The sequence below is a fragment of the Streptomyces musisoli genome, assembly GCF_016741855.1.
In the GTDB taxonomy this organism is placed as follows: domain Bacteria; phylum Actinomycetota; class Actinomycetes; order Streptomycetales; family Streptomycetaceae; genus Streptomyces; species Streptomyces musisoli.
In genome coordinates, this window is record NZ_JAERRH010000015.1 from 115,344 (window position 1) to 171,982 (window position 56,639).

Here is a 56,639-nt window from a genome sequence, read left to right on the forward strand (position 1 = left end):
CGGGGCGCCCGCCAGCCGGCGCTCCCAGTAGTCCAGCTGGCTCGCCGCCTCGGCGCTGTCGGCCCACTCCTGCTGCCAGCGGGCGTACTCGGCGTAGTCGACGGTGAGGGCGGGCAGTTCGGGCGTCCGGCCGTCGAGGCGTGCGCCGTAGGCCTCGGCCAGGTCGCTCAGCAGGACGCCGAGCGACCAGCCGTCCACGACGGCGTGGTGGAAGACGAGCACGAGCAGCGCGTCGTCCGCCGCGAGCCGCAGCAGCCGGAACCGGACCGGCGCGTCGGCTGCCAGGTCGAACGGCTCGGCGGCGTCGGCCAGCGCGATGCGCTCGGCCCGCGCGAGGCGCTCCCGCTCGGGGAGTCCGGTGAGATCGACGACCGCCAGCGAGTGCTGCCGGTGCGGCAGCACTCGCTGGACGGTACGGCCTTCCCGCACCGGCAGGACCGTGCGCAGTACGGCGTGGCGCGCCAGCAGGTCGTCGAGGGCGCCTTCCAGGGCCCTGACGTCCAGCGGCCCGGTGAGCCGGTGGACGACGGGACTGTTGTATGCGGGGCTGTCCGGGTCCAGGCCGGCCAGGAGCGCCATGCGGCGCTGGGTGAACGATGCCGGGGCCTCGCCTGCGTCGTCCGTGCCGGGCAGTCCGGTGGCGGCGCCCTTCTCCCACATCCGCTGGCGCAGCAGGGCCCGCTGCTCGGCGGGGAGCCGGGCTATTCGTTCCCGCAGGTCGTCGTCGACCACGCCGGCCCTTTTCGTCGTGTGCGTCATACGGCTCCCCCGTTCATCCCTCGGCACGCCGGGGCTCGGCGTGCCGCTCCAGTTCGGCCAGCAGTCCGTCCAGTTCGTGCGCGGTGTCGTCGCGCGGTGTGCCGTGCGCCCCGTCGGCGGCCGGCGCGCCGCCGGCGCGTTCGATCTCGACGGCGAGTCCGGCGATGGTGGGAAGGTCGAAGAAGGTCCGCAGCGGCAGGGGGACCCCGAGCCGTTCGCGGACCGAGGTGCGCACCACCGAGGCGAGCAGCGAGTGCCCGCCGATCAGGAAGAAGCTGTCGTGCACGCCGAAGGACCGCACCCGGAGCACATCCGCCCAGATCTGCCACAGCGTCCGTTCCGTGGCGGTCCTGGGCGGCACGGCGGACGTGTCCCGCGGGCCTGGGTCCTGGGCGGTGATGCCGGGCAGCGCCCGTGCGTCGATCTTGCCGCTCGGTGTCGTGGGCAGCGTCTCCAGCAGGACCAGGTGCCCGGGCACCATGTGGGACGGCAGCCGGTCCCGCAGCCCGCCCAGCACCTCGGACGGCGCGGGCGAGCATCCGGCGCGCGGGACCACGTAGGCGACGAGCCGCCGGTCACCCGCGACGTCGACCGCCCGCACCACGCACTCTCGCACGTCGTCGCGGTCCAGCAGCGCCGCCTCGATCTCACCCGGCTCGATCCGGTAGCCGCGGATCTTCACCTGCTCGTCCGCCCGGCCCAGGAAGTCCAGCGCGCCCTCCGGCAGCCACCGCACCAGGTCGCCGGTGCGGTACATGACGGCCCCGGGGCGGACGGCGAACGGGTCGGGCAGGAAGCGCTCCGCCGTGAGGTCCGGGCGGCCCAGGTAGCCGCGCGCGACGCCCGTTCCGCCGACGTACAGCTCACCGGTCACGCCGATGGGTACGGGACGCAGCTCCGGGTCCAGCACGTGGAGGGTGGTATTGGTGAGGGCGCGGCCGATCGGTACGCCCGTGGCGTCGTCGGGCAGCCTGTCCACCCGGTGGGTCGTGGAGAACGTGGCGTTCTCGCTGGGGCCGTAGCCGTTGTGGAGGTGGCCGGGCGGGGCGCCACCGCGCAGTACGGCACGGGTGCGGCGGGCGTCCATCACCTCGCCGACGACGAACAGGTGCCGCAGTCCGCCGAAGGCCCGCGGGTCCATGTCGGCCACCCGGTTGAACAGGGTGCCGGTCAGGGAGACGACCGTGGGCCGCAGTTCGCGGAGCGCGGCCAGCACCTCGTCGGGGCCGAGCGGTTCGTCGCCGGGCAGGACGCACACCCGGGCGCCGTTGCACAGCGCCCCCCACACCTCGAAGGCGGTGATGTCGAAGGCCGGGTCGCCGAGGTGCAGCAGTGTGTCGTCGGGGCCGATGTCCACGTAGTCGGTAGCGGTGATCAGCCGGACGACCGCGCGATGGGGTATGCCCACGGCTTTGGGGCGGCCGGTGGAGCCGGAGGTGTGGACCACGGCGGCGAGGCTGTCGGGGTGGCTGCGGGACGGCAGCGGCACCTCGGGCACCCCGTCGGTGTCACCGGGCGCACCGGTGCACCGGGACGGCAGCGGCACCTCGGGCACCCCGTGGGCGTCACCGGGCGCGCCGGTGGACCGGGACGGCTCGCCCGTGGCCCGTTGCGCGTCGGCCAGCCGGAGGAGGGGCACGCCCAGGCCGTCGAGCCACGCCGGTGGGGCGTCCCGGCTCAGCACGGCCGCGATCCGTGCGTCGTCGGCCATGAAGCGGAGGCGTTCCTCGGGGTGGCCGGGGTCGAGCACAAGAGGGGCGCCGCCGGCGAGGAGGACGCCGAGCATGCCCGCGACGAGGTCGGCGGACCGTTCCAGGTGCAGGGCGACGGGAGAGTCGGGGGTGACGCCCGCCGCGACGAGCGACCGCGCGAGGCGGGCGGCCCGCAGCCGCAACTCCGCGTAGGTCCAGGTTTCGGTGCGGTCGGTGAGGGCGACGGCCTGCGGGGTCCGGGTCGCCCAGGTCCTGAAGAGGCCGTCGACGGTGGCCGGTTCGGGCAGGGGGCGGTCGGTGGCGTTCCAGGCGTCGATCCGGGCCCGGTCCCCGGCCGGCAGCACGGGAACGTCGCCGATGCGGGCGTCGGGGTGCTCGGCGACGGCGCGGAGCAGCGTGTGAAGGACGGCCGTCATACGATCCGCCGACTCCGGCGGGCACAGGTCGGACGCGAGCCGCAGCCCGACGGCCGGTGCGCCGTTCGTGCCGTCCTCCTCGGCGAAGGTGCACAGCAGGTCGTAGGGGGTCGGGTCGTCTTCGGGGGCGAGCGGGGTGGTGGTGAGCCCCGGCGCGGTGAAGCCGGTCCCGGGAGGGGGTGCCGTGGTGAACACCGCCTGGCAGAGGGGGTGCCGGCTCAGGTCGCGCTCGTCGTCGAGGAGGGAGACGAGTCGGCCGAAGGGTACGCCGGCGTGCGCTGCGGCCTCGTCGCGCGTCGCCGCGAGTCGCCGGACCACCTCCCGGAAGGTGGGACGGCCCATCAGATCGGTGCGCAGGACCAGGAGGTCCTCGTAGGGGCCGAACGCCTGCTGCGCGGCGTGCGGTGGGCGGCGGTCGACGGGGCAGCCGAACACCACGTCGTAGCGGCCGGTCCAGCGGGCCAGCAGCACGGCGAAGGCCGCCGCCGGCCCGGCCCACGCGGCGACGCCCTCCTCGCGGGCCAACCGCCGCAGGCGCTCGGCGTGCCCGCTCTCGACACGAAGCCGGCGGCTCGTGCCCCGGTGGCCCTGAACCCGGGGCCGGGGCCGGTCGAGCGGCAGGTCGAGCGGCTGGAGCCCGTCCAGCTTCCGCCTCCAGTACGCCACAGCGGCGTCCAGGTCCTCCGCGTGCGGGGCGGTCCGGTCCGCGTACGCGGGCGGGCGCTTCCCCTCCTGCTGCCCGGACTCCGTGTAGCACCGGGCCAGTTCACGTTCCAGGACGGTGAGCGAGGCGCGGTCGGCGATGATGCGGTGTGCGGTGAGCTGGAGGACGTGCCGTTCCCGGCCGGTGCGCACCAGGGTGGCGCGGAGCAAGGGAGCGGAGCTCAGCTCGAAGGGGTGGGCGCGCTCGTCGGCCAGGAGGGCGCACAGCTTCGTGTCGGGCACGGCCTGGCCCCTCAGGTCCACCCGGCGCAGGGGGAGGTCGGCCGTGGGGTGAACGGTCCGGATGGGCCCGTCGCCCCGGTCGGCGACGGAGCTGCGCAGCAGGTCGTGGCGGGACGCGCAGATCCGCAGGGCCAGGGCCAGGCGGCCGGCGTCCAGCGGGCCTTCTAGGCAGGTGGCGGAGGAGAGGTGGTGGACGGGGTGGCCGGGGGTGAGCTGCTCCAGGTACCACAGTCTTTCCTGGCCGTGGGAGAGCGGCTGCCGGACCGCTGGGCCCGAGGCGGCGATCGGTGGTGTTTCCGGGTCGTCGTGCACGGTTGCCTTCCCTGGTTCGCGGTGCGGCGGTGCGGTGACGGACCGGGGGTCGGCCCCGCCCGGTCGGCTGCCTGCGTGGCCGGCTGGCGACGGACCGGGAGTCGGCCGCCCGGTCGGCGTCCCGCGTGGCCGGCTGGCGACGGGCCGGGGGTCAGCCCGCCCGGTCGGCGTCCTGCGCGGCCGGCCCGCCCGGCCCGCCCGGTCGCAGACGGCTGCGCAGGCTCAACGGGCGCATGTCGGTCCATACGTCCTTGATGTGCTCCAGACAGTCGCTCTTCGGGCCGCTTGGGCCCGCGTCGGACCAGCCGGCCGGGTTCTCCCGGTCGGCGGGCCAGATGGAGTACTGCTCCTCGTGGTTGACAACGACCTTGTAGAGCCGGTCGTCATCGTCAGGCGTCCGTGTCATCGTCATGACTCCCTTCCTTCGCCGTTGGCGGCTCGGTTCGTGGCTGCGCCGTTCCCGCGGCGGTCCGTTCCGGGTGGCGCAGGCGGATCGGGGTGAGGGCCGCGACGGCGGTCACGGCCATGAAGACGACGGACACGCCGGTCAGCGGTCCTCGTGCCCCCAGCCGGCCGACCAGTACGGTGAGCAGGGCCGCGCCGAGGGGTGCGAGGCTGCCGTGGATCGTCCAGAACGCGGAGGTGACGCGGCCGAGCAGGTGGTCCGGCGTCACCTCCTGCCGCAGCGACATGCAGCAGATGCCGGCCAGCGCCATGCCGAACGAGTACAGGAAGATCGTCACCGCCGCGACCGGCACCCGGCCGGTGCCGCCGAGTACCAGAACGGAGACGGAGCACAGTGCCATGGAGCCGAGCCAGCAGCGGCCGAACCCCCAGGAGCGGCGCAGCCGCGCGGTGGCGGCGGCCGCCACGCAGGTACCGACTCCGGCCAGCGCCATGACATAGCCGACCGTCTGCTCGTCCTGTCCCAGCCCGTGCCGCAGGTGGTAGATGAACACGTCCGTCATGCCCAGGCTGAGGAAGGTGGTGACGGTCAGCAGCACGGTCAGCGCCCGCAGCACGGGCGACCGCCACAGGAAGGCCGCGCCGGTGCGGAAGCCGGTGCGCAGATCGTGCGCGGCCGTCGTCCTGCCCGCCGGGACGGCGGCGGCCGGTGCGGTGCGCCGGAGCCGGATGAACGCCAGGCCCAGCAGTGAGATGCCGAAGCTGGCCGCGTTGATCGCGACGGCGGCCGTGGGCCCGAACAGCCCGGACACCAGACCGGCCAGGGCGGGTCCGGCGATGTAGGCGACCGCGTTGGTCGCCTCCAGACGGCCGTTCGCCGCGACGATCTGGTCCTTGTCGACGAGATTGGCCACGGCGGTGACGTACGTGATCTGGAACAGCATCTCGAAGACCGCGGCCAGGCCCATGACCGCGTACAGCAGCCAGACCTGCGGGCCGAACGCCGTCCAGCAGACCGGGATCACGCCGTAGAGCAGCAGGCGTGCCGCGTCGCAGAGCATCAGCAGACGCCGCCGGTCGAAGCGGTCGGCCCAGGCGCCCCCCACCAGGCCGGTCAGCAGCGAGGCGGCACCGGCCACGGCGGTGAGCAGCCCCATCTGCGCCACCGATCCGGTGGTGTGCAGGACCAGCAGCGGCACGGCGACCAGCGAGAAGGCGTTGCCGACTTCGGACAGCGCCTGGACCGCCCAGAACACGCTGAAATCCCGGTTGGACCAGAGCGAACGCGCGGCCATGCGAGAGCGGACTTCCCTTCCTGACGCTCAACGGTCACCGGTGTGGGGCTCGGCCATGGCGACCGCGATCCGGCGGGGGCCGGTGAACGGCTCCCTGCCGTGCGCGACCAGCATGTTGTCGATCACCAGGATGTCGTCGGTGCGGTAGTCGAAGCGGGTCGACGCGCCCCGGTAGCAGGCCCGCAGATGGTCCAGGACGTCGTCCGGAATGGCCGCGCCGTCGCCGTAGTACGTCTGACTCGGCAGGTTCTCCTCGCCCAGCATCTCCAGCAGCCCCAGTCGTACGTGCTTCGGCAGAGTGGTGGCGTGGAAGACGGTCGCGTGGTTGAACCACACCGGCTCCCCCGTGGCCGGGTGCCGGTGCACGGCCGCGCGCACCGCGCGGGTGCGCAGCGCGCCGCCGGCCAGCCATTGCGCCGTGATGCCCCGCTCCCGGCAGTACCGCTCGACATGCGCGCGGTCGTCGCTGCCGAACGCCTCCTGCCAGGGCAGTCCGACCAGGTCGCCGTAGTTGCGTACCACCATCCAGCCGCGCCTGGTGAACTCCTCGCGCACCTCGTCGTCGACGGCCGCGAGTACGCGCCGGGTGTCGGCCAGCGGGGTGGCGCCCCGGGTCTGTGGTGGCCGGACGCAGTGGAAGTAGAGCGTGAGCGGCCAACTCGCCTGGTACGAGTTCTCGTTGTGCAGGAAGATCTCTTCGCCGGGCGGATAGTCGGTGGATGTGTAGACGTTCCCCTTGATGACGCTGCGCGGTGAGGAACGCTCGGTGTAGGGCAGTGGCTCGCCGGACAGTGCGCGCACGGCGTCCGCGAAGTCGTCCGGGCCACGGACGCCGAAGCCGCGCAGCAGCAGCGCGCCCCGTTCCCGCAGGGCGGCGCGCAGTGCCTCGCGGTCGGCGTGCAGCCGGGCGGCGGGTGGGCCGCCGTCTCCCTCCACCACGACCGGCAGTACCGGTGTTCCACCGGTCATCGCGACGCCTCCGACAGCAGTGGCAGCAGGCGCCTGGCACCGGACTCGGCGGACCCCTCGTCGGGCGGCTCCTCGGATCCGTCGTCCGCCTCGGTCAATACCAGGCTCAGCACGCGGCCGTTCTCCGTGAAGAGGAAGCGTTGCTCGGCGAGTCCGGCGAGGCGTTCCCGCAGGTCGTCGGGTCCCTCCGGCCAGTCTCGGGCCAGCTGCCCGGGCTTGGCCGGCGACGACAGCCGGCGCAGCAGCCGGGCGGTCGCCGGGTCGACCGGATGCACCCGAAGGACACCGGAGCGGGAGTCCCGGACGACGAACCCGCCGTCGTCGTCGGTCAGCAGGCGCAGTTCCGCTCCCGACTCACCGTCCCAGGCGGCACGCCACTCGGCCACCAGCCGGCTCAACTGGTCGTGCCACTCGACCGCGTCGAGCATGTACGCCGCGAGGTTCTGGTCTGCGAAGAAGTAGGCGAGGTCGGCCAGTGCCGCCTCGTCGAAGGGATAGGTGAGCGCGTAGTAGTCCACCGGCTCGAGCGAGAGCCCGTACTCCTCGCTCCGCTTGAAGTAGGGGCTGAAGCGGTCGAAGCGGACCATGTACACACCGTGCGGTGGTATCAGATGGACGAAGTCCCGTAGCTCGTCGACGTACTTGCGGTAGACCGCGGGATCCTCACCGGGAAAGCCGATCAGCAGGTTCCACTCCGGCCTGATGCCGAACTCCGCGCAGTTCTTGAGGAACTGGAGGTTCTGGAAGGCGGTGGTTCCCTTGCCCATGAGCTTCAGCGTGGACGACGCCAGCGCTTCGATGCCGGGCTGTACGACGGTGACGCCGGCGTCCGTCATGGCCCGCAGGTCCTGACGGCTCAGGGGGAGCTTCACCTCGTAGAAGATCTCGGTGCCCGGTGGCGGGTCGAGCCGTGGGAACACCTCGCGCGGGTAATTGCGCGGCATGACGTTGTCGGTGCAGAAGAAGGACGTGTACTGCGGGGCGAAATCGAAAAGCCACTTGAACTGCTCGACAGCCAGGTCGGGCGCCATGGCACGAAAGGCCATGCTCTCGCCGTTCAGTCCGCAGAACGTGCAGTGCGAACGCTGCCCCCACCAGCACCCGCGGGACGTCTCGAAGAAGAGAATCGGTTCGCTGGTCCCGGTGCGGCGCAGCTCCGCATGGTCGTCGAGTGCGCCGAAAAAGCCGCCGTAGTCGGGCAGGAAGAAGTCGTCGATGTGCCGTTCCGCGCCGATGGCCGCGCGAAACCGGGGATTTCGGCAATTCCGGCTGGAGAGGATGCCGGGAATCGTGTCGGCCCGTTCCGGGTCGCCGTCCAGCACGCACCGCACGAATTCCCCGAAGGTGTTCAACGCGGGGCCGGAGAAGACGAAGTCGACCGCCGGGACGTGCTCGGCGACCACCGCGCCCATGGGCGCCTCGCAGTTGGCGCCGCCCAGCACGACGAGGGTGCGCGGGCTGCGCTCCTTGATCAGCCGGGCCAGGGCCATGCTCGGCACATGCTGGGCGAACATGGAGCTGAACCCCACGACGTCGGCCTCGTCGAGCCGGTACCGGTCGATCAGTTCCTCGCAGAACGACAGCAGTCCGTCGCGGGCCTTGAGGATCCGCGCCCGGAAGTCCTCCCAGCGGGCGCCCCGGTAGTACCTCTGGAAGTACTCCGCGGCGGTGTCGGGCGCACCGGGAAAGGCGATGTGCCGGAACAGCCAGTCCCCGATGCCGGTGTCGACGTGGTCGTGGCTCACCGACAGGGACTCGTAGAGACGTGTCCCGAAGAACTCGGCCATGTCCTGGTTGAGATAGCACACGCGCGCTCGCGCCCGGCCGTCGAATTCCCGCTTGACGAGAGTCGACAACTGCCCCAAGGCAAAGGATGGGCGATTCCAGTCGGCAAAAGGCATGTTGATCAGAGCGATCTGCAACAACAGAGACCTCCGTGGCGATTGCTCCGAAGTCTAGGTTGCCCTTTGATCCGTCCACAGGGGAGTTTCAGGCCAACGGGAAAAAATGTCATGTGCATCTGCCGGCCACTGCCGGCCTCCCGCTTCGGCCGGGTGCGTACGCGCTGGTCCACGGGGCCGTCGGAGGAAATTCCGATCTTGGCCGGGAACGGCCGGCATCCTCCGTTCCGTCGCCGGCAAGTGCACAGTCCCGGCCATCGGCATCGGGCGAACGGTGCCGTTCCCCCGCAGCCGTGCGGAGGTCACTGGACGGGTGGCGCGCCCACTGCGACGCCTCGCCGGGGGCGGACCTTGCACCCCTGCGATCAGCGCGTCCGGGCACCGCTCAGTGATCGCTGGAGGACGGCTTGGCCGAGGCGTGCAGCAGGAGGTCGCGCAGGGCCGTGGCGGTGTCCGACGGCTCGACGGGGGTGAGGACGACCTGGTCCACGGTGGTCGAGGGGCCGGTGAGGGGGATGACGCGCAGGCCCGGCGGCTGGTGGTCGAGTGCGGATCCCACGGTGATGCCGATGCCCGTTCCCGCGGCGACATGGGCGGCGATGGCGTGCACGCTGTCGGCGGTTCTGATGATGCGCAGGTCTGCCCCGCCGATCCGGAAGGCGGACAGGAGGCGGTCGCAGAGACCGCTGTTGATCTGGTGCGGCCAGGTGAGCAGGCCGGTGGTGGACAGTTCCGCCGCACTCAGCTCCGCGTGCCCGGCGAGGGGGTGGGCCGCGGGTACGAGTGCCATGAACCTCTCGGTGGACAGCACCCTCGCGGTGACGCCGGTGATGCCGCCCGTCGCCCAGCCGATGCCCAGCCCGATCGCCTCCGCCCGCAGGGCGGTGAGCTGGGCCGTGGTCGGCATGGCCTCCGGCTCGATCGTCACATCGGGGAAACGGTCGCGCAGTTGCGGCAGGCAGCGCAACAGCAGCTGGTGGCCGGTGTATTCGGCGTGGGCGACGACGAGGGTCGTGCGGGTCCGGTCGCCGGCGGCCAGGGAGCGGCCGCGCTGCTGGAAGCGGCGCAGCTGGGCCAGGGCGGCGTGGGCGTCGGGCAGCAGCTCCGCGCCGAGATCGGTCAGTGACACCCGGCGGCTGGTGCGGTGGAACAACCGCCCGCCCAGGGTGTTCTCCAGCCGCCTGACGGCGTCGCTGACGGTGGGCTGCCCCCGGTGCAGGCGCTCGGCGGCGCGGCCGAAGTGGAGTTCTTCCGCGACGGCGACGAATGCTTCCAGTTCGATTCTGTCCACGGAAGCAGGCTAACCCGATCGATCGGTGTGACCGATCGCTGCGGGCCGGAGTTCGGCGTTGATGCCGTGCCCCACGCAGGCTGAGATGGCCGTGCAAGCAGGGATTTCCCCACGACCGGAAGCAGTGAAGAGACATGACAGTCAAGGAAGTCGACCGTGAGCACGAGGCGCCGACGGTCACGGTGACGGTGGTCTACCACTCGGTGCACGGACACACCCGTGTCCTGGCCGAGCACCTCGCCGACGGGGCTCGGGGGGTGCCGGGCGCCCGGGTGCACCTCGTCGAGATCCGGGCCGAGGACGTCACCGCGGGCCGTTGGCACGATGCGGAGGTGCTGGCGCTGCTCGAGCGCTCCGATGCGATCGTCCTCGGCTGCCCGACGCTGATGGGCAGCGTGTCGGCGGTGTTCAAGGCGTTCATGGAGGCGGCGTTCACGCCGTTCACGACGCAGGGGTGGAAGGACAAGCTGGCCGGAGGATTCACCATGTCCGCCTCGCAGAGCGGGGACAAGCTGGCGGTCCTCGAGCAGTTGGCGGTCTTCGCCGCGCAGCTGGGCATGCAGTGGATCGGCGTGGGCGACATGCCGGGCAACAACTGGAGCGGCGGCTCCCGCGACGATGTGAACCGGCTGGGATCGTGGCTGGGTCTGATGAGCCAGAGCCACGCCGACCAGGGGCCGGAGTACGCCGGATCGCTCGGCGACCGGATCACCGCGGAGCGGTACGGCGAGCGGATCGCCCGGCTGGCTCAGCGTTGGGTCAACGCCGTGCCGTACGACACTTCGCGGATGACGGAACACGAGGCCCGGGCCCTGTCGGCCTCCCTCAAGGCCCTGACGCCCTGAACGTTTTCGAACCCGCCGGCGTCACAGTGGCATCCGACTCGAAGGGGCCACTGTGATCGCCGGACGTTTCCCTGCTCGTCTGCTGTCAGCCGCCGCACTGACCGGGGCCGTGCTGTGCCTCGCCACCGCGTGCGGCGGTGCCCGGAAAACGGCGCCCTCCGAAACCGCCGTGGAGAACGCGGCGGGGAAAGCCGGGGTACCGGGCGCGGTCTCGTGGCGGGAACCCGCCTCGTACGACTACACGTTGACGTCGACCACACAGGTGCTCGCCGGGACCTTCCGGATCCAGGTCCGCGACGGCGCGGTGACGAAGGTGGTCGGCCTCGACGAGGACAGCCGGCGCCAGGCCCGGGAGCATGCTGAAGTGCCCACGATCGGCGAGCTGTTGCGGAGACTGGAACAGGCCCGCGACGACCACGCCGAGGTGGCGGAGGCGAAGCCGGCGGCCGACGGGCACCCCGTGCGGATCTCGCTTGACTGGTCCGGGAACGCCGTCGACGACGAGGCCCTGTACCTCATCAGTGCCTACGAACCGGCCCCCGCCGGCTGACTCACGTGGACGAGACCCGCGCGTCAGGACGGCCTGTTCCGGTCGGGCGCGGGGCCTTCGGGGGTGCGGCCGGCCGCGAGGGCGATTAGGCCCTGTCTCCCCGATCACGAGCGGAGCCAGATGAGGATGGCCGCGGCAGTGACGGTTCCGAGGAAGACGTACGCCCTTTTGTCGTAGCGCGTTGCGACGGCTCTGAACTGCTTGAGCTTGTTCACGGCCCGTTCCACTGTGTTCCGCGCGGCATAGCGTTGGGTATCGAAGCCCGGTGGCCGCCCGCCGCGTGAGCCTCGACGCTCACGGGCAGCGATGGTGTCGCGCTTTTCCGGGATGGCATGGCTGATTCCCCGGCGTCGCAGGTAGGTGCGGATCTTGCTGTTGCTGTAGGCGTGGTCCGCGCTGACGCTGTCTGGCAGCCGCCGTGGCCGGCCCGAACCCACGCGCGGGACGCGGATCTTGTCCATGACAGGGATGAACTGGGTGCAGTCTGCGCGCTGCCCCGGAGTGACGAGCAAGGCCAGCGGACGGCACCGCCCGTCAGAGGCCAGGTGCACCTTCGTGGTCAACCCGCCGCGCGAGCGGCCGAGGGCCTCGCCGGGCGCGCCACCGCCTCCCGGCGGCTGCGGCGCATGTGCGCGCGCACGTGAGCTGATCTTCGCGCGGCCCCCTTTGACCCAGTCAGCGGGGTCGGTGGCGGCTTCTTCGGTGCAGCGGCCGCGTGCTGATGGGCGCGGATCGGGGTGGAGTCGACGTTGATGTTCCAGTCGATGTCGCTCGCCGCGTCGGCAACAGCCTGGATGTGGCGGAGCAGGCGTTCCCAGGTCCCATTGGCCGACCAGAGCAGCCAGTCGTCGAGCAGGCCGTCCTCATCACGTCACGCCAATGCGAGCCGTCTGTCTTGTCATTGTTCCGGCGAGAGCTGGACGACGAGGCTCTGCGGGGTCCACGGTGCCAAGTGGTTCAGGCCAACCGTGGTGGTGTGCCACGATGCTCAAGCCGACTCCAGCCACCCATTTTGCCGCCCGCGCCCCGTCAGCATGCCGGTGTGCGCACTCTCGGCCAGGGGGCTGACGCCCCGCGACACCGGCGTTTGCGGCGTAGTGTGGCAGATGTGCACGCAGGTGCATCAAGCGGGTGCGCGCATTGTCATCCGGGTGCCGGGACGTCTTCCTACGCCGCACAGGGCCGGGCCTCTTCCCGCACCATCGGATCATCCCGACGCAAGCAGGCATGGTGAGGGCCCGCCTCTCTGACCGGCTGCCCACCGGCGACAGCGTTGTGCACTGCGTTGATCGCACCGCGGTTCTCCGGTCCTGCACTCGACATCGAAGGATGAACATCATGGCCAAGCTGATTCTTGAGCCTGCCGCGCAGGAGATCGCCGACGCGACGTCGAAGCCTCCCTTCCTCTACGAGCTGGGCCCAGAGGGAGCCCGCAAGGTCCTCGACGACATTCAGGCCGCACCGGTCGACAAGCTGGACGTGACCGAGCAGTGGGTGACGGTGCCAGCCAACGTGGGGGAGGTGCGGGTACGCATCGTCAAGCCCGTCGACGTAGGGCAGAGAGCACCCGTCGTCCTCTACGTTCACGGTGGCGGGTGGATCCTCGGCAACGCGGGTACGCACGACCGCCTGGTGCGCGAGCTCGCGGTCGGCGCTGACGCCGTCGTCGCATTCGTCGAGTACGACCGTTCACCCGAGGCCCGCTACCCGGTCGCCCTCGAGCAGGCTTACGCCACCGCTCAGTGGCTGATCCGCAACGCCGACGAGCATGGGCTGGATGTCTCCCGGCTGGCCGTGGCTGGCGATTCCGTCGGCGGCAATATGGCCGCCGCCCTGGCCATCCTGGCCAAGCAGCGCGGCGACGTCACCTTCATCCACCAGTCGCTGTACTACCCGGTCACCGACGCCGCTCAGGACACCGACAGCTACCGCGAATTCGCCGACGGGCCGTTCCTCACAGCCCAGGGCATGGCCTGGTTCTGGGACGCCTACACCACCGATCCCGACGAGCGCGCGCAGAGCACGGCCTCGCCGCTACGGGCCAGCCGGGAGGAGCTCGTCGGGCTGCCGCCGGCCCTGGTCGTCGTCGACGAGAACGACGTGCTGCGCGACGAGGGCGAGGCCTACGCACGCCGCCTGACCGAAGTGGGGGTGGACACCACCAGCATCCGCTACAACGGTGTCATCCACGACTTCATGATGCTCAATCCCGTACGTCCCACGAACGCCGCGAATGCCGCGATCGAGCAGGCCATCCGCACTCTGCGCACGGCCTTCGGACACTGACACCGCAGGCTCCGGGTCCGCCACCCGCAAACGGTGGCCGACTCGGTCCCGCCCTCGTCGTGCAGCAGGGATACCGCGGGGGGATGTGCCGTTTTCCGAGGAGGTGCGGACGTGGCACGCCTTGTATCAGTCAACGTGGGGTTGCCGAAGGATGGCGCCTGGCATGGCAGGACGGTCCACATGGGCGCGTGGCAGACACCGGTGACGGGTGCCCGGCGGGTGCGGCGGCTCAACGTCGATGGGGACGGCCAAGGCGACCTGGATACCCAGCGCTATGCCGCGCGGAACACAGTAGAACGGGCCGTGAACAAGCTCAAGCAGTTCAGAGCCGTCGCAACGCGCCAAAAGGCGTACGTCTTCCTCGGATCCGTCACTGCCGCGGCCATCCGCGGTGGAGGTCATCTCGACCCGCTGTGCCGTCGTGACGGTCAGGCGCATCCGCCGTCCGTGCCCGGTTTCACCTCTCCCCCGCCGGCCGGGGTTTGCGGCCGGCGGGTCGGTTGCGGGTCGTTGCCGTGGGCCGTACGGCGGCCAGTTGTGCGGCGGCGCTGTCCAGCAGGGTGTCCAGGACGGCCGGATAGGCGCTGTGCGGCATGCGGGCGGCCAGCAGGCGGGCGGTGGCGGCGATGTGGGGGTAGGAGTCCGCGGGCAGCCGGGCGTACGTGGAGGTCCACATCTCCTCGTCCGTCGCGCGGGCCTCTTCCGCCAGGGCGAGTGCTCCGGCGTCGAGCGCGGCGAAGGCGAGGCTCAGGTCGATGAAGGCGTGGTAGAGACGGACCGCCGTGGGGTCCGGGAAGCCGGCGGTGCGCAGGATGCCGAGGATCGTCTCGTCGACGGCGATCTCCCGGGGACGGCCGGTGACCCGGCTCGCGGTCAGGGCGGCCGCCTGCGGATGGGCTAGGTACGAGGAGTGGATGGCGACCCCGAGGGCGCGCAGGTCGGTCCGCCACTCACCGGTCGCCGACCAGCTGTCCAGCGCCTGTCCCATCAGCTCCTCGCCGATGGCACGGGTGAGGTCGTCCATGCCGGCGAAGTAGCGGTAGAGCGTGCTGGGGTCGGCGCCGAGCGCCGTACCCAGCCGCCGCGCGGTGAGGCCGGTACTGCCGTGCTCCCGGAGGACCCGCAGGGCGGTGTGCACGATGAGCCTCTCGGACAGCACGGTGCCCTGCTGAGTCGGCCGGCGCCTGCGCCGCGCCGATTCCGGCACCACTTGCTTGGCCATGCCGACCACTCCATCCCGTCTCCACGACGGCAATCCTTATGCCAACACAGTTGACTCTACATGGAGCCGTCCCGTTGCATCGGGGCATCTCGTTGGCAGTCCATGAGGAGAAAGGTGTGTGACATGCGAGTACTGCTCGTGGGCGCGGGCGGAGTCGGAACCGCCGTCACCCGTATCGCGGCCCGCCGCGGTTTCCTGAGCCACATGATCGTGGCGGACTACGACCCGGCCAGGGCCGAGGCGGCCGTCTCCGCGCTGAAGGAGCACGGGGACCGGTTCAGCGCGCGGCGTCTGGACGCCGGTGACGAGGACGGCGTGCGCCGGCTGCTCGTGGAGGAGCGCTGCGACGTCCTGCTGAACGCCACCGACCCGCGGTTCGTGATGCCGCTGTTCCGTGCGGCACTCGCGGCGGGTGCGCACTACCTGGACATGGCGATGTCCCTGTCCGCCGCGCACCCCGAGCGCCCGTACGAGGAGTGCGGCGTAAAGCTCGGGGACGACCAGTTCGAGCTGGCGGACCGGTGGGCGGACTCCGGCCGGCTGGCCCTGGTCGGCATGGGGGTCGAGCCCGGCCTGTCCGACGTCTTCGCCCGGTACGCCGCGGACGAGCTCTTCGACGAGATCGAGGAGATCGGCGTCCGCGACGGAGCCAATCTGACCGTGGAGGGCTATGACTTCGCCCCTTCCTTCAGCATCTGGACCACCATCGAGGAGTGCCTGAACCCTCCGGTGGTCTATGAGAAGGACCGGGGCTGGTTCACCACCGCGCCGTTCAGCGAGCCGGAGGTCTTCGACTTCCCCGAGGGCATCGGCCCGGTCGAGTGCGTGAACGTGGAACACGAGGAGGTGCTGCTGATCCCCCGGTGGGTGGACGCGCGCAGGGTGACGTTCAAGTACGGCCTGGGCGACGACTTCATCGCCAAGCTGAAGACCCTGCACGAGCTGGGCCTCGACTCCACCGCGAAGGTCACCGTCCCCGGTGAGGACCGTCCCGTGGGGGTGTCTCCGCGTGACGTGGTCGCCGCTTGCCTGCCCGACCCGGCCACCCTTGGCGAGCGGATGACCGGCAAGACGTGTGCGGGCACCTGGGTGAAGGGCACGAAGGACGGGGCTCCGCGCGAGGTGTACCTCTACCACGTGGTCGACAACCAGTGGTCCATGCGCGAGTACGGCTCCCAGGCCGTGGTCTGGCAGACGGCCGTCAACCCGGTCGTCGCCCTCGAACTGATCGCCTCCGGCATCTGGTCAGGCAAGGGTGTCCTCGGCCCCGAGGCCCTTCCGCCCCGCCCCTTCCTCGACCTGCTCGTCGAATACGGCTCGCCGTGGGGCCTGCGCGATCAGGGCTGACGGCGGCGGGGCAACGGAGCGCCGCCGGGTTCGGGGAGCGAGGGACGGGCGCGGCCCACGGCAGCGGCAGCCCCGGGACTCTGCGGCCGCCCGCCGGTGCGGCCGGTGGCGGGCGGCAGGTGCCGCGGCCGGCGACTCACCGGTGTGACCGGGTGGACCTCGTCACCGGTTCCTGCCCCAGCCTCTCCTTCTCCGCCTTGAGCTTGCGCCATACCGTGCCGAGGGCCTCGATGTCGCGCTCGTCGAGGAGGTCGGTGAAGACCGGAGCCAGGGCCTCACGGCGGGTGGCGTCGGCCTGTTCGAAGACGCGGCGGCCTTCGGCCGTGAGCGAGACCTCGATCGACCGCGCGTCGCGCTCCGACGGTGTACGGCTCACCAGTCCCCGGCCCTGGAGGGCGTCCACCACCCGGGAGACCTGGCTGCGGCTGAGCATGGTGCTGTTGCCGAGGACGGAGGCGGGCACGGGCTCGGGACTGGACGCCAGCCACAGCATCACCTCGAACCACGAGACCGGGAGGTCGTGCGCCTTGACGAGGGCACGGTCCACGCGCTCGGTCATCACCGTGCCGGCCCAGACCAGTCCGTAGAAGGCGTAGTCCGCGTCGGGCATCTCGGCCTGGGGAAGTTTCTTCGGCATGGATCAAGTATAGGCGTGTTGCGTGCGCACACACATAAAGCTATGTTGTGTGTGCACGCACATAAACGCCTGCTCGAAAGGCTCCGCCATGTCCAGCACCCCCCGCACCGTCCTGATCACCGGAACCTCCTCCGGTATCGGCCTCGCCGCCGCCGTCGCCGCCGCCCGGGCGGGCTGGCGTACGGTCGCCACCCTGCGCGACACCACCCGTGCCGACGCCCTGCGCAAGGCCGCCTCCGAAGCGGGCGTCGACCTCGACATCCGCCGGCTCGACGTGACCGACGAGGCATCCGTCAGCGCCGCCGTCGACGGCGTGATCGCCGACCACGGCCGCCTGGACGCCGTCGTCAACAACGCCGGCGCGGGACACCTCGGCACCCTGGAGAACGACTCCGTCGAAGACATCCGCAAGGTGATGGAGGTCAACTTCTTCGGCGTGCTGAACGTCTCCAAGGCCGCGCTGCCGCACCTGCGCGCCACCGGCGGCCGCCTGATCACCGTCACCAGCGTCGGCGGCGTCATCGGCCAGCCGTTCAACGAGGCGTACTGCGCCGCGAAGTTCGCCGTCGAGGGTTACCTGGAGAGCCTGGCCCCCGTCGCCCGGACCCTCGGCGTGAGCGTGTCCGTCGTGGAACCCGGGGCCGTGGCCACCGAGTTCGTGAACAACATCGGCGTCGACATCGACGCCGACATCGACGCCGGGCCGTACTCCGGCGCCCTGCGCCGCTACATCGACCGCACCGTCGAGCAGTTCCTGGACGGCACCGCCCAGACCGCGGCCTCGGCGGCGGAGTCGGTCATGGAGGCCCTCCTCGCCGACCGGCCCGCTTTCCGCATCCAGACCACCGACTGGGCCCGCACCTTCGTCGGCACCAAGCTGGCCGACCTCGACGGCTCCGCGGTGCAGGGCCTCACCACCACCTGGGTCTCCTGACCCGCCCCGCGCCCCGTCGGCTCCGGGGCATGCGCGGCGGGATGCCCCGGATGGACGGCGTGACCGCCGCCACGGGCCCACAGGGCGACGCCACGCCCGAGGCCACGGGCAGGCCGGCTGAACGGCAGTCGCTCCTGGACAAAGGCCCCGGTCTTCGGTGTATGCCCCCGAAGTGCATCAGTCGCGTCCTCGGCTCACATGGAGGTGAGTGAACGAAGGTCGGCGTCCAGCGTACGGATCAGCTCACCCACCCGTCCGCCGCCGGCGGGCGGCGCCGGGAAACGCCTGAGCACGTCAACGACGACCGGATGCACGCGACGCACCGCTCGCTGAAGGTGTTCGGCACCAACGCTCCGATCGTCGCCGGCGGCGAGTTCGGCCGCTCTGGCCGCGTAAGCGGCGGCTCCGAGGATGTGTTTGACCTGGGTGGCCTTGGCCAACGGATGCAGATAGGCGGCGCCGGCCGCGGACATCGCAGCCCACGCCGCCTCGCGCGCGGCCGAAGTACCCGCGTTCTTCGCCGCCTTGAGGGCCGCCGACGCTGTGTCGCGCAGAGACTTCCCGCGCTCGCCACCACGGGCGAACTCCCACGCCGCACCGACAGCGTCCCGAGGCCGGGAGTCGTCCGGCTGATCGGCCTCGAAGATTGCGAGTGCCACCTCCGCGCACGCCGCAGCGAACGCAGTGACCTCACGAAGGTCCTGCTTGCTCAGAACGATCTCGCTCGCTTCACCCGTCATACATCAATCATCGACCACCGTACCGAGCGACAAGGCGGCACGGTCGCCGTCGCCGCGATCCGGCTGTGGATCCGTCAGCGACGCGCCGTACAGCCCTTGGCGAGCCGTCCGACCCAAGCCGGCCTGCTCCCATGTCACTCCCCCATGCGGTGGATCTCCACGGCGGCGCCTCCGCCGCACGGGGGAAGCGGATCATGCGCCCGCCCGATGCCTGCGCGCTGCGGAGCCAGAACAGTGATCCCATGGCAATCAGCGAGACGGGTCCCACGACCGCGGTCGAGGGGATCGAGCGGTCCGTGCCGCTCCGGACAGAGCGCATGGCCCGCGAGATCGGTGGCCGGCGTCCCGCATTCCCCCACGCCGCACGTCCGATGAGAACGACGCCGGCCCTTCCGCCGCCTCCCAGCGGTCGACCGCATTGCGGACGTTGAGGGACCATCTGTGGCGATCTGGCTTATGTCGTTCCCGGCGTTCGCGTGCCTACTGGTCTTGTTCGCCCTGGTGGAGAGCGCGTGGCGATGGTTCACGGGGCTGGGCTTGATCCCGTGGCTGCGCAGGCGCTCGGGGCCGTCGTTGGCGACCATCGCCTTCGACGAATTCACGGCGGTCGTGAACGGAAACAAGACGGTGGAGCTGGAGCAGCGACGGGTGGAGCTGCTGCGGCGGGACGACGAGAGCGACGGTGCGCCGCCCCATTCCAGCATCGACCTGGCCAAGGGCACCGCGTTCATCGTGTTGCCCCGGGAAGCGGACGCCCCGTGCACCGACAGGCGCGATGCCGGTGAGGGGCGGCGGTGAGACCCCGACCGGAGGGCACGGGGGCGGAACCGGCCATGCTGTGGGGGCGCCTCGCCTGCTGGTGGGCGGTCGCGTTCGCCGGGTTGCACTTCTACTGGGCCCTGGGCGGCGATGTGGGGCTGAGCGTCTCCGCCGGTCCGCTGGCGGCCGAGCGCCCGCTGTGGTTCGTCGTAGCCGGTTTGTGGGGTGTGGGTGCGCTCTGCCTCCTCGGTGCCCTGCTGGCATGGCTGCTTGCCCGGTCCAGACTCCGGGGTGTTCCCGCTCTGCTGGCGAGGTGGCAGGGATGGGGCGTCAGCGCGCTCCTGCTGGCCCGTGGCATCGGTGTCGAGGTGCTGCTGCTGACCGACACGTCGCACCTGAGCGCCTCGGTGAGTGTGGGGCAGCGGGCTTGGACGCTGGCCCTCTGGAACCCCTGGTTCATCGCAGGAGGAGTGGCCTTCGCTCTCGCCACCCTCCGGTCCCGCAGGGATACCGACGCAGGACCGCCACCGCCGTCCAGAGGCTGATCGCTCAGCCCGCCGGCCCACGGCCCCACCGCTCCGAGAGCAGGCTCGCTGCCCCGTCGACAGCCCCTAGGTCAGGACCAGCCAGCGGCGGCCGTCGATGAGTTCTCGTGCCGCATCGAGATGGCCTGCGTGGCATGCGGTCTCGGTGATGACGTGGAGCAGGACGTCGCGAAGGGTGTGCAGGTGCGGTTCGCCGAACAGGTCGTGAGGCCACCAGGCCAGTGCGGCGTCGGCAGGGGTGGCGGTGATGACGGCGTCGGCGAGCCTCGCCTCCTGCCGGTATCCCTCGAACACGTCACCGGCCGGCACTTCCGGTGCCACGTTCCAGGCTTCGTCGCCGCTCGTCAGGCCACGGATGGTCGCCCCGTCCCCGGCGACGACCGCACGGAACCAGAAGCGTTCGACGTCCAGCGCGAGGTGCTGGACCAGCCCCAGACAGTGCCATCCGGATGGCAGCACCGGCCGTCGCAGAGCCTTGGCGTCAAGCCCGTCCAGGATGCCGAGAATGTGGCGGCGCTGCCCGTCCAAGACCCGCAGAAGCGCCCTGACCTCACTGTCGGCAGCCGTCTCACCCATGTTTTCGGTCACTTACCCAGAATCCCTCAACTCGCCCCACTCCGCCGGGAGTTCCACGAAGCCGGGGGTCCACGGAGAGGAGGCGCACGCCTCAAGCCGGTGAACCCGTGCGGTCACGGCACTGGACGTCGCGGTGGATGCGCTCGAAGCCTTCGGTCCACTCGTCCTCGTCGACCGCGTGTTCGTCGATGACGAAGCAGTCCGGCTCGTCGGCGAAGCCGGGCAGCAGCCGTGCTCGGTGCATACGCTCCCTGGCCTTCTCCGGGGTGGAGTAGACGCCGAGCAGCTTCACGTCGTCGCCGTCCTGCTCGTCGACGTACACGGTCTGACCATCGACATGCAGGGTCGTGCCGTCGTCACCGGCTTCGTTCTGGTGCCCGATGTGCCACAGGAGGTAGACCGTCATCGCCGCAGATTACCCCGCACGCCACAACTGACCCCAAGCCGGAAGGCCGCGCGCAGCCGTTCGGATATCCCGGCCACCGCACCGGGCTCGTCCAGCACGTCGAGCCGGCCGCAGGCGGCGCCGACCCGGATCCGGGCCCGAGACCGAACACTCCCGGCGCCGATCACGCCGCTGCCGTCGCTCAGGAACCCGCACGAGTGCCGGAACGGCGCGGCCGGCACGAGGCAGCCGGTCCCGCCCCGTCCGGGGTTGTCCGTGGTCACTGATAGCGTGCCGCCTCCTGCCAACAAGATCACGAAAGGACGGCAGACGTGCCGGAAGTGACGCGCCATGAAGTGAGCGGACAGCGCATGGCCGAGGCCCTCGACGACATCACCGGACGGGCCCGGCGGCGGTGGCATTCGATGCGCTACGACGACCCGTCCCCACGGAAACTGAAGCAGCTGGGCGGCGAACTGTTCGACCACGTCGCCGCGCGCACGGTGCGGGCGCCTGCGCTCGACGAGGCGTCGCGGGTCGCGCTGGAGACCGCGGCGCACTGCGCTCTGGGGGCGCTGAGCATCGGATGCTTCCCCAACGGCGACCAGGAGATTGCCCTCCCTCTCCTCGACGAGCGGCTCAGCAGCGAGGACATCGCCTTCGGTGACGCGGTCGACCAGGCTCCGACCGCGAGGACGTGGCTCGACGCCTTCGAGATGTGTCTGGTCAGCGGGCTGGTGTGGGACTGGGAGCGGGTGATCGGTCTGCTCCTGCGCGGCGACTTCGCGCCCGCGATCCGCGACGGGGTGCCCTACTCGGAGCTGACCTCGGCGTCGGATCCGCGGGATGTCGCGGCCATGGACGCCCTGTGCGGCTATCTGACCGAGGCGGACGGCCACCTGCCGCGCGACTGGCCCACCGTGCCACTGCGCAAGCCGGACGCCGACGAGCGCGCCGGCGCCGCCCGGCGCCTGGACGCCACGGACTCCCTGACGCCCGACCAGCGGCTGCTGCGCGTGCTCCTCGACGATGACCGGACCGCCTTCGAACAGGCACTCACGGCCCGGCTCGTCGAACACCGGCAGAGCGTGGGGCCCGACCCCGCACCCGGTTCGCTGCTGCCGCTCGGCGCGCTCGCGCTCGCCACCCTCGCGGTCCAGGCACACGGCTGGGACCTCGGCGTCCGCTCCGGCTACCTGCCCGACGATCTGCTGGGCTCGCCCCAGGCCCTTCAGCAGGCGGAGGCCATCGGCGTCAACAACCTGGGGTACTGGGCCGCCAAGTAGCCGCACCGCAAGGCCCTCGATCGCCGCGCAGGGGTGCCGCGTGCCCTGATGCAACCTCGAGGGCCTCTGCCGCCCGGCCGGCCACCGGGTGCCGGTGCGTGGGCCCCGGTCGGCCCGTCCGAAACAGGCCGGCCCCTCCATCCGGGGCAGGGCGGCATGCACTGCGCGACGCGCTGCTCCGGCCCCGACCTGGTCGCGCCGACGGGCTGCCATGTCCGGCCCCGGGCACGGCCGCCGACCCCCGGTGGGCGCCTCGCTTCCCCGGGCCGGTGACGGATCCCTCACGCACCCCGTGTGGAAAGGGGTGGACCCACCCTCGCGCCGGGACGATCGTGGGCGCCATGAATGATCACCGCAACGCACCCGTGGCCCCCGCCGACACCGACCTCCCCCACGACGCCCCGGACCGTTGCGGGTCGCCGGGGACGAGCACGGCACCCGGTGTGCCGGGGGCCGCGAGTGACGCGGCTCCGGACGAGGAGGCGGGCGACGTCCGCCGCTTCTGGGGCCGGCTCGGGCTTCCCGGGCTGGTCGACGTCCACACCCACTTCATGCCCGAGCGAGTGCTGCACAAGGTCTGGGACTACTTCGACGCACAGGGACCCCTGACCGCCCGGCTCGAGTGGCCCATCGCCTACCGGAAGGACGAGGCCGAACGAACCGCTCTGCTACGGGAGTTCGGCGTGCGTGCCTTCACCGCGATGCTCTACCCGCACAAGCCCGGCATGGCCCCGTGGCTGAACGCGTGGGCGGCCGACTTCGCCCGCCGCACGCCCGACTGCCTGCACACCGCCACCCTCTACCCCGAGCCGGGCGTCGAGACGTACGTCCGCGAAGCCGTCGAAGCGGGCGCGCGGGTGTTCAAGGCGCACGTCCAGGTCGGGGCGTACGACCCGGCCGACGAACTTCTGCACCGGGCATGGGGAGTACTGGCCGAGGCGGGGGTCCCCGTGGTGATCCACTGCGGCTCCGGGCCGGCGCCGGGCGCGTACACGGGACCCGGGCCGATAGAGCGAGTGATGGCGCGGCACCCGAGGCTGCGGCTGATCATCGCGCACCTGGGGATGCCCGAGTACGAGGAGTTCCTCCGCCTCGCCGAGCGGTACGGAGAGGTCCGGCTGGACACGACCATGGCGTTCACCGACTTCACCGAGGGGTTCATGCCGTTCCCGCGCCGGGCGCTGCCCCGGCTGGCCGAGCTGGGCGACCGCTTCCTGCTCGGCTCCGACTTCCCCAACCTCCCCTATCCCTACGTGCACCAGCTCCACGCCCTGGAGCGGCTGGACCTCGGGACGGACTGGCTGCGGGCCGTGTGCCACGACAACGCGGCACTGCTCTTCGAACTGTGAAGAGGGGGCTGGACGGCCGGCCGCGGTGAGCGGGCCGACCGGCAGTCCGCTCACCGCATGTCGGCTTGGTAGGCAAGTGAACGCTTGCCTATTCTGCGGGTGTGGCCGACGACCTCTGCAGAGTCTTGGCCGACCCACCCGCCGCGCCATCGTCGACGGGCTCACGGAGAGGTCCGGGCAGACACTGTTCGAGATCCGCGCGCGACTGAGCATGAGGCACCGGCTCGGGGCATCTCGTGTCAGGCCGTCCCCCAGCACCTCGCCGTGCTGGAGGCCGCCGGGCTCGTCGAGACCAGGCGGGAGGGCCGCTACGAGTTCCACGACCTGAACACAGCCCCCCTACGGCGGACAGCCGAGCGCCGGCTGGGGCACGACACATCCGCGGCGGAGGAGAACAGCCCATGAAGATCCATCTGACCAGCGTCTTCGTCGACGACCAGGCCAAAGCGCTGCGCTTTTACACCGAGGTCCTCGGCTTCGTGAAGAAGTACGACGTCCCGGTGGGCGAGAAGGACCGCTGGCTCACCGTCGTCTCCCCCGACGACCCCGGCGGCACCGAACTCCTCCTGGAGCCCGCCGGCCATCCGGCCGTCAAGCCCTACCGCGACGCGCTCGCGCAGGACGGCATCCCGGTCGCCCAGTTCGCCGTCGACGACGTGAAGGCGGAGTACGACCGTCTGCGCGGCCTCGGTGTCCGCTTCACCCAGGAGCCTATGGAGATGGGCCCCGTCACCACCGCCGTCTTCGACGACACCTGCGGCAACCTGATCCAGATCGCCACACAGCCGCAGTAGCCGGACAGCGGCGGCTTCGGCCGCCGGCCCGGCCGTGGCGGTGGGCTCCCGCTCGTCGGCCGACCGCCCCGCGCGGTCCCGCCGCCTCCGTGCCAGGACCGCGAACCATCACCGGGCAGGGGTGAATATCCGGTCGAGGTTGCCGGCGGTCGATGACTACGCTGTCCGGGCCGATCGTCGAGAACACACGGGGGAGATTCGATGACCGCTGTCTCACAGCGCATCCCGGCAACCATCGCCACCGAACGGCTGGTTCTGCGGCTGTTCACGCCGGATGACGTCGACGACCGGTACGCGTACCAGTCCCTGCCGGAGGTCGCGCGCTTCCTCTACCGCCCTCCGCTCACCCGCGAGAGCTGTGCCGAGTCCATCGCCGCCCGGGCCGGCGGGACCGCTTGGCAGGCCGACGGCGACGGGCTCCTGCTGGCCGTGTGCCGGGCCGGCGAACCGGGCGTCATCGGCGAAGTCGTCCTCACTCTCGCGAACGCGCGCGCCCGGCAGGCCGAGATCGGCTGGGTCTTCGACCCGCGGTACGCCGGGCAGGGCTACGCCACCGAGGCGGCGCGTGCCCTGACCTCGCTGGCCTTCGGCCAGTTGGGCGCTCACCGGGTCTACGCCCGGCTCGATGCCCTCAACACCGCGTCGGCGCGTGTGTGCGAGCGTCTCGGCATGCGTCACGAGGCGCATCTGGTCGAGAGCGACCTGGACGAAGACCGCTGGGGCAGCGAGTACGTCTACGCGATCCTCGCCCGCGAGTGGCCGGAACGGCAGACCACGTCGTGACGGACAAGGCCTAGCTGTGCTGTCCCGGGCCGGCCGGCGCGTCCTCGTCCGCCTGGTCCGCCGCCCGTTCCGGGGCCGGTGGCCGGCGCGGCAGGGGGCGCCCCGGCCGCTCAGCCGATGACGACGACCCGTGCCCAGGACGGTGGGGTGTCCGGTACGTAGTCGGGGTCGTTCTCGTTCGTGGGCCGGCCCGGGCGGGGGAAGAGGCCGACGACGGTGCGGCAGGGCGGCTGCGCGGAGGGCCAGGGTGTCTGACCGTCCGTGAGGGCGACGATCACGTCCGGACGCGGCCGGGCGTGCAGCGCACGGGCGAACCCCGAGCGCAGATCCGTTCCCCCGCCGCCGATCAGTTCGATGCTCTCGGCGCGGCAGAGCGGTACGGCGATCCCGGCCGCGGCGTCGCAGGAGATCACCGAGATCAGGTCACGGCGCCCTCCCACCGTCCGGGAGATCGCCGCCACCTCCAGCAGCGCGCTGCCCAGCTCGGCGTCGCTCACCGACCCGGAGGTGTCGATCACGACGCAGACCCGGGGCGGCGTACGGCGCAGGCTCGGCAGCAGCACCCCGGGAAGGCCGGCCGAACGCCGCGACGGACGCCGATAGCTGTGGTTGTCGCCCGTTCCCGGTGCGGCCGCCGCGGAGCGCACCGCCGCTCCCAGCAGCTGCCGCCACGGCTGCGGCGGATGGAACACCTCGTCCGCCCAGCGGCGCCACCCCTCCGGCGCGTCGCCCGGCCGGCCCTTGATGGCCTCGGCGACCCGGAAGCGGACCGCGTCGCGCTGCTGCCTGCTCAGCCCATGTGCGCCGTCGGGTCCCAGCTCCCACGGCCGGGGCCGGCCGTCGGCACCGCTGCCGCAGTCCAGCCAGGCCAGTTCCGCGGCCGTCCCGGACATCGACGCCGTGCGCAGGTACTCCTCCATCAGCAGTCCGTCGGGCAGCCGCAGCAGCGACGGGCGCACCGCGCCGAAGGGCACGGGCAGCCCGTCCCCGTAGATGTCGTCGTTGATCTCGAAGTCGGCGGCGATGTTCCGCCGCAGCCGCTCGCCGGGCCCGTACTCGCCGGTCTCCCGGGCATACCGCTCGCTTCGCCCGTGGTGGTCCCGGATCAGGTGCGAGACCTCGTGCACCCAGATGCCCGCGAGGTCCTCCATCGGGGTCCGCGACACGAAGCCGGGGGAAACGTAGCAGCGCCAGTGCGCGTCGACCGCCATGGTGGGCACCGCACGGTCCTCCACCACGTGCAGCGCGAAGAGCGCGCTGGCCAGGTACGGGCGCACCTTCACCGCGTGCAGCCGGGCAGCCAGCAGCTTGTCCAGGTCCAGCGGCAGCCCCGGCGGGTCTTCCGGCCCGCCGGAGCCGGCCGCCCGCCCCGGCAGGGTGCCCCGCACCGGACGCGGCGGCGGGGGCGGGGGCATGGGGCGTGGCACCGGGCGCGGGCGCCTGGCAGCCCCCGTCACCCGTGCACCCTCCACCACCACCCCGGCAGCCCCCGTGTTCGGCGCACCCTCCACCGCCCGCCCAGCAGCCCCCGTCATCGGCGCGCCTCCCTTCCCGCGCCCGGCAGCCCCCGTCATCGGCGCGCTCCCGTGGCTCGCCCGGTGGCGCGCGCGGCGACCCGCTCCACGGACTCGTCCGCGCGTCGGGCGAGGCCGATCACTCCGGCGAGCCGCTCCACCGCTTCCGGTGTCGTCCAGTCGTCGCGTCGCAGTGAGGCGAGCACTGCCGCTGGGCCGACCAGGAGATCCGGGGCGCCGGTTTCCAGGGCCCGGACGACGACCGCCCATCCCGCCTCCCAGCGCTGCTTCGACGGCCGTGCCCCGACGGCGGCCACCACCGCCTCCAGCGCCGCCTGCCTCAGGTCGCCCCGCGCCGGCAGCTCGGCGGTGGCGGGATCGGCCAGCAGTGACTCCGGGTCGGGCAGGTCCATCCGGTCCAGATGGGCGAGGAGTTCGAGCCCCGGCCCGTCCCCCACCGCGCCCCGCACCAGCGACGCCAGTACCTCCCGGGAGACCGAGGCGGCCGTGCCGAAGGCCAGCAGGGTCATGGCCGCCTCCCAGCTGCGGGGCGAGGGCCAGGCACCGCCGCGCCGCGTCTCGGTGCTCGGCAGCCGGTGGATCAGTGTCGGCCGGGCCTCCAGGAAGCCGCAGACCGCGCGCCGGGCGTAGGCCACCGCTTCCGGCAGCCGCTGCGGCACGAGCCGGGGCAGTTCCGCCCGGGGCCAGACCCCGCCGAGGCCGCGCACCACCACCTCCCGGTCGTGCACCCAGTGCAGGTGCACGAACCGGTTGGCCAAGGGCGGGCTCAGCTCCCACCCGTCCGCCGCCGAGGCGCGCGGGTTGGCGGCGGCCACGATCCGCACGCCCGGCGGCAGTTGCAGCGCACCGACCTTCCGCTCCAGGACGACCCGGAGCAGTGCGGCCTGGACGGCCGGGGTGGCGGTGGAGAGTTCGTCGAGGAAGAGGAGCCCCCGCCCGGCGCGGACGAGTTCCACGGCCCACTGCGGCGGCGCCATCGGCACCCCCTGCACCGCCGGGTCGTCGCCGACGATGGGCAGTCCGGAGAAGTCGGACGGCTCGTGGACGCTGGCGATCACGGTCGTGAGCGGCAGGTCCAGGGAGGCGGCGAGCTGGGTCAGGGCCGCGGTCTTGCCGATGCCGGGCTCGCCCCAGAGCAGCACGGGCAGGTCGGCAGCGACGGCCAGGGTGAGTGCTTCGAGCTGTTCGTCGGGGCGCGGCTCCGTGGTGGTCGTCCGCAGGAGGGCCAGCAGGTCGCCGGCGAGGGCGAGTTGGGTGCCGGTTCCGGGCGCGGCCGCGGAGCCGGCTGCGGGCTCGTCGGCGGCCGGGGCTGGGGTGGGCAGGAGGGTGCTGGAGGTCATGGTCATCACCTGGGTATGGGGAGGGAAGGGAGCGGGCCGGGCCGTTCCCGATGTCGTGTGTGCAGGGCGCACGGCAGGCGCCGTTCGTGCGGAAGTTGGTTGCGGGCCGACAGGCGCGTGGGTCAGCGGTGCAGGCCGGTGCGGGGCCGGGCCCGGCTGGTCTGTTTGCGGTGCATCGCGGCGGGCGCACGGCGGTCGAGCCGGGGGCGGTGGTCCACCTCCGGGTACCCGGTGCCCGAGGCGTTGCGGTCCTCTCCCGCATCGGCGGCGGGGTGTTCGGCGACCAGGCCGGCGCGGAAGAGTCCGTGGTCGAGGCGGCGGGCCGCGGCCGACTCCAGCACCACCCGGAGCGGGCCGTCGCGCAGCACCGCCCCTGGACCGAGCAACCCCTCGACCACGGTCAGCGCCCCCGTGATGTCACCGTGGCACAGCCGCTCCCGGACGGCGGGCAGGGCCTCCGGGCTGCGGTGGACCAAGTCGATCGCCCGCAGGCAGGGCAGCGCCGGACCGCCGAGCGCCACCAGCAGGTCCTCGCGGCGCAGTTCGACCGGGTCGTGATCGATCGCCGTGAGCACCCCGTCCCGCAGGGCGATCCGGTGGACCTCGCCCCGGCATTCCACCCGGTGCGGATCACCGGGCTCCGGGGCGGGGCCGGCCGCGGGTGCCGCGGCGAACCGGGCCAGTGCCGCGGCGACGAGGGGGTGCAGCCGCCCGGCCGGGACCAGCCCGGCTCGCAGCAGTTCCAGATCCGGGGGGATACGGGCCGCCGCCTCCGGCAGTACCGGAAGCGCGGCGATCTCCTGCTGCGGCAACGTCTCGCGCGGTGGCCGCAGCGACGGGGCGTGGCTGTCGTCGGGGGCGACGAGTTCGAGTACGGCGCGGTTTCGCGCCCCCAGTCGCACCGTGAACGCCCCGCGGGGGCGTCCCTCGGCTCGTAGCAGCAACTCGGCCTCGGCGGCCCAGTTCTCCACCGCCCACGAGGCGTCGTGAGCGGCGGCTCCGGGTGCCGGGCCGGGGAGGACTGGGCGGCCGGCGACAAGGGACCGTGCGGAGGATGCCAGGGCCGGTGTCGCGTCTGCGCCGCACCTGCGCGCCAGTTCTCCGCTCCGCTCCCGGTCCCAGAGATGCCGGTGCAGGTCGAGGCGGAAACGCCGGTCGGGATGCGGGTGAGGATGGTGCGCGGCGGCATCGTCGCCGGGCCCCTGCCAGAGGGCCAGGGACATCCGCTGACCGGCGTCCGCCCGGACCGGTGGGGTCCGCACCACGAGTTGCAGGGGGGTGCCGCCCGAACTCCGGTAGTGGGCCAGGGCGATGGTGAGGCCGGGCCTCAGCCGCCCGTCCGGCAGGATCCGGGGCATGTGCCAGCGGAGCAGGTCGGGCGTCAGCCGACGCAGGTCCGTACGAAGGTGGTTGGTGACATCGGAGCCGTGGCGGTCGCGCACGGCACGGAGATCGAAATCGACGTCGATCCGAGCGGCGGCGCAGGCACCGGCCCAGTCACCTACGGCACGCCGTGCGGTCGCGATTTCGATCATGGACGGTGGCACGGCGTACTCGCGGACGCGCTGCCACATCAGGAGGCGGGGTGGAATCCCGTTCGCGGGGTGATGTGCCATCAGCACTCACCTTGCGCGAACGATTCCCCCAATCCGCATGAGGAGAAGTTCTTCATCTCCGGCATGGTAACCACACCGTGGACGATCTGTCTCCCGCTTAGTGATCGCCCCCTTCCGGAGCGGCGGCAGCGGCTGCGGCCGGTCCCACGGCTCGACCGGCACGACGCACTGCGGCACGACGCACGGAAGCGGGCCCTCAACTCCACTGCGGCGCAGGGCATTCGGGAGCGTTCTACGCTACGGGGATGATCAAGCCGATTGAACTGGTGATATTCGACTGCGACGGGGTCCTCGTCGACAGCGAGCGCATTGCCGTCCGGGTCCAGGTGGCTCTCGGTGCCGAACTGGGCTGGCCGCTCACCGAGGACGAGGTGGTGGCCCGGTTCATCGGGCGTTCGCACGCCGCCATCCGCGAGCAGGTCACCGAGCGGCTCGGGCAGGCGACGGCCGCGGTCTGGGCGGAGCGGTTCGAGCGGTTGCACCGTGACGCGGTGGACACCGGCCTGACCCCGGTCGCGGGTCTGCCGGAAGCGCTGGACGAGATCACGCTGCCGACCTGTGTGGCGTCCAGCGGCACGCACGAGAAGATGCGCCACACCCTGGGCCGCACCGGCCTGTACGAGCGATTCGAGGGCCGGATCCACAGCTCCACGGAAGTGGCGCGCGGCAAGCCGGCTCCCGACTTGTTCCTGTACGCCGCCGAGCGGATGGGCGTCGCCCCGGCCGCGTGTGTGGTGGTCGAGGACAGCCGCCCCGGGGTCCAGGCCGCGCGCGCCGCCGGCATGCGCGCTCTCGGCTACGCCGGCGGACTCACCCCGGCGGAACGCCTCGAAGGCCCGGACACCGTCGTCTTCCACGACATGCGCAAGTTGCCCACGCTGCTGCGCGAGATGTGACGTGGTCCCGCGGCGTCGCTCCCGGAAACAGGGGGGCCGCCTGCCGCCCGCCTGCCCGGCCGGCTCACGGGACGGGCTTCTCGAGCAGCGTGAACGACTTGGCCGTGCCACCGGGCTGGGGCTTGCCCTCCTTGTGGCCGACGACCCGGTAGCCGGCGCCGAGGTAGTACGCGGTCAGACGATCGTTGCCCGCCAGACAGTCGAGGCGCGACAGGGTGCGGCCCGCCTCGGCCACGCGGCGCTCGGCGGCCGTCAGGAGCTGTCGTCCCGTTCCCGGCCGGACGGCGGCATGGTCCACCATGAGGCGATGCACGTAGCCGGCCGTCGGGGGCTGTGGGCCCCAGGCCTCGGGGTCCTCCCACCACAGTTCCCAGGCCCCGACCGTACGGCCGTGTACTTCCGCGACCCAGATCTCCCCGTGCTCCATGATCCGGCGAAAGTGGTCCTCCTCCAGTTCGCCGGGCTGCCACTGGCCGGTGGTGCCCCGGGAGTTCATCCAGCGGGCGGCATCGTCGCGCAGGCGGACGAGGGTGGGAAGGTCGGCGTCGGCAGCCGTACGGAAGCGTATGTCGTTCACGAGCCGATCTTGGCATTGCGTCCGGCCGCGTCAAGCCGTGCGACGCCTCGGACGGCACGGGCCGCAGAGCCGCCACACCGGCTCCAGCACCGTCAGCGCGTCCGCAGGCTGCCGCTGTACACGTCCGTGCGGTTCCGCGGAGCCCCGGAGTTGGTCTCCGTCAGCACTGCCCGTACCCCGTCGCCGGCTGCGGCCAGGCCCTGGTAGTCGCCGAGGAAGTAGCCCCCGGCGTCGGGCGCCTCCAGCCAGTCGAAGATCCGGGAGATGCGGCGCTCGGAGCGCAGGCGCGGGTCACCGTGCGCCAGAGTGGCCAGCTGGTAGGCGGTGGGCAGGGTGGTCGTGTTGCCGGGCTTGAGGAAGCGCAGGTCGTAGTAGGTGAGCGCGACGTTGCCCCGCTTCTCGACCGCGATCGACGGTGAGAAGGCCGGCACGCCCTTGGGACTGATGAGCGCCGGAGTCCGGCTCCAGGTGCGCCCGCCGTCGGTGGAGCGCACCAGTTGGACGGAGTCGTACGCGCCGCCGGAGAAGTCCGAGCCCTCGTAGGCCATGTACAGCGCGCCGGTCCGCGGATCGATGGCCGGGCTGGGCAGCGTGGACCCCGCGCGCAGTGTCTTGGCGGGGTCGTTCGGATCGACCTCCGGCACGGAGGTGTCCCGGGCCACGGTGGTCGGAGCGCTCCAGGTCTCGCCGCCGTCGGTCGAGGTCACCACGGCGTAGTGGGCCTCGATGACGGTGCTCAGGTCGGCGGAATGGGTGATCTGGTCGAAGAAGTCGTACAGCGTGCCGGTGCGCGGGTCGACGACGATCACATGGCCGATCGTCTGCGTGTCGGGCACGGCGCTGGTATCGACGAACAGGCGTGCCTCGCTCCAGGTGCGGCCCCCGTCCCGGGTGAGGGAGATGTAGCCCGGACCGTCGAGCGAGCTGGGGCCCGGAGGGTCGTTGTCGAGCCGGTCCCACACCTGGTAGGCCGTGCCCCTGCGGACCGGGTCGGCGGTGATGGAGGGCTTGTCGTTGAAGAACGGTTCCTCGTCGACGTGCGTGGTGGTGAGATTCCGCCAGGTGCGGCCGCCGTCTCGGGACGTGACGGTCAGGAGGGCGCTGCGCGTGCTCTTCGTGTAGTCGACGCCCTCGCCACTGGCGTAGACGGTGCCGTCCGGCCCGGTGCTCGCCCAGGGGTCGGAGGCCCGCTCGAAGTCCGCGCCGCCGGGGGCGCAGGCGCTGAAAGGCAGCGTGTTCTCGTGGAAGGTGCGGCCGTCCTTGGTCCAGGAGGCCGCCAGTCCGCGCGCGGCGCCGTCGGACCAGCGGTCCTGCTGGAACACGGTGACCACGCGGTTCGGATCACGCGGGTCGACGGAGAGGTACGGCTCGACCTCGGTGCCGGGGTAGACGACGCTGTCGGGGGACCTCGCGCCGATGGTGCAGTCGGCGTACGGGTCACCGAAGGTCACCCTGTCCAGCCGTGCACCGCCGCGGACGTGGTCGGCCGCGGCAGGAGTCGTACCGGTGACCGCGGTGAGCAGGAGCGCGGCGCCGGCGGCAGCGGCGGTGATGGGCAGGCGTACGGGCATGCAGGGTCTCCTCTGGGCCTCGGCCGCCGGCGGCACCGCAGGTGTCGGGGCTGCGTCGGCGCAGGGTCATGCCGGAACGCCCGCAAGGAGGCTCCGCTCGATCTCTTTCGGCGTCGTGATCGCTGGTCTTGATGGGCCGGACGGCGGAGTCCCGGGTGTGGCACTGTCACGGCTGCGCGCAGCCGCGGGCCGGCTCACGTCCGGGACGGCGGAGTCCCGGGTGTGGTGCCGCCCTGGCGACGCGCGGCCGCGGAGCGACTCACGTCCGCGCCCATTTCGGCTCGCGCTGACGCCCCGTCAAGACACGCGGTCGGCCGAGGCCGGCGAGCTGCGGCTGCTCGCCGACGATCTTGCAGCAGCGCCGGACCCGGCACCTCGGCGGGAACGGCTCGGCTGTCACCCGGCGTCCGCGAGGACGGCTCACATCCCGGTCATGCCGCCGCCGGTGAGGCCCGGGGCCAGGGCCGGGACCCAGAAGACGGCGACGGCCAGGGCGATCGAGGCGATGCCCACGCCCCGGGCCACCAGCTGCCCGGCCGGAGCCAGTTTCTCGACGGTGATCACGGCGGTGAGGACCACCATGGCCCACAGGTTCATCACGCCGAACACCGCCAGCAGCGCCATCAGCGACCAGCAGCAGCCCAGGCAGAACACCCCGTGGTGGGCGCCGGCACGCAGATCGCGTGAGGGCCCCGGATACGAGGCGTAGCGCAGCATCATCCCGAGCGGAGACCGGCATTTCGCCAGGCAGCGGTCCTTCAGGGGGGTGAGCTGGTAGACGCCGCTGACCGCGAACACGGCCGCGGCCACCGCGGTCCCCGCCTGCGGGGGAAGGTTCGCCGCCCGGCCCAGGCCGACGGACAGCGCGTACGCAGGCAGGCCCGCCGCGGCCCAGACGAGCACATAGGCGGCCGTGAAGACGGCCATGCGTGAGACGCGGTGCGCGGTGATGGTGCGTGCGTACAGGGCGGCGACGGCCGCCGTGGCGGGCAGCATCATCGCGGCGATCATCAGCGTCCACACGCCCAGGAAGAGGGGCGGGTTCAGGCCCATGGTGCCGGGCGTGGCCTCCATACCGCCCCAGCGCGTCACCAGCCAGACCCAGGCGGCGGCCGCCGCGACCAGCAGCAGCCCGGCGGGAGCCGTCCGGTGGCGGGCGACGGCCGGCCCGCCGCTCACGCGGACCATGTGAAGGGCGCCGAGTGGCCGTTGCCGCCGGTGAAGTCCCAGGTCCGGCCGTACACGCCGTTGCCCGTCGCCCGGGTGGAGCGGGCGATCGTCAGGGTGCTGCTCGCCGGGTGGAACATCCCGGTCAGACCCATCACGGGACCGTCGTCGCCGTACTGCGGGGCGACCTGGTCCTCGATCTCGATGTCGATGGCGTCGCCGATCCGGACGGCGTGGCGGCGGCCTTCGTCGCGGTAGTCGATGGGGGTCCGCTCCACGCCGAGGACCTCGCCGATGAGCGGTGCCAGCGCCGCCATCGGCCCGCCGGCCTGGCCGGAGAAGACCTTGCCCAGCGCCTCCGCCTGACCGTCGTCGGCCGAGGCGTCGACGTACAGCGCCACCTGCCAGCCGCCGTCGGCCATCACCTGGGGCGCGTCGACGAAGACGGCGACGCTGCGGTCGGACACGTCCACGCCGTCGATGTTTCCGTCGTCCACGTGGAAGGCCAGGGTCACCTGGCAGCGCTCGTGGTCGGCCGGCGCGGTCAGGCCGGAGGTGGTGCAGGGGCACACAGCGTCGCAGTTGCAGCTTTCCAGGTACGTGCCGTTCAGATTCCAGGGCATGGTTCCGTCTCCCTGTTTCGCGTCCCCCCGCGGGGAAGGGACAGCATCGGGAGGGTCCGTCCCGTGCCGGTGCCGCTCTTCTCCAGGCTATTCCCGACGCCCCCCGGTGCGCAGTCCGGAGGGCGGTGGCCCCGCCCTCACCGGGACCGGGGCAGGCACCGGATCATCTCTGTGTGGGGAGGATCCGTGCGAGAAGGCGGGTTCCGGCAGGCTTTCGTCGTACGGTCCGACTGTCCGGGGATGCGGTGGGGTCTGGCCCGCGTCGTGCACCTCGATGAGCAGGAGGTCCGCTTTCCAGGGGGAGCACGGCGGTCAGTCGGCTGCGGACGCGCACGGCAGCGTTGGTCAGCAGTTCGAGGGACACCAGTTCGATCCGGGTGTCATCACCACGACCAGGTGGTCGTACTGCGGGACGGACGAGGCGACGGGAGCAGCCGCGGGGCTGCCGGATAGGTGGCGAGCGGAGGGACGTGAGCGTGCGCGTCCTTGATCTTTCCGGCGGTGGCGCTGTCGATCAGCGCGGCCCGGACGTCCCCGGGTGTGGCGGTGGGGTGGGCCGACAGCCACAGCGCGGCGGCGCCGGCGACGTGCGGGGCCGCCAGGGATGTGCCGGAGATGGTGTCGGTGGCCGTGTCACCGGTGTTCCAGGCCGAGGTGACGGAGGTGCCGGGGGCAGAAAGGTCGGTGCAGGGTCCGTAGTTGGAGCTGGAGCGCCGGGTGCCCTGCATCGCCGCTCGATTTTCGTATCGGACGGCACGTGGGGTGGCCGAGCCGCTATCCTCCCGGTCGGGGATGGGGGGGATCGCTGCTGCTGCCATCACATCGTCGTGCCTTCAGGAGCAGTGCGTGATGTACCGCCTCACCTACGACCCTGCCGCCGAGGCCGTCCACGGAGCCATGCCGGCCGTCGCGAGCGAGCCCCTCACGCTCGCGTTCGCCGCCGCCTGCCAGGATCCCGTCCTCGCGACGGAACCCTACGGTGAGGACGACGGTGTCATGCGGATGATCGTCACCGACCAGGCGTTCGCCGTCCTGCTCGTCGGACACGCACTCAAGACGATCAAGGTTCTACAGGTGACGTACCTCGGTTGACGGCACTGCAGGTGGCCGGCACCGCAGGTCGCCGGCACCCCGCCTTCGTGACGACGTTCGCCGTGTGCCGAGACGGATACCAGGACGGTTCCGAGACGGGTGCCGAGACGAAGGCTTCGCGGCGGCGCAGAGCTCTGCGAGATGATTCGCGGCATGACTGAGATCGTTCTGATGGCCGACCCGTTGGTCTCGGCCGTGCCGGTCCAGGAGTGCGGTGAACGGTTCGTGGACGTCCGCCGGGACAGCGCCCTGCTGGTGGACGGGCGCAAGGAGCAGGACTCCGCCGGTGCCTTCGCCCATCTGCGGGAAGGAGTGCTCGGCCGGCTCCTGGAGGCTCAGGCCCGACTGCCCTCGGGGATACGGCTGCTGTTCGTCGAGGGGTACCGCTCGCCCTCCCTCCAGCGTCGCTACTTCGACTCGTACGCGGAACGGTTGCGTGCCGAGAACCCGCAATGGCCGGCCGAGCAGGTCCGTTCGGCGGCCAGCCGCTACGTCTCGCCTCCGGAGATCGCACCGCACAGCGCCGGGGCGGCCGTCGACCTGACTCTCGCCGATGCGGACGGGCGTGAACTCGATCTGGGCACCCGTATGAACGCCACTCCGGAGGAGAGCGCGGGCGCCTGCTACACACAGGCCGACAACATCAGCGACGAGGCCCGCTCGCACCGGGAGATCCTGAGCACCGCGCTCACCGCCGCCGGCCTGGTGAACTACCCGACGGAGTGGTGGCACTGGTCGTACGGAGACCGCTACTGGGCCTTGCGGACCGGAGCGGCGGCCGCACACTACGGGCCCAGGGAACTCGACTGACCGCGCACCTCGCGCGGGGCGCCCCCTGCCCGAAAGTCGGTGGACAGTGGGGGTACAGGCGCATAGCTTGACCGCGTTGCCGATCGTGCGAGTGAGTGGGGTGCAGGGGATGGGTGTCCAGGCGGACGCGGCCGACTCGAGGAAGCCGCGAGCGAATGCCCCGACATCTTCCGACCGAAGGAACCCCCGGAGTGGATCTCCCACGTAGTTTCACCATCCGCGAGAGCAGCCACCGCATCCACAACCCGTTCACCGGCGAGAAGCTGGCCACGCTCGGCCGGGCGCTCGGGCCGGCGCCCGGAGCGCGCGTGCTCGACCTGGCCTCCGGATCGGGCGAGATGCTGTGCACCTGGGCCCGCGACCACCGGATCACCGGCACCGGAGTGGACATCAGTACGGTGTTCACCGCCCGCGCCCGCGACCGGGCCCGCGAACTCGGTGTCGCCGACCGGATCACGTTCGTCCACGGCGATGCCTCCGATCATGTCGCCGAGGCACCCGTCGACATCGCGGCCTGTATCGGTGCCACCTGGATCGGCGGCGGCGTCCCCGGCACGGTCCGTCTGCTGGAGAGCAGTCTCCGGCCGGGCGGGACGATCCTGATCGGCGAGCCGTTCTGGCGGCGCGAGCCCCCGGACCAGGAGGCCGTCGAAGCCTGTCATGCCGAAAAACGTGAGGACTTCGCCTCGCTGGCCGGACTGATCGAGCAGTTCGGCGCACTCGGCTACCACGTGGTCGAGATGGTGCTCGCCGACCAGGACAGCTGGGACCGTTACCGCGCAGCCCAGTGGCTCAACATCCGCCGCTGGCTGGACGGCAACCCCGACGACGAACTCGCCCCCACACTGCGGGAGGAGCTCGACACCGACCCCGTCCGCTACGCACGCTACGAACGCGAGTACCTGGGCTGGGGCGTCTTCGCACTCATGCGCCGCTGACCACGCCCGAGGGGCCGGCATCCCGCCGGCCCCTCCCCCGGCCCCCGGCACGATGTCGGACCAAGCGGCCGCGGCCTCGCCACGGGCAGGGACCCGCTAGCCGTCCTCCTGGTGCAGGTCCAGGCTCGTCGTCAGGCGGATCTGGGCCGTGACCCAGTGCGGGACGGCTGCGGGGGCACCCTGGACGTGCAGGTTGCGGCTCAGGTCGTCCAGGAGGCCGGCCGCGGAGTGCAGGCCGGTGCGGCGCAGACGACCCGCACTGTCGCCGAGCGCCGCGCGGGTCGCGGGGGTCAAGCGGCGCAGGCCCTGGTGGGCCGCGTCCGCCAGAGCCGTGAGGGCCGCCTCCAGGGCCTCCGTGATCGGGTCGGCCGGGCGGCGCGCGGTCGCTTCGAGCGTGGTGTCGCCGGCGCCGGGGGCCAGGTCGGGGACCGTCACGCCCCGGGCGGTCAGCACGGCCAGCGGGTCCAGCACGGTACGGCCACGGGTCCGGCCCAGCATGCCGCTTACGGCGCGGATCCCGCCGTCGCGCAGAGCCGCCGCCAGGGCGTCGAGTCCGCCGGGGCACAGCGGGTTGTATTCGGCGTGCAGATGGACGCCGTTGCCGGCCGGGTCGCGGAGCACCGCTTCGAGACGTTGCCCGGCGGGGTCGTAGCCGATCTCGTCGACCCCGTCCACCATGACCACCCGTACGGCGTCGGCCTCGACCCGGGGCCGGATCAGCCGCGGCGGGCGGTCGCCCGCCGCCCGCAGGTGCGCGGCGGCGTCCCGCACCAGCAGGCTCTCCGGGAGTTCCGTCCAGGCCGAGCCGACCGGCGTGACGCTCGTCGCGGCGATCCGCCCGCGGGAGAGGGTGACCGTGCGGTCTGCGGCGCGCGCGGTGTGCTCGCTGACGACGTTCGCGGTGGCCAGCGCGCGCAGCGGGGAGCCGAGCAGGCGGCGCTCGGACAGGTCGTGGCCCGTCGGGCACCGGTCCTCCGTCAGGTCCCAGCGCGTGCGCAGGACCAGGGCGACCCCCGCGTCGGCATGCGCGAAGTACGTCTCGGCCGTACGGTCCCGCGCGGTGCCGCCGATCCGGCAGCCGAGCGCCACCAGCCGTACCCGTCGCAGCGGTGTCACCGGTGCCTCGGCGGTGCCCAGCACCCCGACCGGGTCCTGACCGGCGGCCCGGTGCCGGGCGTGGAGTTCGGCGAGCAGCGCGGCCAGCCGTCCGGAGGTGTAGCGGGTCGAACGGTCTGCGTACGCGTCGAGTTGTTCCCGCAGGGCGGCCACCGCTCCCGCGGGCCAGTGCTGGGAGGTGGCGGCCAGGTCGCGCCCGGCGCGGCGCAGCGAGCCCGCGAACACCGGGCCCGCCTGCTGCACGCCGTCCAGGAGAAGTTCGTCGGCGAGTGCGACCGCCGCGCGCAGCGCCTCGTCCGCGGCGGCCGTCACCGTCGCACGGCCGTCCACGGTGCGACCGCCGACGGACACCTCGGTGGCCTGCTCGGCGTCCGCGGCGCGGAAGGCCCACACCGCCAGGGTGATGACCTCGGCGCGCAGCGCGGCGGCCGCGTCGGTGAGGGCGTAGCCCAGCTCGCGTGGGACCGGGAAGCGGACGGTGCAGGTGGGCAGTTCCGCGCGCGGCGCCGGATCCTCGGCGGTGGGGCGGTGCACGCGCGCGGTGTAGCCGCGGGCGCGGGTGCGGTGGGCGGCGGTCAGGGCGGTGCGGCCCAGCGCGGCGGCCAGGGCGTCGTCGTCGAACTCGCCGGGTGACCAGTTGGCCAGTGGCTCCGCGGCCTCCGGTGTCTCCTCCTGCGTGCCGCGCTGGTAGGCCAGCACCAGCCCTATGCGGTGCCGGCACACTCCCGTCGCGGCGCAGGAGCAGTCGGCCGCGTCCAGGCCGCTGCCCGGGGGCAGGGCGGTCGCGGTGCCGTCCGGGAAGGTGCCCCGTACCGTGCCGTCGTCGCTGCTGGTCACCACCGGGCCGGATCCCGCCGCGAGGTCCTTCTCGGCGCGTTTGACCAGGCCGCGGTTGGAGAGCGAGGCGAGCGTGTCAGGCGTCAGCGCCAGCAGGTCGGTGCGGGTCATCGGGCCTGCCCTCCCCGGCCGAGGTGTTGTGCGACGAACTCCGCGAGCCGGCCGGGAGTCATCGCTCCCACCGGGGCGCCCACGGCCGCCAGCCGTCCGGCCAGGTCCCGGTCGTAGACCGGGTCGGCGGCCTCGTCGAGGGCGGCCAGACACAGCACGGTGGTGCCCTGTTCGACCAGTTGCCGCACGGTGCGCACCAGGCGGAACGGGTCGCCACCCTCGTAGAAGTCGGAGATGAGGGCGACGATCGTGCGCCGTGGGTTCTCCACGAGGGATGCGGCGTAGTCGACGGCGCGGGCGATGTCGGTGCCTCCGCCCAGCTGGACGCGCATCAGCAGTTCCACCGGGTCCGTCACATCGGAGGTCAGGTCCACCACCGCCGTGTCGAAGGCGACCAGATGGGTTTTCAGGCCCGTCAGGCTCCACAGGCAGGCGGCCGTGACCGCCGAGTGGATCACCGAGCCGGCCATGGAACCCGACTGGTCCACCAGCAGCATCAGTTGCCACTGCTCCAGGTGGCGGTGGGTGCGGGAGTGGAAGTGCGGCCGCTGGATGAGGATGCGGCGTTCGTCCGGCTGGTAGTGGGCGAGGTTGGCGCGGATGGTGCCACGGAAGTCGAAGTCACGGGCGAGGGGCAGCCGGCTGGGGCGGCGGGAGCGGGATCCGGTGAACGACCGCTGCACCTGCGGCTCCAGACGTTCCATCAGCTGGCGTACGACCGTCTCCACGATCCGCCGGGCCGCCGCCAGCACCTGCGGGTTCATCAGGTGCTTGGTGCGCAGGACGGCCCGCAGCAGGGTCTGGCTGGGCTCGACTCGGGCGAGGACGTCCGGGTCGGTGACGATCTCGTGGATCTCGTACTGTTCCACCGCGTCGCGTTCCAGCCGCTCCACGGTCTCCTTCGGGAAGAGGCGGTGGATGTCGTCGAGCCAGTCCACGGCGGTCAGCCGGGACGGTCCGCTGCCGCCCTCGCGGGACTCGGCCGTCCCACGGCGCACCCCGCGGCGGCGCAGGTCCTCGTCGCGGCCGTACAGCCACTCCAATGCGGCGTCCCGGGTCGCGGACGCGCCGTGCAGTGGGCCGGTGCAGCGTTCGGCGGGGGCGCCGAGCACGAGCCGCCAGCGCTCCAGTCCGGGGTCGGGGACGGGAGGGATGTCGGACGGTGGCGGTGTCGGGGCGGGGACGGGAACCGCCGGGGGGCCGGACGATGCCGGTGCCGGGGCAGGGGCAGGGATCGGCCCGGATCCGGATGATGCCGGTGTCGAGGCAGGGGTCAGCGCGGAGCCGGACGATGCCGGTGCCGGGGCAGGGATCGGCGCGGATCCGGACGGGGCAGGGTGCTGGGTGTCGATCGGTGCCGAAGACGGTTGGTTCTGTGCGGGGTTCATCGGCCCGCCTTCCGGGCAGGGGCGGGGACGACCGGGCTCACGGTGGGCGCCCCCAGGCCGTGGCGGTCCAGCAGTCGGGTCACGTTCTTCTCCAGGGCTCCGGCGCGGGCCAGCAGCAGGGGGTCGGCGGGGGTGCGCAGCAGGGAGCGGGCCGAGCCGCGCAGTCCACGGCGCTGAAGCAGGCGCTCGGCGATGCGCTCGCGTTCGCGAGGTGGGAAGAAGGCGAAGGCCTGGCGGAGCGCGGGCAGTGCGATGAGGAAGTCGGCCTCGGTCAGTGCCGATACGACGTCGTCGACGAGGTCCACCAGGGAGTGTTCCCCGGCCGTGGTGCCGTGTGCGACCTCCTCGCGGGCCACCGTGAAGAGCCCGGTCAGCCAGTCACCGAGGGTGTCCACCGCGGCCGCGGCGAGCGCCCGCACCACGGGCCCGGGATCGTCCGGGACGCCCAGTGCCCAGCGCAGGCCGAAAGCGGCGCCGCGCAGACCGGGCGGGGCGTGCGGGTCGCGGCTGATGCGGGCGCCGGCCTCGGCGGCGAAGGCAGGGGATACCGAGAGCAGGCCGGGCGCGTGCCGCAGCGCATCCCGCGCGGCCGCCAGCGCGCGCAGTGCGGCCAGGTCCACCCCGGGGCCGCCGTGCAGCCCCTCCGCCAGCCGGAACACCCGGTCGACGGAGCTGCCCACCACCCCGCCCAGCAGCCGGTCCCGGGCCGTGCCGAAGACCCGGTCGTGCCGCCACAGACCCAGCGCCGCGGACAGGATCTCGCCGAGCGGGCCGAGGTCCCCGACCTGCCCCACCTTGGCCGCGAGCGCCGCCAGCACATCGGCGCAGAGCGGACCGGCCCCGCACAGCACGGCGTCGAACAGCAGCCCTGCCAGCGCCCCGACCTCCGGGCCCGCCGCGCGCATGCGCTCACCGAGCAGCGCCGCGGCCGCCTCGTCCAAGCGTGCGCCGTAGGCCCCGGCCTCGATCAGCGCGGCCTCCCGCCCGGCTCCCGCCGGGCGGGATTCCCACACCTCGTTGAACACCGGGTCGGTCCCGTCGGCCGGGCCCGAGACACGGGTGAAGCCCGGCACTTCCAGCACGCGCAGTCGGTGCAGGACGCGACTGCGGTGCAGGTCTCCCTGACGGGTCAGGTCGAGCCTGACCGTTGCCTCCGCGTCCGTCAGCCCGAAGTGGGCGAGGTGCGCGGCCACGTCGTGCACCAGCGGCGGCAGCGGCGTGTCCGGGTGCAGCCGGCCCACTGCCTCGCCGGTGCAGGCGGCGACCATCTCCACCACCACCGGATGGGTGCCCGCGCCCAGGGTGCCCCGTGCCGTCCATGGCAGCGGCCGGTCCAGGTCGTCGGCGATCAGCGCGCCGGCCAGGCCGTCGAGGACGTCCACCCTGGTCTCGTACGGGTGGCCACGCAGCCGGGCCAGGCCCTGCGACAGTGAGCGGGCGGCGATCAGATCGGCCGTGGACAGCGGGATCCGCCGGGCCCGCAGCCGCTCGGTGACCGCCCGCGACAGGTCCTGCCCGGCGACCGTCGGGCCCGTCTCCCACAGCCGCTGGTAGTAGCCGGGCGAGGGCATGCCGGACTGGTACCCGGCGAAGGCGTCCAACTGCCGGAAGGTGTACGGCACGAGGAAGCTGCCGCCGACCGCGCCGTCGGGCGGCTCGGGCACGGCGGGCCAGTCGGCCGGGGCATCCGCGTGCCGTGCGGTCAGCGCCCGCAGGGCCGGCTGGTGGAAACCGCCGGTGACCACCAGCACCGGCCGGTCGCCGGCGTGGGCCGACGCCGCGCGCACCCAGGAGGCCATGTACTCCTCGCGTGCCCGGTCCCCGGCGTCCGCCTCCGCGTCGCCGCGCACCAGGTCGAAGTAGGTGTCGAGTCGGGCGCGCAGCTCCTGCGGGTCCGTGCCCGGCTCCGTCACCTCGAACAGCCCGTCCCACAAGGCGTCCACGGAGTCCACGGCGAAGTGCCGGCACAGTCTGCGGGTGGCCTCCGCGTACCGTGCCTCCGCGTCCGCGTAGCGGTTGGCGTACCGGTCGGTGTGGCCGGCGACGGCCGGATGCCAGGCGGGCAGGTCGACGAACCGTACCTCGGCACCGGCCGCCCGGCCCTCCCGCAGCGCGATCCACTCCGGGGAGTAGTCGCACAGCGGTGTCCAGGACGTGGCGACGCGACGGTCGTCGCGGTAGTGGCTGAACACGGCGATGGGCATGGTGTGTTCGAGCAGCAGCTCGTCCAGCCGGTCGTTCATGTCCGCCGGGCCCTCCACCAGTACGAAGGCCGGCCGCAGCGTCCGGATCGTGTGGGCGACCAGATGTGCGCAGGCGGGTGAGTGGTGGCGTACGCCGAGGAAGACGGCGGGCTGAGGCGCGGTCCTTTGCGCCCGCCGCGTCTCGGCCGCCGACCGTTTCGACGCCGGGGCCGGCATCAGTCCGCCAGCAGGTGACGGGCCTCGTGCAGGGCCTGCCACTGCGGGCCCTGCCGGCGGGGTGCCTCCTGTTGCAGGAAGCGGCGCAGCCGGGCGAGGTCCTCGGGGCTGTCCTTCGCGGCCGTACCCGCCAGGCAGGCCACCACGTCGGCGGCGCCGCCCGGTTCGCCGCGCAGGAACCAGGCCCGCACGCCCACGGCGTGGGCCACGGACACGGCCTCCGCGGTGCTCATCACCGTCGACATCCGCTCGCCCTGCGCCGCGGCACCCCGCAGTTCGCGGAAGGTGGCGACCAGCACCTCCAGCACGTCCCGGCGCGGTGGCGGCTCCACCCCGGACTGCCGCAGCAGCTCCGCGGCCTCGGCCTCCACCAGCCCGAGTTCGGTCTCGAAGTCGGCGATGGGGAAGACAGTCTCGAAGTTGAAGCGCCGTTTGAGGGCGGCGCTCATCTCGTTGACTCCCCGGTCGCGGGTGTTGGCGGTGGCGATGACGTTGAAGCCCTGCCGGGCGAAGACCAGGCCCTGGGGCCCGTCCAGTTCGGGAATGGTGATGACCCGGTCGGAGAGCAGGGAGAGCAGGCAGTCCTGCACCTCCAGCGGGCAGCGGGTGATCTCCTCGAACCGTACGATCCGGCCCTCGGCCATGCCGCGGAGCATCGGCGCGGGAACCAGGGAGCGGGCGGAGGGGCCTTCGGAGACCAGCAGCGCGTAGTTCCAGGAGTACTTGATCTGGTCCTCGGTGGTGGCCGCGCCGCCCTGCACGGTGAGCGCGCTGCTGCCGCTGACGGCCGCCGCGATCAGCTCCGACAGCAGCGACTTGGCGGTGCCGGGCTCGCCGACGAGCATCAGGCCGCGGTTGGTGGCCAGGGTCACCAGGGCCCGCTCCACGAGGGAGACGTTGCCGACGAACTTGCGGCTGATGCCGTCCTGTTCGTCGCCGACGATGAACCGGCGGGCCGCCCGCATGCTCAGCTGCCAGCCCGGCGGGCGGGGATCTTGGTCCGTGGCGCGCAGGGCGGCCAGTTCCTCGGCGTGGCGGACCTCGGCGGGCGGGCGCTGGAGCAGCGCCTCGCCGGCCTCTTCGACGGTGGCGGTCACTTGGCGGTCACCTCGGTGAGGTCGGCGAGGACTTCGGAGGCGATGACCGGGTCGAGGTCGCCGAAGCGCAGCGTGTGCTCCCGGCTGGGCCAGTAGTCGCCGGGCGCGGAGTCGAGCCAGACGTATTCGAAGGTCTGGTCGGGGAACATGTCCGGCGTGCCGACGGCGATGCCTTCGTCGAGTCCGATGACCACGTAGTGGTCGTCGTCGATGCGGCGGTGGAACCAGCGCTCCACGCCCGCGTCCTGCGGGATGCCGCGTTCCCAGCCCCGCTTGGTGAGGCCGAGCAGCTTGCCCACCGGCACCTTCGCGCCCTCGAACCGGGTCAGCCGGTGGCCTGCTGCCTCCTCGTCGGTCAGTGCGAGCACGGCCCGGCCCAGCTGCGTGAACGGCTGGAGGATCTCGTAGTCGGCGAACAGCTCCGACCACGCGTCGAGGTCGTCCGCCAGGTGCAGCGGGTGCGCCACACGGACCGTCGTCCCGTCGGGCAGTGTCAGCTCGTCGTCGTGGACGTCGGCGAAGGTGCGGTCCTCCGCCACCCGGAAGGCCGTCGCGGTGCCGCCGGTTTCGGCGATCCAGACCAGGCGGCGCACCAGGTGCCAGACCAGTGGATGGGCTACGAACAGTTCGCGGAACTCCGCGGCGGTCCAGGTGCGTTGCGTCACCATCGCCGCCTCCAGGCGCCGCACCTGGTCGGCGGCGACGGTGCGGACGTCCTTCTTGAGCGCGGCGAACCGCTTCCGCTCGGCCGGGGCCAGCTCCGGATCGTCCTTGACGCCGGGTGTGGGCAGCGCCTTGCGCTGCTTGCCGTCGGCGTCCCGGACGTAGGGGCGCAGCTGCTCGTCGAAGCCCACGGTGAACTGCCGGGGGCCGTAGTCGATGACGGTGCTGCCCTGCGCGTCGAGGCCGAAGTCGGGCACGAGCCGGTCCCCCAGCTGCTCCCCGGTCAGACCCAGCCCCTCGGCGACCTCGGCGATCTTCTCCTGGGCGCGCAGTTTGAGTGCCTTGAAGGGAACCCGCTGGGAGATGCCGTGCAGGTGCATCAGCGCCACGTCGGTGCCGATGGTCGCGAGCACGGTCAGGCCCTCCACGGCGCGGTGGTGGCCGCCGTCGCCGGGCCAGGACCGCACGACGGGCGTGAGCCGGCGCACCGTGTCGTCGTCGCCGAGCCAGCCGAGCGCGTGCAGCGCCCAGTTCTCCTTGGGCGGCATGCCGACCAGCCGCCACTGCTCGAACAGGCCCCAGGCGAAGGCGGCGAGGGAGTCGGCGGTGCAGTGCGCGGTCAGCACCTCCAAGCCCGGGTAGACCTCGCCGGGCTTGGACAGGGCAAGCAGCATCAGGGCGTTGCGGACCGAGTCGGCGGGCAGGGCGGCGCCGTCGTTGAGCAGGATCTGCGGCAGCAGTACCGGATCCGCCCAGGCGCCGATCGTGGGCAGGCGTACGGGCAGGGCGCTGACCAGCGGGTCGACGGCCAGTATCTCCTCGACGATGCCCGCGGCCTCCTCCCCGCACCCGGCGACGGCCGCCGAGACCGCCGCGTCGCCGTGCGCGTCCGCGAGCAGCCGCAGCGCCCGCTCCGCGCCTCGCCGGACGCTGCCGACCGGCCCCACCGCGTGCGGGAGGAGGAAGGGCACCGCGTCCAGGCCGTGCCGGGTCAGCCAGGCGCGGGCGGTGGCGTCGGCGGACCGCAGCCGCGCCAGCCAGTCGCACACCAATGCGGCGACCTCGGCGTCCCGGTACGGCAGCAGCAGCTCGCCCAGTGTGCTCGGGTGCCGGACCGCGGCGCGGTGCACCAGTGGCAGGGCGGCCTCACCGTGCTTGGCGACGACCGGCTTCAGCACCGTCTCGCCACCCCAGTAGTTCTCCGGGGCGTAGTCGGCGAGCAGCGGCCGTACGACGTCCTCGGGGCCGTCGACGAACAGGCGCACGTCCCAGAAGCTTCCGAGCCGGCCGGTCTGCAGGAGGTACTCGATCTCGCGGGACCAGTCGTAACCGACGCGCCAGCTGCCGTTGCGGGTGTCGGCCTTGGCCCAGGCCTCCTGTTCGCCCGGCTGCCACACCACCCGCGGCTCCGGGGTCGCGGGTGTCTCGGCGGCCACGCGTGGCTTGCGGGCCTTGCGCTTTCCCGCCCACGGCGGGCTGACCAGCAGCGGGGGCAGCGCCTCGGCCGGAGCGTCGGCCACCCGGTCGGTGCGGTCGAGGTGGGACGACACGTGGTCGGCGACCTCTGCGGGCAGCTCGGGCAGCACGGCCGCGGTCAGTTCGGCGTGCGCGAGGACGTGCGCGACGAGCAGCTGTCCGGTCATCGACGCGTGCCTGCCGGAGCCGGTCGCCGTCGCGCCCAGCAGGCGCAGGGCGCGCACCGGGTACCGGCGCATCGCCTCCAGCAGGTGCGGGCGGACGTGCTTGTCGTCGACGCGGTCCAGCAGAAGGCCGAACGCCTCGTCCGTCGGCAGTTCGACCACGACGTTCGCGAATGCCTTGGTCTGCTCGGAGTTGTAGGCGCGGTCGAGGGCCTCGTCGAGGAGCGGGGCGAAGGCCTTGCCGGTGCCCTCGGCGAGGGTGGCGACGAGCGCCGTCGTCCAGCCGTTCCAGACGAGGCCCGCGCGGCGGCCGAAGTGCTTCAGCTGCTCCGGGGAGTTCAGCGAGCACAGCAGCATCGCCCGCAGCAGTTCGTCGGCCTGCTGCACGTCGACGCAGCACTCGTCGACCCATTCCTGTTCGGTGGGCAGCAGGTAGGACACGACGATGCGGCGGCGTACGCCGGTCCGGCAGCCGGCCAGTGCGGCGACCGTCTCCCGGTAGGTGTCCTCGTCGGCGACGGTCAGCAGGGCGCGCACGCGGTCGGCGAATTTCGACCGCGCCCAGTCGTTGCCGGTGGTCGCGCCCGTGCGGAAGCCGAGCCAGGGGTCCTCGCGGCGGCCGCCGTACTGGTGGTAGTTCGGGACGACGTCGAAGTACTCGACCACGGCCTGAGCGGCGAACGCCAGGCCGTGGGCGCGGACCCAGGCGTCGACCTGGATGCCGTCCGGGTACTGCCAGTGGAAGGTCAGCGCCGCCACCACGGCAGCGCCCAGGGGGTTGTGGCGGCCCTCCAGGTGGGCCCTGGTGGCCTCGACGATACGCGGGTCGCTCTTCGGGGCGGTGAGCATGGCCTCGATCCAGCCGGCCTCCTCGTGCAGCCGGAACGCGGTCCGCTGTGCGGCCTCGGGGTGCAGCCCGGCGACGCTCCGCTCGATCCCGCCTCGCCGCGGATACACCAGCCGCCGCCAGGCGGCCGGCATCCGGAACGTCTCCTCGTCGGGCAACGCGACCGGCCCGCCCTTTGCCGCCGGCTGTCCGACGGCCCCGGGAGCCTCCCCCTCGACCTGCCCGTTCGCCGGGCCTTCCCCGACCGACTCCGTGCGCCGCACAGCCCCTCCTCCGCCGACCCCTGACGGGATCGATCGCTTGATCAGATGGCCGTCACGGTATCCGGAGCGACTGACAACGCCCCGACGCCCGGGGAACGCCGCCGGTCGGCCACCGCCGGGAAGCCCACACATCCCCCTCGACACATGTCCCCACGGCACACATGCCCCCCGACACAGCCCGTCGGCACACGTGCCCGTGGCACACATGCCCCCGGCACACACCCCGTCGGCACACATGCCCTTGGGCACACATGACCACGGCGCACACCCCGTCGGCACACGTCCCCTCGGCACACACCCCGTCGGCCCCAGCTCGGCCGCAAGGTCGTGTCACGGCGGGAACGCCGCCTCCTGCACCGCAGGTCAGGGACGCCGAGAAGGCCCGTCTCTCATGTCACGGCAGGAACGTCACCTCCGGGAAGGCACGGGACGGGCCGTCGAGCAGGTGGCCGGGCCGGTTCCGCAGGTGCCGGTCGAAGAACGCGAGGGGGTACGCCTGCTGGATACGCACCGCCCGGGTCGGGGCGAGCGTGCCGATCCGGTCGCGCAGTTCCTCCTCGCTCATCCCCACCGCCTCCGCGAGCTGCGGGATCAGCACCTGGTTGTCGCCGTATGAGGAATGGACGGCGCCCTCGGCCCCGATGTCGAGCCGCCATCCGTGCAGGTGCGTCCAGAACTCGGCGACGCTTGGCTCCCGGGTTCGGGTGAACTCGGCCGTCATCATCATGAACGGGCGGTCCAGGTCGCCGGTGAGGGCCGGCAGCATCGGCCCGTCGAGGCTCAGCCCGGCCCGGACGCGTGGGTCGTCGAGCATGACGCGAGCGGTCGCCGTCCCGCCCTTGGACCAGCCGAACATGCCGATGCGCCGCGGGTCGATCGAGTCGGCCAGACCCGCCGGCAGGGGCAGGCCGTCGGCGTCGGGATTGCGTCCGGCGGCGAGGCCGTCCACGCAGCCGAGGACGAATCGGATGTCCGCGGCGAAGTCCGCCGGCCCCATCGCGTGTTCCGGGTCCCGGAGCGGGGTGAGGATCCGCCCGTCGGGGAATTCCGTGAAGGCGTCGTAGGTGTGGTCCACCGTCACCACCGCATAGCCGTGACTGGCGAGTTCCTGCACGACGACGGTGTGGTCGGCTCGGTGGCTGTGCGCACCGTGCGAGAACACGACGACCGGCAGTTTCCGGCCGCTCCACCGCACCGGGGCGCTCCGGTGGGCGGCGGTGAGCGGCACCTGTGCGGCGTCGACGGGAAGATCCGCGGCCACGAGCAGTTCCCGCAGCGCGCCGGCGGACATCCAAGGCACCAGCGGGTACCGCTCGACGTTCCGGGCGGGGTACCAGACGCTCGCCATCAGCTCCCGGTGGTGCCCCGGTCCCGCCACGGGGTCCGGGCGAGCGGCGTCGACCAGGTGCAGTGCCACCGTGCCGACCGGGTACGGCCCGGTCGGGTCGGGAAGGGTGAGCCGCACCGGGGCCGGCGCGCCCGAGGCCGCCCGGGCCGGGCCGGCGACGCCGAGCGGCACGGCCGCGCCGACGGCGAGCGCGGCTCCCAGCAGACGACGGCGCGTCAAGGTGTCCCGGGCGGTGGACGGTGCGGTCGACATGGCCCCTCCCTGGGTCTTGCGGACGGAACCGGGCTCGACCGCCCGGCCGTCGGCCGTGCCCGCGGTCGTGCTCCGGTGTGCTGTGCGAAGGTTCGTACGCATGGGCGAGACGCTGTCATCCGCCGCAGCCGAGCGGCATCGGCCCACCGGATGCAATCCACGGTCGCGTCAGACCAGGGATCTACATCCCCAGATTGAGTGGGTCACCGGGCAACGGTCCGCCGACCGGATGTAGTTGCGTATTCCGGGACCGCCCGCACGCACTCCGGGGCCTCGCCGGACCGGCGGTCCCCTCCCCCGGTCGCGACGCTGCGGCGGTGATCGCGGTAGGCGAACCCACCGTGCCGGCGTGGCTGGACCGATGGCAGGTCCGGTGGCCCGGCTCCGTGGAACTGCCGACAGGGCCATGCGGGTTGCACCTTCAGCGGGAGCGAGCCGAAAGCGGGACCGTCGTCGTTGTGCAGAGCGCTCACGACCACGACAGGACAGGAAAGGCCCCACGATGCACCGTCACACGCTCCTCCTCTCCTTCTGCGCCCTCCTGAGCGCAGCCGCGACCGGATTCCTAGCCACCACCGCCATCCGCAGCCGGTACACGGCGCGCTGACGGTGCCCGCCCGCACCGGCGAAACGTTCCGGAATGGTGAACCGCCCGCCCGTGGCCGTCCGGCGGGAGGGACGGCGGCCAAGGCAGTTGCCCAGCAGCTATGCGAGATCACGGTTCGGTGTCGACCGGGCCGGCCACCGCACCCCGCGCAACTCACCAGCCGTTGACCCGCCATGCACGACGAATCCGGCTCGACCAGCACCGCCCGCCTTCTGGGCTCCTACTGGCTGGACTCCCCCTACTGGCACCCCCAGCAGCCCTGCTGCTGCTTCACCTCACCCCCGCGACGGCGGGGGCGCAGGGTGCTGATCGCCCGCACCGTGCTGACCGTCACCGCGTACGCCCTCATCATCACCGCGCTCGCCCTCATCGTCACCGGCTGACCGCACCATGCTCCGGCCGTCGCCGCCGCACTCGTTCCGGCGAGTCGCACGAGAGCCGCCGGCCCGGCGGTCGGCGGCCGTCGGTCGGCGGCCGGCGTTCGGCGGTCGGCCTCGCAAGGAGCAGAGAGCGGTCATCGGCCGCTGGACGTAGGTCCCGCGCCCCATGCGCGCGCCGGGTCCGCCGTCTAGGGTCGATGATCATGAACACGGGGATCGTTGAGCGCCCGACGGCGCAGCGTGTGCGCGACACTCTGGAGCGACTTGGTACCGAGCGGGACGTGTGGGTGTCTACGGCGCACCCCGAACACGGGCCGCACCAGGTGCCGCTGTGGTTCCTCTGGGACGGGCGAGCGGTGTGGATGTGCACCGGCGGCACGTCCGTGACCGCGCGGAACGTCCACACGGAGCCGCGCGTACGCCTGGCGCTGCCGGACACCTTCGACGTGGTGCTTCTCCAGGGCGATGCCGAGGGCTTCCCGGCCCACGAGGTGAGCGCGGACGCGGCGCAGGCGTTCGCCGACAAGTTCGGGTGGGACCCGCGCGCGGAGGAGGGTTCTTTCCTCTACATACGCGTGGTGCCCAGGATGGTGCGTGCCTGGCGAGGTGGGCGGGAGCTGGCCGGCAGGGTCGTCATGCGCGACGGGACCTGGCTGACCTGACCTGCCGCCGGAGTGCCCGGGCACGCTCGGAGACACCGGGGCGAGCCGGATCGGCATCCCTGACGTCGCGGGCATCGGGGTCGCGGAAGGGCCCGTCGGGGTGCCGCCGCGGCCGGCGGGCCGGGGTGGTGAGGACGGCGAGGCAGGTGACGACGAGCGCTATGCCGGCCCAGCCGGCGGCGGGCAGGCGTTCGCCGACGACGGCGACGGCGAGTACGGCCGCGACGGCCGGTTCGAGCAGGGACAGCGTGGTCGCGGTGCTGGCGGGGACGTGCGCGAGACCCCAGCCGAACAGGACGTAGCCGACGAACATGGGCACGAGTGCCATGTAGGCGCCGACCGCCGCGTTGGACCAGGAGCTGACGAGCGGAGCGCCGGTGACCGCCAGAACGGGCAGGAGGAGCAGCCCACCGAGCCCGAAGACGGCGCCCATCGCCGCACGGGAGGGTGTCCCCCGGGTGATGAGCCGGTGCGCCGCCCAGGAGTAGAGGGCGTAGGTCGCGGCCGCGACGAGGCCGAGGGCAACGCCCAGCAGCGTGCCGGCCACGGATGCCCGTCCCGTGTCGTCGGCGGCGTGGGCCGCCTCGGCCGCACACAGCAGCACGGTGCCGAGCAGGCCGAGGGCGGCCGCGGTCGTCCAGCGGCGGGTGAGCCGGTGGCCGTCGACGGCGCGTTCGATCAGGGCCGAGGCGAGCGGGGCGGTGCCGATCGACACCACCGTGCCCACAGCGACGCCCGCCAGGTGCATGGAGCTGTAGAACGCCAGGGGGTAGACCGCCACCGAGGCGGCCCCGAGCAGCACGGTCCCCCGCTGGTCGCGCAGCCGTACCGCGTGGCGGGCGATCCGCGGCGCGGCGAAGAGTGCCTGGAGGAGGCCGCCCACGCCCATGGCGACGGCACCGATGGCGAGCGGGCCCACGTCCGGGGCGAGCGTGGCGGCCGTGCCTGTGGTGCCCCACAGGACGGAGGCGGCCAGCACGCACAGCACGCCCGTCCCCGTGGTCCGGCCGGGTCCGCCGGCGCGCCTCACAGCCGGTCCAGCAGGCCGGCCGCCAGGGAGCGGGCGTGCTCCAGGCGGCCGCCGTCGCCCTCCAGACCGGCGCGGGCCATCGCGCCCTCCAGGAGGAAGGACAGGTGCTCGGCCATCGCCTGTGCCGCGTCCGGGCGGTCGGGCAGCAGCCGCTCCAGATGGCCGGCGATCAGCCGCTCGACTTCCTCCTTGTGGGCGCGCACCACGCTCCGGCCCTCGTCACCGGCCGGCAGCTCGGCGGCGGCGTTGAGCAGCCCGCAGCCGCGGAAGCCGTGCTCGTAGGCGAACGCGGCGTGGTCGGCGTAGGCGTCGAACACCGCCAGGACGCCCTGCCGCGGGCCCTCGGCCTGTTCCAGCCGCGCCCGGTACAGACCGAGCCACTCGTCGTGCCGGGCGTCGAGATAGGCCCTGACCAGGGCGGCCTTCGAGGAGAAGTTGTTGTAGAGGCTCATCTTCGCCACACCGGCCTCGGCGGTGATCGTGTCGATGCCGGTCGCCGCCACACCATCGGCGTAGAAGCGGCGGGCGGCCGCCGCCAGCAGCCGCTCACGTGCCGGGCGCCGCCTTCCGCTCTCCTTCGCGCGCACTTCCGCCTCGCTCACCACAGCTCCCAACTAGGTAGGTAGGTCTACCTAGCATAGCCCCCTGGGAGGGGCACGCGGCTCACGGGCGGCCGGTCGCGCGGGGGACGGCTGCACTGCTCGCCGCCGACGGACTCCGCCCGGGCGCTTTCCGGGGTGCCGTCCTTTCGGGCTTCCCGCAGTACGCGGTGCTCGACGGCTCCCGCATGCGCGCCTCAGACGGACGGTCTCGCGCATACGCCCCTCAGACGGACGGTCTCCCGCGTACGCCCCTGAGACGCGCGGTCTCGGCGCGGCTGGTCAACCGAGGAAGATGCTGTGCGTTCCGGGCACCTGCACCGCCAGCCCGGGAGGGATGATCTGGACGACCCCGCCCGCGCAGCCCGGAACGTTGTGGACGAGGGCGGGTACGTCCGTGACGTTGAAGACGCTCGAGAGCTGCGGGATCTCTATACAGCCACTCGGCCGGGTGTGAACGATTCCGTCGATCACGAGGAACCCGTTGGTGGCGTAGGCCGAACCGGGGACGGCGAGCGCGAGCACCCCGGCGGCGGCGAGCGTGGCGAGTGTGGAGCTGATGTGACGCATGGCGTACCTCCTGACGTGCAGGCCGAGGCACATCCCGGCCCTGCAACCGACCGTACGGAAACGCGCACGCACTGCATCCCGGCGTCCCCCAAGCGGAGGACGGTGCTCAGTCGGTCACCACCTCCTCGACCCGGGCGATGCGGCCGGCGTTCAGTTCCATGTGCCTGCCGGTGAAGCGGTTGCGCAGGCGGCGGTCGTGGGTGACGACCACGACCGCGCCCGGATAGCCGGCGATGGCTCGTTCCAGGTCCTCGACCAATGCCGGGGAGACATGATTGGTGGGCTCGTCCAGCAGCAGCAGGTCGACGGGTTCACCGACGAGGCGCGCCAGCTCGATCCGCCGCCGCTGTCCATAGGACAACTCGCCCACTTTCAGGCGGAGGTCGGAGGGACTGAACAGGCCCAGCGACAGCAGGTGGTCGGCGTGCTCATTCGGGTCGCCCTCCCGGCCGTGGGCGAACGCCTGCGCGACTGTCAGGCCGCTCGGCCACGGTGTCTCCTCCTGCTTCAGGTGCCCGACCCGGCCGCGTGTGTGCACCGACCCCTCGTCGGGCCGCAGTTCACCCGCCAGCACCCGCATCAGCGTCGTCTTGCCGGCCCCGTTGGGCCCGGTGACCAACAACCGCTCCGCGCCACCGATGCGCAGCGACGGCACGTGCAGCCGTCCCTCGACACGGATGCCGGTGAGTTCCGCGGCGGCCCGCGTCGTCCTGCCGTCGGCGGTGGACATCCGGGCGGCGAACACCAGCGGTTCGGGCGGCGGCGCGACGGCGTGCTCCGTCAGCCGTTCGACGCGCTCCTTCGCGTTGCGGATACGAACCATCGCGCCGTGACCGCGACCGCGGGTACGGAACCCGCCGTGGCCGAACACGGCGAGCGGCAGCTTGCGCGGGACCGCCTCCAGCCGGGCCGCGTTGGCGGAGACCAGCTTCCGGTTGTGGGCCAGTTCCGTGCGCCACTCCGCGTACTCCCGCAGCCGGCGCCTCCGCTCGGCGGCCTTGGCGGCGAGGTAGCCGTCGTAGCCGTCGCCGTAACGGACGACCTTGCCCTCGCCGACCTCCAGGATCGTGGTGGCGACCCGTTCCAGGAACACCCGGTCATGGGTGACCGCCAGCACCGTGCCGCGGTGCGCCCTCAGGTGCGATTCCAGCCAGCCCACGGCCTGGTCGTCCAGATCGTTCGTCGGCTCGTCCAGCAGCAGCAGTTCCGGCTGGGACGCCAGGGTCGCGGCCAGCGCCAGCCGCGACCGCTCGCCGCCCGACAGCGTGCCGAGGGGTCTGTCCCGGGCCAGGCCCGGCAGTCCGAGTCCGTGCAGGGCCATGTCGACCCGGGCATCGGCCTCGTAGCCGGCGCGTGCTTCGTACTGCGCGACCAGGCGGGCGTAGGCGTCCAGCGCGGAGGCGAGTTCCACCCCCGCCAGGCCCTCGAGTCCGGCTTCGGTGTGACGCATCCGTGCTTCCAGGTCGCGTAGGCCGGCGAGCGCCATGTCCACCGCGTCCTGGACGGCGGCCTCGGGCGGCAGCGCCGACGACTGGGCGAGATAGCCCGAGCCACCGTGGGCGACGACGGTCAGCTCGCCGTTGTCGGGCCGGTCCTGTCCGGCGATCAGTCGCAGCAGGGTGGACTTCCCGGCTCCGTTGTCGCCGACGATGCCGGCCCTCTCGCCCGGCTTGATGCTGAAGGACACCCCGTCCAGCACGATGCGATCGTCGTAGCGGCGGGTGATGTTCTGAAGAGACAATTGTGCGGTGAGCATGGAGTCCCCTGTTCTCGGCCGGGCCGGTCGGCACGGGTGGACGGACGCATCCGCGCGCGCCGGAGCCACTCCACGGCCGCCGGACAGGCGGCATCACGGGAGAGCGGAGGCGCGGATGAGAACACGCGACGGCGGAGCCCAGCTCAACGCGGTCGCGTGGGGACTGTCACAGAGAACCCATGCGCAGCACCGTAGGCGGGGGAAACGGTGTGCGGCAAGCCATTTGTGCGGCGAGCCGGCAGTGGGCGCCGCAGCGACGGTCCACGCGCCCACCCGAATCGCCGGTGCCGTTGAGGGCGCGTATCGGGTCGTGATCCGTGAGTCGCTCCGGTGAGGTCCTTGGGCCAGATCATTCGGGCGCGGAGGTGAAGACCGGTGAGGTGGCGTGGGTTGCGCGCGCGTCACGCGAGGCGGTCCGGCGGGCCAGGGCCTGGAGCGGGGTGAGACCCACCAACTGATCGCGACCCGTCCGCCCTTGGGCAAGCTGCGGGGCGGACGTTGACGCAGCGGCCGCGACCTCGCGGGTCTCGCGCACCATCAGCAGGCCGTTGACCACCATCATTGTCGCGGTCGAGTAGTGGACACCGGCCGCGGTGGCCACGGAGCCGTGGTGGGCCGGCACGTTGGTCATGCCGCCGTACGCGGCTGGTGCCTCCACGAGCAGCACCCGGCCCAGCGCCCGGCGGTGGCCCTCGAGGCGCCCAGCCTGCCGGGATCGCAACGGGGGTCATCAGACGAGGGCGACGACCAGCAGGGTGAAGGCGGCGATGATGACGGCGACGCGGATGTAGTGGTAGCGGCCCCAGCGGTGCAGCTGCTGCTTCCAGTCGGCGGGCCGGTTGTCGGGAGTCCAGGTCTTGTTCCGGTTGTTGATCGGGACGAGCAGCAGCATCGACATGACCACGCTGACGATCAGCAGGGCGGCGGCGATGACGACGAGTCCGGCGCCGTGGTGGCGCCATCCGGCGACGGCCCAGATCGCGCTGAGGACGAGCGAGCCTATGTACCAGAACGGCATCAGGGCGCCGAGCATCCGGCCGCCGTGGGCGTGGCCGAGCTGGCCGCTGTCCTCGGGAAGCGCGTCCAGGATCCGGTTCATGATGAAGGCGACGGAGAACTCCACCCCCACCATCAGGCCGACGACGACGGTGGTGACGACTTCGAGCACGTCGAGCATGACGATCCCTCCGTTGAACTAGCGTTGCTAGCTGGCGATGCAACGCTAGCCCTGCTGTCGCTCGGTTGTCTAGCGATGCTAGGATCGACGCATGTCGGTAAAGGAACGCAAGGAGCGCGAACGGGCGGCCCGCGAACGCCTCATCGTCGCGGCGGCCCGCGAACTCGCCGAGCAGCAGGGCTGGGACGCGGTCACCACCCGCCGACTCGCCGAGCGCATCGAGTACAGCCAGCCCGTCCTCTACAGCCACTTCGGCGGCAAGCGCGAGATCATCGGCGCCGTCGCCCTGGAGGGCGCCGCCGAGCTGGCCGCAGCGGTACGGGCCGCGACCGCCGGCGTGGACGGCCCGCGCGAGCGGGTCGCCGCCCTGGCCCGCGCCTACCTCGACTTCGCCGAGCGCAACCCGGCGGTCTACGACGCCATATTCCAGCTGGACGGCGGCCTGGCGTACGCACAGGAGGACACCCCGGAGCCGCTGAAGGACGCCTTCGCCGCACTGATGGAGACCCTCGGCGAGGTCGCCGGGAACGGCATCGACCCGGGGCTGTTCACCGAGGCGTTCTGGGCATCCCTGCACGGGCTCGCCACCCTGACCCGCGCGGGCCGCCTGCCGGCCGAGTACGCAGAGCCGAGGGTGGAGCTGCTGGTGGACCGGCTGGCCGTGGTCT

The 56,639-nt window shown here is 72.4% G+C and carries 49 protein-coding genes and 3 pseudogenes (2 of these 52 cut by a window edge); 19 read left to right on the top strand and 33 right to left on the bottom strand.

The genetic code is table 11. The annotated features are described in order from the left end of the window. The 7 genes from JK361_RS30310 to JK361_RS30340 form a co-directional block, all read right to left on the bottom strand. Positions 1-759 carry the start of a non-ribosomal peptide synthetase gene (locus JK361_RS30310; RefSeq protein WP_201824202.1) on the bottom strand. It extends 6,231 nt beyond the left edge of the window, so the window shows 759 of its 6,990 coding nt (coding positions 1-759); the start codon lies at positions 757-759; the stop codon falls past the left edge of the window. A gap of 13 nt (positions 760-772) precedes the next feature. After that, a complete protein-coding gene (locus JK361_RS42445) occupies positions 773-4,144 on the bottom strand; it encodes a non-ribosomal peptide synthetase (protein ID WP_201824208.1) in 3,372 nt (1,123 codons plus the stop codon). A gap of 151 nt (positions 4,145-4,295) precedes the next feature. Further along, positions 4,296-4,556, bottom strand: a complete 261-nt coding sequence (locus JK361_RS30320; protein WP_372448759.1) for an MbtH family protein — start codon at positions 4,554-4,556, stop codon at positions 4,296-4,298. Beyond that, entirely contained in the window at positions 4,534-5,844 is a 1,311-nt protein-coding gene (locus JK361_RS30325; RefSeq protein WP_201824210.1) for an MFS transporter, read from the bottom strand. Before JK361_RS30325 ends, JK361_RS30320 begins: the two co-directional genes overlap by 23 nt. A gap of 27 nt (positions 5,845-5,871) precedes the next feature. Further along, positions 5,872-6,813, bottom strand: coding sequence for a TauD/TfdA family dioxygenase (locus JK361_RS30330; RefSeq protein ID WP_201824216.1), 942 nt, complete (start codon positions 6,811-6,813; stop codon positions 5,872-5,874). Further along, on the bottom strand, positions 6,810-8,738 hold the full coding sequence (locus JK361_RS30335; protein ID WP_201824222.1) for a RiPP maturation radical SAM C-methyltransferase: 1,929 nt from the start codon (positions 8,736-8,738) through the stop codon (positions 6,810-6,812). Before JK361_RS30335 ends, JK361_RS30330 begins: the two co-directional genes overlap by 4 nt. 361 nt (positions 8,739-9,099) lie before the next feature. Then, positions 9,100-10,005: a LysR family transcriptional regulator gene (locus tag JK361_RS30340; RefSeq protein WP_201824224.1), complete on the bottom strand. Its 906-nt coding sequence runs from the start codon at positions 10,003-10,005 to the stop codon at positions 9,100-9,102. A gap of 134 nt (positions 10,006-10,139) precedes the next feature. Between JK361_RS30340 and JK361_RS30345 the strand changes: the two genes are divergently transcribed. Together JK361_RS30345 and JK361_RS30350 are read left to right on the top strand one after the other, a co-directional pair. Beyond that, positions 10,140-10,850, top strand: a complete 711-nt coding sequence (locus tag JK361_RS30345) for a flavodoxin family protein (RefSeq protein WP_201824226.1) — start codon at positions 10,140-10,142, stop codon at positions 10,848-10,850. 52 nt (positions 10,851-10,902) lie between these two features. Beyond that, positions 10,903-11,400, top strand: coding sequence for a DUF6174 domain-containing protein (locus JK361_RS30350; RefSeq protein WP_201824228.1), 498 nt, complete (start codon positions 10,903-10,905; stop codon positions 11,398-11,400). A gap of 104 nt (positions 11,401-11,504) precedes the next feature. Here the strand turns inward: JK361_RS30350 and JK361_RS30355 are convergent. Continuing rightward, positions 11,505-12,235: pseudogene (locus JK361_RS30355) on the bottom strand (IS5 family transposase); the annotation flags it as partial. Between the two features lie 503 nt (positions 12,236-12,738). Here JK361_RS30355 and JK361_RS30360 point away from each other — a divergent pair. Continuing rightward, complete coding sequence (locus JK361_RS30360) at positions 12,739-13,686, top strand: alpha/beta hydrolase (RefSeq protein ID WP_201824229.1); 948 nt, start codon at positions 12,739-12,741, stop codon at positions 13,684-13,686. 457 nt (positions 13,687-14,143) lie between these two features. Here JK361_RS30360 and JK361_RS30370 read toward each other — a convergent pair whose 3' ends face one another. Continuing rightward, a complete protein-coding gene (locus JK361_RS30370; protein ID WP_201824231.1) occupies positions 14,144-14,908 on the bottom strand; it encodes a TetR/AcrR family transcriptional regulator in 765 nt (254 codons plus the stop codon). A 123-nt stretch (positions 14,909-15,031) separates the two neighbouring features. On the opposite strand from JK361_RS30370, the gene JK361_RS30375 reads away from it, so the two are divergent. Continuing rightward, positions 15,032-16,255: a saccharopine dehydrogenase family protein gene (locus JK361_RS30375; RefSeq protein ID WP_201824238.1), complete on the top strand. Its 1,224-nt coding sequence runs from the start codon at positions 15,032-15,034 to the stop codon at positions 16,253-16,255. Positions 16,256-16,391: 136 nt separating this feature from the next. Here the strand turns inward: JK361_RS30375 and JK361_RS30380 are convergent, their stop codons facing one another. Continuing rightward, the gene (locus tag JK361_RS30380; RefSeq protein WP_236053806.1) at positions 16,392-16,892 is read right to left on the bottom strand and encodes a MarR family winged helix-turn-helix transcriptional regulator; all 501 of its coding nucleotides are present in this window, start codon (positions 16,890-16,892) and stop codon (positions 16,392-16,394) included. Between the two features lie 61 nt (positions 16,893-16,953). Here JK361_RS30380 and JK361_RS30385 point away from each other — a divergent pair, with 61 nt between their 5' ends. Beyond that, positions 16,954-17,826 carry an SDR family oxidoreductase gene (locus JK361_RS30385; RefSeq protein ID WP_372448760.1) on the top strand — a complete coding sequence of 291 codons (873 nt, stop codon included), beginning with the start codon at positions 16,954-16,956 and terminating at the stop codon, positions 17,824-17,826. A 194-nt stretch (positions 17,827-18,020) separates the two neighbouring features. On the opposite strand, the gene JK361_RS30390 is transcribed toward JK361_RS30385, so the two are convergent. After that, positions 18,021-18,566 carry a putative immunity protein gene (locus JK361_RS30390; RefSeq protein WP_201824242.1) on the bottom strand — a complete coding sequence of 182 codons (546 nt, stop codon included), beginning with the start codon at positions 18,564-18,566 and terminating at the stop codon, positions 18,021-18,023. A gap of 441 nt (positions 18,567-19,007) precedes the next feature. On the opposite strand from JK361_RS30390, the gene JK361_RS30395 reads away from it, so the two are divergent. Beyond that, positions 19,008-19,364, top strand: a complete 357-nt coding sequence (locus JK361_RS30395) for a DUF6191 domain-containing protein (RefSeq protein ID WP_201824244.1) — start codon at positions 19,008-19,010, stop codon at positions 19,362-19,364. Next, a complete protein-coding gene (locus JK361_RS30400; protein WP_201824246.1) occupies positions 19,361-19,870 on the top strand; it encodes a DUF3995 domain-containing protein in 510 nt (169 codons plus the stop codon). The genes JK361_RS30395 and JK361_RS30400 overlap by 4 nt, the downstream gene beginning before the upstream one ends. A 66-nt stretch (positions 19,871-19,936) precedes the next feature. Here JK361_RS30400 and JK361_RS30405 read toward each other — a convergent pair whose 3' ends face one another. Further along, entirely contained in the window at positions 19,937-20,446 is a 510-nt protein-coding gene (locus tag JK361_RS30405) for a DinB family protein (protein ID WP_201824336.1), read from the bottom strand. 91 nt (positions 20,447-20,537) lie between these two features. Then, positions 20,538-20,852, bottom strand: a complete 315-nt coding sequence (locus JK361_RS30410; RefSeq protein WP_201824248.1) for a DUF7336 domain-containing protein — start codon at positions 20,850-20,852, stop codon at positions 20,538-20,540. 311 nt (positions 20,853-21,163) lie between these two features. Between JK361_RS30410 and JK361_RS30415 the strand changes: the two genes are divergently transcribed. From JK361_RS30415 to JK361_RS30430, 5 genes and pseudogenes are all read left to right on the top strand, one after another. Beyond that, complete coding sequence (locus JK361_RS30415; protein ID WP_201824250.1) at positions 21,164-22,117, top strand: immunity 49 family protein; 954 nt, start codon at positions 21,164-21,166, stop codon at positions 22,115-22,117. A 341-nt stretch (positions 22,118-22,458) separates the two neighbouring features. Further along, complete coding sequence (locus tag JK361_RS30420; protein WP_201824252.1) at positions 22,459-23,466, top strand: amidohydrolase family protein; 1,008 nt, start codon at positions 22,459-22,461, stop codon at positions 23,464-23,466. Positions 23,467-23,567: 101 nt separating this feature from the next. Further along, positions 23,568-23,871, top strand: a pseudogene (locus JK361_RS41555) (ArsR/SmtB family transcription factor). Next, positions 23,868-24,260, top strand: coding sequence for a VOC family protein (locus JK361_RS30425; protein WP_201824254.1), 393 nt, complete (start codon positions 23,868-23,870; stop codon positions 24,258-24,260). Before JK361_RS41555 ends, JK361_RS30425 begins: the two are co-directional and overlap by 4 nt. A gap of 201 nt (positions 24,261-24,461) precedes the next feature. Then, complete coding sequence (locus JK361_RS30430; RefSeq protein WP_201824256.1) at positions 24,462-25,043, top strand: GNAT family N-acetyltransferase; 582 nt, start codon at positions 24,462-24,464, stop codon at positions 25,041-25,043. A 110-nt stretch (positions 25,044-25,153) separates the two neighbouring features. On the opposite strand, the gene JK361_RS30435 is transcribed toward JK361_RS30430, so the two are convergent. The 3 genes from JK361_RS30435 to JK361_RS30445 form a co-directional block, all read right to left on the bottom strand. Continuing rightward, on the bottom strand, positions 25,154-26,458 hold the full coding sequence (locus JK361_RS30435) for a vWA domain-containing protein (protein ID WP_201824258.1): 1,305 nt from the start codon (positions 26,456-26,458) through the stop codon (positions 25,154-25,156). Positions 26,459-26,613: 155 nt separating this feature from the next. Further along, on the bottom strand, positions 26,614-27,918 hold the full coding sequence (locus JK361_RS30440) for an AAA family ATPase (RefSeq protein WP_201824260.1): 1,305 nt from the start codon (positions 27,916-27,918) through the stop codon (positions 26,614-26,616). Between the two features lie 122 nt (positions 27,919-28,040). Further along, positions 28,041-29,534, bottom strand: a complete 1,494-nt coding sequence (locus tag JK361_RS30445) for a hypothetical protein (RefSeq protein WP_201824262.1) — start codon at positions 29,532-29,534, stop codon at positions 28,041-28,043. Positions 29,535-29,779: 245 nt separating this feature from the next. Between JK361_RS30445 and JK361_RS30450 the strand changes: the two genes are divergently transcribed. Beyond that, positions 29,780-30,430: an HAD family hydrolase gene (locus tag JK361_RS30450; protein ID WP_201824263.1), complete on the top strand. Its 651-nt coding sequence runs from the start codon at positions 29,780-29,782 to the stop codon at positions 30,428-30,430. Between the two features lie 64 nt (positions 30,431-30,494). Here the strand turns inward: JK361_RS30450 and JK361_RS30455 are convergent, their stop codons facing one another. The 5 genes and pseudogenes from JK361_RS30455 to JK361_RS30475 form a co-directional block, all read right to left on the bottom strand. After that, entirely contained in the window at positions 30,495-31,007 is a 513-nt protein-coding gene (locus tag JK361_RS30455) for a GNAT family N-acetyltransferase (protein WP_307787355.1), read from the bottom strand. A 92-nt stretch (positions 31,008-31,099) separates the two neighbouring features. Beyond that, positions 31,100-32,578 carry a sialidase family protein gene (locus tag JK361_RS30460; protein WP_201824265.1) on the bottom strand — a complete coding sequence of 493 codons (1,479 nt, stop codon included), beginning with the start codon at positions 32,576-32,578 and terminating at the stop codon, positions 31,100-31,102. A 420-nt stretch (positions 32,579-32,998) separates the two neighbouring features. After that, positions 32,999-33,757: a DUF2182 domain-containing protein gene (locus JK361_RS30465; RefSeq protein ID WP_307787356.1), complete on the bottom strand. Its 759-nt coding sequence runs from the start codon at positions 33,755-33,757 to the stop codon at positions 32,999-33,001. Beyond that, on the bottom strand, positions 33,754-34,368 hold the full coding sequence (locus tag JK361_RS30470; RefSeq protein ID WP_201824269.1) for a DUF1326 domain-containing protein: 615 nt from the start codon (positions 34,366-34,368) through the stop codon (positions 33,754-33,756). Before JK361_RS30470 ends, JK361_RS30465 begins: the two co-directional genes overlap by 4 nt. 383 nt (positions 34,369-34,751) lie before the next feature. Continuing rightward, positions 34,752-35,084: pseudogene (locus JK361_RS30475) on the bottom strand (S8 family serine peptidase); the annotation flags it as partial. Positions 35,085-35,217: 133 nt separating this feature from the next. Between JK361_RS30475 and JK361_RS30480 the strand changes: the two are divergent. The 3 genes from JK361_RS30480 to JK361_RS30490 all read left to right on the top strand — a co-directional run bounded on the left by JK361_RS30480 (position 35,218) and on the right by JK361_RS30490 (position 37,208). Then, positions 35,218-35,460, top strand: coding sequence for a hypothetical protein (locus JK361_RS30480; RefSeq protein ID WP_236053807.1), 243 nt, complete (start codon positions 35,218-35,220; stop codon positions 35,458-35,460). Positions 35,461-35,613: 153 nt separating this feature from the next. Continuing rightward, complete coding sequence (locus JK361_RS30485; RefSeq protein WP_201824274.1) at positions 35,614-36,270, top strand: M15 family metallopeptidase; 657 nt, start codon at positions 35,614-35,616, stop codon at positions 36,268-36,270. 191 nt (positions 36,271-36,461) lie between these two features. Further along, entirely contained in the window at positions 36,462-37,208 is a 747-nt protein-coding gene (locus tag JK361_RS30490; RefSeq protein WP_201824276.1) for an SAM-dependent methyltransferase, read from the top strand. Between the two features lie 96 nt (positions 37,209-37,304). Here JK361_RS30490 and JK361_RS30495 read toward each other — a convergent pair whose 3' ends face one another. The 6 genes from JK361_RS30495 to JK361_RS30520 all read right to left on the bottom strand — a co-directional run bounded on the left by JK361_RS30495 (position 37,305) and on the right by JK361_RS30520 (position 49,292). Then, on the bottom strand, positions 37,305-39,272 hold the full coding sequence (locus tag JK361_RS30495) for a YehQ family protein (protein ID WP_201824278.1): 1,968 nt from the start codon (positions 39,270-39,272) through the stop codon (positions 37,305-37,307). Continuing rightward, positions 39,269-40,384, bottom strand: coding sequence for a VWA domain-containing protein (locus JK361_RS30500; protein WP_307787357.1), 1,116 nt, complete (start codon positions 40,382-40,384; stop codon positions 39,269-39,271). The genes JK361_RS30495 and JK361_RS30500 overlap by 4 nt, the downstream gene beginning before the upstream one ends. A 272-nt stretch (positions 40,385-40,656) precedes the next feature. Beyond that, entirely contained in the window at positions 40,657-42,966 is a 2,310-nt protein-coding gene (locus JK361_RS30505; protein WP_201824340.1) for a DUF5682 family protein, read from the bottom strand. 113 nt (positions 42,967-43,079) lie between these two features. Continuing rightward, a complete protein-coding gene (locus JK361_RS30510; protein WP_201824282.1) occupies positions 43,080-44,177 on the bottom strand; it encodes an ATP-binding protein in 1,098 nt (365 codons plus the stop codon). Then, on the bottom strand, positions 44,174-47,590 hold the full coding sequence (locus tag JK361_RS30515; protein ID WP_307787358.1) for a DUF4132 domain-containing protein: 3,417 nt from the start codon (positions 47,588-47,590) through the stop codon (positions 44,174-44,176). The genes JK361_RS30510 and JK361_RS30515 overlap by 4 nt, the downstream gene beginning before the upstream one ends. 394 nt (positions 47,591-47,984) lie before the next feature. Beyond that, positions 47,985-49,292: an alpha/beta hydrolase family protein gene (locus JK361_RS30520; RefSeq protein ID WP_236053810.1), complete on the bottom strand. Its 1,308-nt coding sequence runs from the start codon at positions 49,290-49,292 to the stop codon at positions 47,985-47,987. A 678-nt stretch (positions 49,293-49,970) separates the two neighbouring features. On the opposite strand from JK361_RS30520, the gene JK361_RS30525 reads away from it, so the two are divergent. Together JK361_RS30525 and JK361_RS30530 are read left to right on the top strand one after the other, a co-directional pair. Next, complete coding sequence (locus tag JK361_RS30525) at positions 49,971-50,180, top strand: hypothetical protein (protein WP_201824285.1); 210 nt, start codon at positions 49,971-49,973, stop codon at positions 50,178-50,180. A gap of 197 nt (positions 50,181-50,377) precedes the next feature. Further along, entirely contained in the window at positions 50,378-50,839 is a 462-nt protein-coding gene (locus JK361_RS30530; protein ID WP_201824346.1) for a pyridoxamine 5'-phosphate oxidase family protein, read from the top strand. Here the strand turns inward: JK361_RS30530 and JK361_RS30535 are convergent. The 6 genes from JK361_RS30535 to JK361_RS30560 all read right to left on the bottom strand — a co-directional run bounded on the left by JK361_RS30535 (position 50,811) and on the right by JK361_RS30560 (position 55,971). Continuing rightward, positions 50,811-51,869, bottom strand: a complete 1,059-nt coding sequence (locus JK361_RS30535; RefSeq protein WP_307787359.1) for a DMT family transporter — start codon at positions 51,867-51,869, stop codon at positions 50,811-50,813. The two genes, JK361_RS30530 and JK361_RS30535, sit on opposite strands and share 29 nt — an antisense overlap. Then, a complete protein-coding gene (locus tag JK361_RS30540; RefSeq protein WP_307787360.1) occupies positions 51,866-52,471 on the bottom strand; it encodes a TetR/AcrR family transcriptional regulator in 606 nt (201 codons plus the stop codon). Before JK361_RS30540 ends, JK361_RS30535 begins: the two co-directional genes overlap by 4 nt. Before the next feature lie 279 nt (positions 52,472-52,750). Then, positions 52,751-53,038, bottom strand: coding sequence for a hypothetical protein (locus tag JK361_RS30545; protein WP_201824292.1), 288 nt, complete (start codon positions 53,036-53,038; stop codon positions 52,751-52,753). 106 nt (positions 53,039-53,144) lie between these two features. Further along, the gene (locus JK361_RS30550) at positions 53,145-54,794 is read right to left on the bottom strand and encodes a TlrC/CarA/OleB/SrmB family ABC-F type ribosomal protection protein (RefSeq protein WP_201824294.1); all 1,650 of its coding nucleotides are present in this window, start codon (positions 54,792-54,794) and stop codon (positions 53,145-53,147) included. 349 nt (positions 54,795-55,143) lie between these two features. After that, positions 55,144-55,452 (bottom strand): hypothetical protein, encoded by a 309-nt coding sequence (locus JK361_RS41560; RefSeq protein ID WP_236053812.1) that lies wholly within the window; start codon positions 55,450-55,452, stop codon positions 55,144-55,146. A gap of 72 nt (positions 55,453-55,524) precedes the next feature. Then, the gene (locus tag JK361_RS30560; RefSeq protein WP_201824296.1) at positions 55,525-55,971 is read right to left on the bottom strand and encodes an anthrone oxygenase family protein; all 447 of its coding nucleotides are present in this window, start codon (positions 55,969-55,971) and stop codon (positions 55,525-55,527) included. A 91-nt stretch (positions 55,972-56,062) separates the two neighbouring features. Here JK361_RS30560 and JK361_RS30565 point away from each other — a divergent pair, with 91 nt between their 5' ends. After that, positions 56,063-56,639, top strand: the 5' portion of a protein-coding gene (locus JK361_RS30565; protein WP_201824298.1) for a TetR/AcrR family transcriptional regulator. It continues 2 nt past the right edge of the window; the window shows 577 of its 579 coding nt (coding positions 1-577); it begins with the start codon at positions 56,063-56,065; its stop codon straddles the right edge of the window (only 1 of its three bases is visible, at position 56,639).

What these genes read in the sequence shown, in the direction of transcription:
- JK361_RS30320 (WP_372448759.1), bottom strand. Translation starts at nt 4,556, where the DNA reads ATGACGATGACACGGACGCCTGACGATGACGACCGGCTCTACAAGGTC.
- JK361_RS30325 (WP_201824210.1), bottom strand. Translation starts at nt 5,844, where the DNA reads ATGGCCGCGCGTTCGCTCTGGTCCAACCGGGATTTCAGCGTGTTCTGG.
- JK361_RS30330 (WP_201824216.1), bottom strand. Translation starts at nt 6,813, where the DNA reads ATGACCGGTGGAACACCGGTACTGCCGGTCGTGGTGGAGGGAGACGGC.
- JK361_RS30345 (WP_201824226.1), top strand. Translation starts at nt 10,140, where the DNA reads ATGACAGTCAAGGAAGTCGACCGTGAGCACGAGGCGCCGACGGTCACG.
- JK361_RS30360 (WP_201824229.1), top strand. Translation starts at nt 12,739, where the DNA reads ATGGCCAAGCTGATTCTTGAGCCTGCCGCGCAGGAGATCGCCGACGCG.
- JK361_RS30370 (WP_201824231.1), bottom strand. Translation starts at nt 14,908, where the DNA reads ATGGCCAAGCAAGTGGTGCCGGAATCGGCGCGGCGCAGGCGCCGGCCG.
- JK361_RS30375 (WP_201824238.1), top strand. Translation starts at nt 15,032, where the DNA reads ATGCGAGTACTGCTCGTGGGCGCGGGCGGAGTCGGAACCGCCGTCACC.
- JK361_RS30380 (WP_236053806.1), bottom strand. Translation starts at nt 16,892, where the DNA reads ATGCCGAAGAAACTTCCCCAGGCCGAGATGCCCGACGCGGACTACGCC.
- JK361_RS30390 (WP_201824242.1), bottom strand. Translation starts at nt 18,566, where the DNA reads ATGACGGGTGAAGCGAGCGAGATCGTTCTGAGCAAGCAGGACCTTCGT.
- JK361_RS30405 (WP_201824336.1), bottom strand. Translation starts at nt 20,446, where the DNA reads ATGGGTGAGACGGCTGCCGACAGTGAGGTCAGGGCGCTTCTGCGGGTC.
- JK361_RS30410 (WP_201824248.1), bottom strand. Translation starts at nt 20,852, where the DNA reads ATGACGGTCTACCTCCTGTGGCACATCGGGCACCAGAACGAAGCCGGT.
- JK361_RS30420 (WP_201824252.1), top strand. Translation starts at nt 22,459, where the DNA reads ATGAATGATCACCGCAACGCACCCGTGGCCCCCGCCGACACCGACCTC.
- JK361_RS30425 (WP_201824254.1), top strand. Translation starts at nt 23,868, where the DNA reads ATGAAGATCCATCTGACCAGCGTCTTCGTCGACGACCAGGCCAAAGCG.
- JK361_RS30430 (WP_201824256.1), top strand. Translation starts at nt 24,462, where the DNA reads ATGACCGCTGTCTCACAGCGCATCCCGGCAACCATCGCCACCGAACGG.
- JK361_RS30435 (WP_201824258.1), bottom strand. Translation starts at nt 26,458, where the DNA reads ATGCCCCCGCCCCCGCCGCCGCGTCCGGTGCGGGGCACCCTGCCGGGG.
- JK361_RS30440 (WP_201824260.1), bottom strand. Translation starts at nt 27,918, where the DNA reads ATGACCTCCAGCACCCTCCTGCCCACCCCAGCCCCGGCCGCCGACGAG.
- JK361_RS30445 (WP_201824262.1), bottom strand. Translation starts at nt 29,534, where the DNA reads ATGGCACATCACCCCGCGAACGGGATTCCACCCCGCCTCCTGATGTGG.
- JK361_RS30450 (WP_201824263.1), top strand. Translation starts at nt 29,780, where the DNA reads ATGATCAAGCCGATTGAACTGGTGATATTCGACTGCGACGGGGTCCTC.
- JK361_RS30460 (WP_201824265.1), bottom strand. Translation starts at nt 32,578, where the DNA reads ATGCCCGTACGCCTGCCCATCACCGCCGCTGCCGCCGGCGCCGCGCTC.
- JK361_RS30470 (WP_201824269.1), bottom strand. Translation starts at nt 34,368, where the DNA reads ATGCCCTGGAATCTGAACGGCACGTACCTGGAAAGCTGCAACTGCGAC.
- JK361_RS30480 (WP_236053807.1), top strand. Translation starts at nt 35,218, where the DNA reads ATGTACCGCCTCACCTACGACCCTGCCGCCGAGGCCGTCCACGGAGCC.
- JK361_RS30485 (WP_201824274.1), top strand. Translation starts at nt 35,614, where the DNA reads ATGACTGAGATCGTTCTGATGGCCGACCCGTTGGTCTCGGCCGTGCCG.
- JK361_RS30495 (WP_201824278.1), bottom strand. Translation starts at nt 39,272, where the DNA reads ATGACCCGCACCGACCTGCTGGCGCTGACGCCTGACACGCTCGCCTCG.
- JK361_RS30520 (WP_236053810.1), bottom strand. Translation starts at nt 49,292, where the DNA reads ATGCGTACGAACCTTCGCACAGCACACCGGAGCACGACCGCGGGCACG.
- JK361_RS30525 (WP_201824285.1), top strand. Translation starts at nt 49,971, where the DNA reads ATGCACGACGAATCCGGCTCGACCAGCACCGCCCGCCTTCTGGGCTCC.
- JK361_RS30545 (WP_201824292.1), bottom strand. Translation starts at nt 53,038, where the DNA reads ATGCGTCACATCAGCTCCACACTCGCCACGCTCGCCGCCGCCGGGGTG.
- JK361_RS30550 (WP_201824294.1), bottom strand. Translation starts at nt 54,794, where the DNA reads ATGCTCACCGCACAATTGTCTCTTCAGAACATCACCCGCCGCTACGAC.
- JK361_RS30560 (WP_201824296.1), bottom strand. Translation starts at nt 55,971, where the DNA reads ATGCTCGACGTGCTCGAAGTCGTCACCACCGTCGTCGTCGGCCTGATG.